The organism is Pseudomonas sp. Xaverov 259, from assembly GCF_019352915.1.
Taxonomy (GTDB): Bacteria; Pseudomonadota; Gammaproteobacteria; order Pseudomonadales; family Pseudomonadaceae; genus Aquipseudomonas.
In genome coordinates this window covers 46,977-103,164 of the sequence record NZ_JAAAFV010000033.1, presented here as the reverse complement: position 1 = coordinate 103,164, position 56,188 = coordinate 46,977, and the positions used below count along the sequence as shown (strand labels likewise).

Here is a 56,188-nt window from a genome sequence, read left to right as displayed (position 1 = left end):
GCGAGTTGGAAACCTCAAGCCTGATCGCCCGGCCCATGCAGGCCTACACCCTGACGCTGTGTGCGTCACCGGCCTACCTGGCGCGACGTGGCATCCCGCAGACGCCCGACGACTTGCGCCAGCACGACTGCCTGGCGTTTGCCTACCCGGCGAACGATAACTGGCGCGACACCAGCAAACTGTGGCGCATGACCGGCGATGAAGGCGAAGTGGAGGTTCCGGTGGCCGGCCTCTTGACCATCAATAGCTCCCAAGGCTTGCGCCAGGCGGCTATAAACGGCATGGGCATCATCATGCTGGCCGATGCCTTGGTGCAACCGGACCTGGAGAGCGGCAAGCTGGTGGCGTTGCTGACCACCTATCAACTGCCCAGCCGCCCCATGCACCTGCTCTACCGACAGGACCGCTATCGCCTGCCCAAGCTGCGCGCCTTCGTGGACTTCGCGATGGAAAAGTGGGCGCGCTAAAAGCTCACGCCCAACTCGCGCAAACCTGCCGCCGTGCGCTCGGCCGACTCGTGATGAATGCCCTGCCAACCGAGGGCTTTAGCGGCCTCGACATTGCCGGCAACGTCGTCGATAAATACCACTTCACTGGCCTGGATATCCGGCAGGTGGGCGCGCACTTGGGCCAGGCTGGCGTGATAAATCGCGGGGTCAGGCTTGATCAACTTCACCTCGCCGGACACGACGATATCGCGCAAGTGCTGCAGGAACGGATAGTTGGCCCGTGCGTAAGGGAAGGTTTCCGCCGACCAGTTGGTGAGGCCGAACAGCGGCATATCGGCCTTATGCAGTGCCTCGAGAATCGCCACGCCTTCGGGCAACGCGCAGCGCAGCATTTCGTGCCAGCGGTCGTAATACGCTTGTATCAAGGGTTCGTGTTGCGGGTGTTGTTCGATAAGGTGGCGGGTGCCTTCGGCCAGGCTGCGGCCGGCGTCCTGCTCGGTGTTCCAGGCTTGGGTGCAGATGGTGTCGAGAAAGTCTTGCCGCTCGGCGTCGTCGGCAATCAGCTTGCGGTAAAGGTGATGCGGGTTCCAATCGAAGAGGACACCGCCAAAATCAAAAACTACTGCACGAATCGTCATCAGATCCTCCGTTAGCGTGGCTTGATAGCGCAGGGAGTCTGGCAGATTGTGAGGCAGGGTGGGAGCGCGAGGGTATGTAGGAGGGTTCTGAATTAACCAAGGCAAATGTGGGAGCCAGCTCCCACATAAGCCTGGCTCCCACATTTTTTTAGACCGTGTTTAGGCTTGGATCAGGCCCTTGATCTTCACAGTCGGGTTCACATCCGCTTCATAGTCCACGCCGTCGATTTCAAAGCCGAACAAGCGCAGGAATTCCGCCTTGTAGCCGGCGAAATCGCTGATCTCGTTGACGTTGTCGTCGGTCACCTGGTTCCACAGTGCAGCCACGGCGTCCTGAACCTTCGGTTCCAGCTCAGCCAGGTCGGCGCGCAGGCGGCCGTCGGCGTCCAGCTTCGGCTCGCTGCCGTACAGGCTGTCTTTGAACAGGCCGTAAACCTGCTCGATGCAACCTTCGTGGGTGCCCTGCTCTTTCATCACTTTAAACAGCAGCGACAGGTACAGCGGCATGATCGGGATGGCCGAGCTTGCCTGGGTAACCACGGCCTTAAGCACCGACACACGAGCGTCGCCCTTCAGCGCAGCGAGGTTGTCGCGCAGGGTCAGGACTTTTTTGTCGAGGTCTTTCTTGGCTTCGCCGATGGAACCGTTCCAGTAGATGTCCTGGGTCAGCTTCTCGCCGAGGTAGGTGAACGCGGTGGTCTTGGCGCCTTCGGCCAACACATCGGCGTCACGCAAGGCGTCGATCCACAGCTGCCAGTCTTCGCCGCCCATGACTTTCACGGTGCCGTCGATTTCTTCCTGGGTTGCAGGCTCAAGGGTGGTGTCGACCACCACGCCTTTGTCGGTGTTGATACCGCGCAGGGTCACGGCCTTGCCGATCGGCTTGAGGGTGGAGGTGTGCACCACGCCTTGCGGGTCGGTACGGCGTGGGGCGGCCAGGCTGTAAACCACCAGGTCGATCTTGCCCAGGTCTTTCTTGATGGTTTCGATGGTCAGGCGCTTGATCTCGTCAGAGAACGCGTCGCCGTTGATGCTCTTGGCGTACAGGCCTTTTTCCACGGCAAACTTCTCGAACGCCGCGCTGTTGTACCAGCCGGCGGAGCTCAGCTTGCCTTCTTCGCCTTCTTTCTCAAAAAACACGCCCAGGGTGTCGGCGCCGCAGCCAAACGCAGCACTGATGCGCGCGGCCAGGCCATAACCGGTGGAAGCGCCGAGGACCAGCACCTTCTTTGGGCCGCCTTCGATGGCGCCATGCTGGGTTACGTAGTTGATCTGCTCTTTGACGTTCGCTTCACAGCCAACAGGGTGAGCGGTCACACAGATAAAGCCACGAACCCGCGGTTTGATGATCATAAAATTTCTGCCTCTTCCAAGGGGTCGACGGCCAGTGGTGGCCATTCAACTTCAATCGTACCGGTCTATGACGCGCGAAAAACCGAAGCGTCACGATAGACGTAAATCTTCTGTTTACAAAATCCAATCGGCAAAACCGTGGGCGCACCGCACCGCCTGGTTAAAAACTGTGTCCGGCTTTCACAAATTCGCAATATTTAAAACGCCCGGCACCTTGATAACCCACTATCATGGCGGGATTGTTTCGCTTTGTTTCAGGTCCGGAGCCTCGCTTCATGAGTAAAAGTGCTGTGCAAAAAAAATTGGTCTCAGTCGCCTGGGTGCTCGGCGTACTGCTGTTCATCTATTGCTTCCCCCGTACCAGCCTGGTGTTTCTGCTGCTGGTGCTGTTCTGCGGCATCTATGACTTCCTGCGCAACGGCCTGTACGACCGCGACACCATCAAGAAATACTTTGTCGGCAACGGCCGCAACACCTGGATATTGGCGCCGTTCAATACCCTGTTCGACCTGTTGAGCCTGCGCAACCGCCACGTCTACACCATGCGCGACCTGCCGCCGGCCTGGCGCGAAGACCTGCAACAGGTCATCGACGACGCCATGGCCAACAAGGACGAAATCATCAGCTACCTGGACGAGCGCATGGCCGAGAAAAAGCGCGGCATGCTGTTCTTCCAATGGTACGGCCGCCCGATCGAAACCACCCTGGACATCCCGCAACTGCGCAAAAAACTGCCGTTTGTGAAGACCATCGGCGTGTCGGTGTTCAACGAAAACCGCTCCACGTCCTTCCACTTCGGCCCGCTGCGCATGATGTTCCGCGTGCTCTACAACATGGCGCCGGCGCCGCATCACGAGGGTGTTTACATCCAGGTGGGCAAGCACAAGCACTACTGGCACGATGACCCGCTGTTCATCTTCGATGACACGCTGATGCATGCCTCTTTCAACAAAAACGACGCAAAGCGTTACTGCCTGTTCATTGACATCGTGCGGCCGACCTTGCTGCCCTCGGTGCTGAATGCCGTGATTTCGGGTTTTGCCGGGTTGGTGTTTACCCTGCGTCGGGTTTTCTACAAAAACTGGAAGCTGATTCAGTAAGTTCTGCGGCATGATGGTGTTGACGGTGTTTGCGCCCTGCCCTTGCGGCGGCCAAACTAACCGTCCAGTGCGACCGAGTTCGGCGCTCACCATTCTCCAGCCATCGCCGCCCCTGGCGGCTGCGATGGCTGTGCTTTCAAGGAATCAGAATGCCCCAACGTCAAGTCATCAATGCCTCCGTCAGCCCCAAGGGCAGCCTCGAAACCCTGTCCCAACGTGAAGTCCAGCAACTGAGTGAAGCCGGTTCCGGCAGCATCTACACGTTGTTCCGCCAGTGCGCCCTGGCCATCCTCAACACCGGCGCGCATATCGACAACGCCAAGACCATCCTCGACGCCTATAAAGACTTTGAAGTGCGTATCCACCAGCAAGACCGTGGCGTGCGCCTGGAACTGTTGAATGCGCCAGCCGATGCCTTCGTCGACGGCGAAATGATCGCCAGCACCCGCGAAATGCTCTTCAGCGCCCTGCGCGATATCGTCTACACCGAGAACGAGCTGGACAGCCAGCGCATCGACCTGAGCAACTCCCAGGGCATCACCGACTACGTGTTCCACCTGCTGCGCAACGCCCGTACCTTGCGCCCGGGTGTCGAGCCGAAAATCGTGGTGTGCTGGGGCGGGCACTCGATCAATACCGAAGAATACAAATACACCAAGAAGGTCGGCCACGAACTGGGCCTGCGCAGCCTCGACGTGTGCACCGGCTGCGGCCCCGGCGTGATGAAAGGGCCGATGAAAGGCGCGACCATTTCCCACGCCAAGCAACGCATTATCAACGGCCGTTACCTGGGCCTGACCGAACCCGGCATCATCGCCGCCGAAGCGCCAAACCCCATCGTTAACGAGCTGGTGATTCTGCCGGACATCGAAAAACGCCTGGAAGCCTTTGTGCGCGTTGGCCATGGCATCATCATTTTCCCGGGCGGCGCCGGCACGGCCGAAGAATTCCTGTACCTGCTGGGCATCCTGATGCATCCGGACAACCGCGATGTACCGTTCCCGGTCATCCTCACCGGGCCGAAACAAGCCGCGCCGTACCTGCAACAGCTGCACGCGTTTGTGGGCGCCACCCTTGGCGAAGCGGCGCAGGCGCACTACCAGATCATCATCGACGACCCGGCCGAAGTGGCGCGCCAGATGACCGCCGGGCTCAAGGCCGTGAAGCAGTTCCGTCGTGAGCGCAATGACGCGTTCCACTTCAACTGGCTGCTGAAGATTGACGAAGGCTTCCAGCGCCCGTTCGACCCCACCCACGAAAACATGGCCAGCCTGCAACTGAGCCACGCGCTGCCGTCCCATGAACTGGCAGCCAACCTGCGCCGTGCGTTCTCGGGGATTGTGGCCGGTAACGTCAAGGACAAGGGCATCCGCCTGATCGAGCAGCACGGCCCGTATGAGATTCACGGTGACCCGGCGATCATGAAGCCCCTGGACGAGCTGTTGCAGGCGTTTGTCGCCCAGCACCGCATGAAGTTGCCGGGCGGCGCAGCCTATGTGCCGTGCTATCGCGTGGTGCAGTAACTAGCGCTGCACCGCCACACATTTGATTTCCACCAATAGGCCGGGGTGTGCCAGTTCGGACACCCCGATTGTGGTCCAGGCGCAATGCCCGCGTGGGAACAGGCGGTTTTTCACCTCACGGAAAACCGCCATGTGCTGGCTCATATTTACGTGGTAGGTGGTCATGTCCACCACGTCGTCGAAGCTGCAACCGCCCTCCTCCAATACGTCCCTGAGGTTTTCCCAGGCCGCGATGAATTGCGCCTCGGGGTCTTCGATCACGGCCAATTGCGGCGTGCGGCCGACCTGGCCTGCGCAGTAAAGAGTGTTGCCAACTTTTACCGCAGGCACGTAGCCGGCGCGCTCGACAATGGGTTGCATGGCGGCAGGAATGATGAGGTGGCGGTCGGTCATAGCTTGTATCTCTTTGGGGCAGAGGCGCGCGTGTGAACGCGCAGAGTTCGAGCTAGGGTTTTACCTGTTCCCACTCACTCACACCAGCCGAGCAACCTATGGACCAACGGATCTTGTCCTTCATCAATCCTTACCTTAACGTAAGGAATATCACGATGGAGATTTTCACTATGGCCACCGCCACACTTACCTCGAAAGGGCAAATTACTATCCCCGTGCAAGTGCGCACCGCGCTTGGCCTGGAAACAGGCGACCGGGTTGAATTTGTCGAAACGGAAGACGGCAAGTTTTCCATCATCGCCGCGAGCAAAACCGTGCAGGACCTCAAGGGGCTGATCCGCAAGCCCGCACAGGCCGTGTCGATCGAAGACATGAACCGCGCCATCGCCGCGCAAGGAGCAAACGCCGGATGATCGGGCTCGATACCAATGTGCTGGTGCGCTATGTCACCCAGGATGACCCGGTGCAATCGCCCAAGGCCTCGGCGTTGATCGAGTCGCTCACCAGCGTGTCGCCGGGCTTTGTCAGCCTGGTGTCGGTGGTGGAATTGGTCTGGGTGCTGCAAAGCTGCTATCAATCGGCCAAAAGCGACGTGGTGACCGTGCTGGAAACGCTGCTGCGTACCCGTGAACTGACCGTCGAGCACGCCGAGATCATCTGGCAGGCGCTGCGACGATTCACCGCCGGCAAAGCCGATTTCGCCGACTACCTGATCGAACGCTGCGCCCATGCAGCCGGCTGTGAATACACCGCTACCTTTGACTTCAACGCGGCCAAGGCCACGGGGATGAAACGCCTGGCCTGAGCCGCAGCGTTGCGACGAATGCCGGGCTTTGGTAAAAAAACACCACTGCCCTTGATCAAGAGAACTCCCCACGTGCGCACGTTGCTGCTTGTTGCCATGGCCATGGCGCCCACCCTCGCCCTGGCCGATACCATCACCTGGCCTGACCTGCCGACAACCTGCTTCGTCAGCGGCCGCTCCGCGACCAGCGTGGATATCGACAGCGGCTGCGCGGCATTTACGCTGAATGTACAAGGCAAGCCGGCGGGCTCACCGATCAAGGTGGATGTGCCGCAGTACGCCCTGCATGTGGATGAAGCCACCGGCAAAGAGACACCGGTGATCATCATCCAGGCCGAAGAACAAGGCGAGACCCAGATAGTCGGCTATCAGGAACTGGGCAGCGACCAACTCGGTGCCGCGCTGCTGCGTGAGTTACGCTTGCTCGGGACTAAAAAACCTATATGAGATGAGCCACTCGCTCCTCGCAATATGAGGCCAATGAAGATCATGTATCCCAAAAAAGCGGTGACTGAACAGATCAAGGACTTGCACGAACGCCAGATATCCAACGTTGGTTTTTTCTGGTACCGCGATGCGCAACAATATGCACATTTTCTGTCAATCTACGAAGATCGCGACACAATGCACGATACATACGCGCTTTGGCATAAACAGGCATTGAGAGCGGTCAAGCAGTATGAGCGACGGGGCTTCATCACTCATAGGGTCTACTCCACACCTGAAGAGCTGATGGCGTGGTGCCAGGCAAACGGCCTACCGCTGAACGGGAAAAGCCGAAGTTCGTTTGCCAATGAAAAACTTACGGCTGCCGCCAAACGCCCTAACGGCCTCAAGAACGCCATCGGCCGTGCGCTACGTGATTGATCTGCAATACTCGTGAAGCATGTTCAATCAACGCACCCAACCACCGCCCTGCCAGTGGTAACCGTCATTACGCTGCACCCAGTGCGGGTGTACATAACGGTAGCCTTCGCGTACCTGCTCCCAATGGCCGTGCACCGCTACATAGCGCCCACCTTCCCAACGCCAGTAACCGCGCGACCACACATAGCCATAGCGTGCCGGCGGCTCGACTTCGATCACTTGCACCGGCGGCGGCTGCGGCGCCACCACCTCGACATACTCACGTTGCACCGGCCCGCGCTCATGCACCACGCGCTCTTGTACACACCCGGACGCCGCGACGACAAACGCCGCCAATGCCGCATAACGTAGCAACATACAAAACCCCTCGGGCGTTAACGCCCAACACCTGCACCGGTAAAAAATGCCCCCTTGTTTTAGCCGCGCTCCTGCTTAGGCCTGGGTCTTTGTAACAGGTGGTGTCTGTCAGCTTGCTGAACCCGCAGGCCTCACGAGGCACACGCGACGGCCGGTCGTATCAGGCGCACCGAAGAACATGGGTTGCGCCCGTTCGCACTCATCCAGCACATGCTATTGCACACAACTCAGACGCAGCGACAACTGCCGCCACCAATGCTGCATAACGTAGCCACATACAAAACCCTCGGGCCCCGACGCCCAACGCCTGCACAAGTCAAAAATGCCTCTTGTTTGAGCCGCGCTCCTGCTTAGGCTTGGGTTCTTTTTTAGCAGCTGATATCTGTCGGGTTGCTGAACCTACCGGCCTCATGAAGCACACGCGACGGCCGGTCGTTTCAAGCGCACCAATAGCAACCCAGCAACCACCACAGCCATGCCGGCGTAGGTCGACCCGGCGATCACATCGCCAAACATCAGCGCCGCCCACACCAAAGTCACTGGCGGCTCCAGATAGACCAGCGCCGCAACATGGGTCGCCGTCATGACCCGCAACAACATCCACAAGCTCAAGTAGGCGACGAATGTGGAGAACAGCGTCAGCCAGACAATTGAGATCAACACGTCAGGGTCATGGGGAATACTCAGCGTGTCGGTATAGAGCACCGCAGCGGTAAAGCCGACCAGGGTCAGCAGCGATTGGATAAACAACGGCAACACCAAGCCTGCGCCCTGGCGTTGTACGGTGCGGCGCTCATACAAGGTCGCCAGCGTCAGCCCCAACGCCGAGGCCAGTGGCAACAGGTACATGACCAGGCCGACGCTTTGACCACCACTGCCGTATTGCCCGGCAATCACGATCGACACCCCGGCAAAGCTGATCATCAGCCCGACCCACTGCCAGCCGCCGCTGCGCTCCACCACGCTGCCGGTCGACAGTGCCGCCGTCATCAACGGCTGCAGCGCTGCGATGATGGCAGCAATGCCGGGCGGCAAGCCGTTTTGGATCGCCACATAAAGGCAACTCAGGTACAGGAACTGCGACAGAAAGCCGATCACAGCGTAATGGCGGATCTGAGCCCATGAAACCGTCAGCAACCTCACGTTCAAAAACAACCCCAGGCACACCGAGACCAACAGGAAGCGCCAGAACAGCAGGTTGAACGCCCCGCCGCCTTGAGTACCTAACTTGGCGCCGATATAGCCGGAGCTCCACGAGAGCACAAACGCCGCCTGCAACAGCAGCCGCTTTAAGTTTGATCGCGTCATGAAGCCTCCCGTCAGTGCACGTTGACTGAAAGGCTAAGGGCCGCGCATGCTTCTGTATATTTGAATTAACTGCATTACTAATCCGCAATAGTGGAATCATGGCCAAACAACTGAACATCGACCTGCTGCGCACCTTCCACGCGGTGGCCCGCTTTCGACGCTTCAATGAGGCGTCCGAGCATGTGCACCGCAGCGCGTCGACCGTGACCACACAGATTCAAAAGCTCGAAGACCAAATCGGCCAGCGCCTGTTCACCCGCAGCAACCAAGGCGTCGAGCTGACCCTGTACGGCAAGAGGCTCCTGGGAGAAACCACTGAGTTTCTCAAAAGCCACGACCGCCTGCTGATCGCGCTGATGCCGCAACGCATGCAGGGCAAGATCCGCCTGGGCATTCCCGACACCTACGCACCGGCGTTTATGCAGGAGTTCCTGCCCCGCTTGATCGCTGACAACCCGCTGCTGGAGCTCGAAGTCGAAGCGCGCACCAGCGGCGAACTGCTGACTATGTTTATGGCCGACCAGCTCGACCTGGCCATCACCGTCAGTGCACAACCGCTGGCCCAGGGCGAACGCCTGGGGCCGGTGCAACCGCTGTGGGTGGCGGCCGAGGGCTTCAGTTGCCCGCCGAATGCAGCGCTGCCGATCACCGTGCCGGTGGCCGGCTGCCCGTACCGTGCGGCGGCGTTGCAGGCGCTGAAGGATCACGGGATTTACCACCGGGTATTGTTGCAGAGCCCCAACTCCACGGCGGTCGAGGCTTGTATTCGCAGCGGCGTAGCGGTGGGGTTGATCGAGAAAAGCCGCATGGGCAGCGGGCTGACGCAAAAGATTGCAGGGTTCGAGTTACCCCCACTGCCGGTGCATCATCTGTACCTGCTGTGCGACAGCAGCAATGCACTGGCCCTGCATCTGTATGCGCAGGTTAAACAGGGCTTCCACATTTGAGCCCTCACGTTTAGCCGAAGCGCGCCAGCACCGCTTCGATAAACCGCCGCAACTTGGCGGTGCGCTGTCGGTTGGCGGTGTAGACCAAGTGCATGGGGCGGCTGGGCGCCTCAAATGCCGGCAGTACCCGCACCAACTCGCCCCGGGCCAAGGCCGGGCGCAGGAAGTCTTCGGCGCCCAGCACGATGCCGAAGCCATCCAGTGCCGCCGACATCAACGCCCTGCTTTCGTTGATCTGAAGACGGCTGGCGACCTGCACCGTGTAGGGCGTCGCGCCTTGGTGGAAGACCCACTCCCGGTCCGCCGGGCGTGACCAAAAGGCGTAGCCCAGGCACTCATGGTGCGCAAGGTCCGCCGGGCACTGTGGCGTCCCCCGCGCCGCCAGGTAAGCAGGCGCTGCGCACACCACCAGGCGATAAGGCGCCAGCGGCCGCGCCGTCAAACCGGTGGTGGCCAGGGGGCCGATGCGGAACGCCGCCTCATAGCCCTCCTCCACCAGGTCGACGAAACGGTCCGTGAGGTGCAGGTCAATTTCCACGTCCGGGTTTTCACGCAAAAACGCAGTAATCAGCGGCATCAGGCTGTAGGAACCGAAGGTGACCGGGGCGGTGACTCTCAGCTTGCCGCGCGGCGTGTCATTCATGATCTGGGCGAGCGAATCAGCAGCCTCAGCCTCCGTCAGGATATGTTTGCAGCGTTCGTAGTATGCGTGCCCCAACTCCGTCAGGCTTTGCCGGCGCGTGGTGCGGTTGAGCAAGCGGGCGCCCAGGTGTTGCTCCAGCGCGGTGACATGCTTGGCCACCATTTGCGGCGACAGGTTCATGCGCTCGGCGGCGCGGGCATAGGAGCCCAACTCGGCGGCCGTGACAAACGCACTCATGCTGGTTAGACGGTCCACGATTGACTACTCCCAGTAACTACACTGAATCCAAACCACCCATTTATCACCCAATGGTTGCCAATCATCATAGTCACTTCCCCACTTCGCAGGAGCAAGACCATGAAGATCGGCGTGATTGGAGCAGGTTTCATCGGGCGTGCCGTGGCCCAACTGGCCCTGGCCACCGGGCACGCGGTGATGCTGAGCAACTCCCGTGGCCCGCAGACCATGAGCAGCGTGCGCAGCGGCATCCCCGGCGTGCAAGTGGGCAGCGCGCAGGAAGCCGCGCAGTTTGGCGACGTGGTGCTGGTGGCGATCCCGCTTGAACACTACCGCAGCGTGCCCGAGCAGTGGCTGGCAGGCAAAACGCTGCTGGACGCCAACAATTACTACCCTGACCGCGATGGGCATATCCCGGTGCTGGACCGTTTTGAAACCACCACCAGCCGCCTGTTGGCCGAGCATTTTGCCGACTCACAGGTCGTCAAAGTGTTTAATGCGATCTTTGACTCAGACATCAACCGCGATGCACGCCCCCACGGCGCACCTGACCGTCGCGCCTTGCCGGTGGCCGCCGATGATGCGACGGCAAAAGCGCACGTGATCGCGCTGCTCGACGAACTGGGTTTCGACGCCGTGGACGCGGGTACGCTGGATGACAGCTGGCGCTTTGAGCGGGCCAAGCCTGCGTACTGCGTGCCGCTGGATAAAGCCGGTTTAAAGGCCGCATTGGCCGCCGCCGAGCGCACGGTGGAGCTGCCGCCTGCCGAACGCTCCCGCACCTGAACACCGCCCACAAAAAAGCCCGCTGACCGTTACCGGTTCAGCGGGCTTTTTAACATCAGGCCTGGCTTACAGCGCCAGGTCAGACGCCGGCTTGCTCGGCTCAGCCGCAGGCTTGGCAGCCTCGGTGGCCTGGGTTGCCTTTGGTGCGCTCAACTGCGGGATCGCAGGCGGAGGCGTCAGTTGCAGGATACCGGCGGTGTAGGCCCATTCCTTGGCAACCGCTTCCGGGCTGTCGTTCAGCTTGGTGCCGTAGCTCGGTACGATCTGGTGCAGTTTGGCTTGCCACTCAGGCGTCGCCACCTTGTCCTTGAACACTTTTTGCAGCACGGTCAGCATGATCGGAGCCGCGGTGGACGCGCCTGGCGATGCGCCCAATAGGCCTGCGATGGTGTTGTCGGCGGAGCTGACCACTTCGGTGCCGAGTTTCAGGACGCCGCCCTGTTCTTCGTCACGCTTGATGATCTGCACGCGCTGGCCGGCTTGCCACAGGCGCCAGTCGGACTGCTTGGCGTTCGGGAAGTACTCTTGCAGCGCCTTGAAGCGGTCGTCATCGGACAGCATCAGTTGGCCGGCAAGGTACTCAACCAGTGGGTATTCACGAATACCGACTTTGGTCATAGGCCAGATGTTGTGGGTGGTGGTGCTGGTCAGCAGGTCCAGGTACGAGCCTTCTTTGAGGAACTTGGTCGAGAAGGTTGCGAATGGGCCAAACAGAATCACACGCTTGCCATCCAGCACACGGGTGTCCAGGTGCGGAACCGACATCGGTGGCGCGCCAACCGAAGCCTTACCGTAGGCCTTGGCCATGTGCTGCTCGGCGATGGCCGGGTTATCGGTCACCAGGAACGAACCGCCAACCGGGAAGCCTGCGTATTCCTTGGCTTCAGGAATGCCCGACTTTTGCAGCAGATGCAGTGCACCGCCGCCCGCGCCGATGAACACGAACTTGGCGTCGGTTTCGGTCTTGGTGCCGTCTTTCAGGTTTTTGTAGCTCACACGCCACGAACCGTCGGCGTTTTTGGTGATGTCTTGCACTTCGCTCGACAGTTTCAGGTCAAACTTCGGCGTGGTTTGCAGGTGCGCGACGAACTGGCGGGTGATCTCGCCGAAGTTCACGTCGGTGCCGATCGGAGTCCAGGTGGCGGCGATCTTCTGCTTCGGATCACGGCCTTCCATCATCAGCGGAACCCATTTGGCGATCTGCGCCGGGTCTTCGGAGTACTGCATGCCGGCGAACAGCGGGCTGGCTTGCAGGGCTTCGTAGCGCTTTTTCAGGAACTTGATGTTGTCATCGCCCCACACGAAGCTCATGTGCGGAGTGGAGTTGATGAACGAACGCGGGTTCTTCAGCACGCCCTGCTGCACCTGCCAGGACCAGAACTGACGGGAAATCTGGAACGCTTCGTTGATCTCGACCGCTTTCGGGATCTCAACGGTGCCGTCCTTGTTTTCCGGGGTGTAGTTCAGCTCGGCCAGGGCAGAGTGACCGGTACCGGCGTTGTTCCAGCCGTTGGAGCTTTCTTCGGCCACGCCATCAAGGCGCTCGACCATCTCCATCGACCAGTCCGGCTGCAGCTCGTTGAGCCAAACACCCAGGGTCGCACTCATGATGCCGCCGCCGATCAGCAGCACATCGACTTTCTTTGCCTCTTCCGCCTGAACGGACGTGATCCCCATCGACAAAGCCAGCCCCAGCAGGGCAGTGTTTACTTTCTTAAACATCAGTAGCACCTATGATAAAACGCCATCCGCCCTACCGCCCCTGACTCTGCAGGCCGTAGGGTGGGCACACAAGGCCGACGTAGCGACCTCACTGTTTTTGTCCCTTCTGCGCTGACTTTTTATCATTATTGGCTTCAGCTACCTGGGCGACAGCCAACCGCCGGGACGTATACGGGTGTACGCACCGGGGAAAGACTAGACCAAGACGGCGCGCAGAATATCACGCTAAACAGCGTTTATGCGCCGTTTGGCCAATTGACAGCTCTAAATCGCGGCTTTTAACGCGCACGTGTCAAGCATCGCAGCCGCGACCTGGGGTCACAGGGCGTTTAATCAGACTGAACGCTCGCGCAAAACGCTGTTCTAGACACCTTCGTGGCGGCTTGCGTAGCATCGGCCACTGACCTTCGTGCACTTCTTTCCTACAGAGTTACCCATGACTATCCAGCAAACACCCGGGCACGTACTGCCCGCGCGCAGCGCCGCCAAAATGGAAGCGGCCATGGCCGTGGGCGCCTTCGCGATCGGCACCGGCGAATTCGCCATCATGGGCCTGATGCCCGACATCGCCCAGAACCTGGGCTTAAGCGAACCCCAAGTCGGCCACGCCATCAGCGCCTACGCCCTGGGCGTGATGGTCGGCGCGCCACTGCTGGCCATCCTCGGCGCCAAGCTGCTGCGCAAACACATGCTCTTACTACTGATGGGCCTCTACGCCCTGGGCAACCTCGCCACCGCCTTCACCCCGACCTTCGGCTCGCTGGTGGCCTTCCGCTTCATCAGCGGCCTGCCCCACGGCGCCTACTTCGGCATCGCCGCCGTCGTCGCCTCCAGCATGGTGCCCAACGACAAACGCGCCGGCGCCGTGGCCCGCGTGATGATGGGCCTCACCTTGGCCATGCTGCTCGGCAACCCCATCGCCACCTTCCTGGGCCAACACTTGGGCTGGCGCTCGGCGTTCGCGCTGGTCAGCGCCATCGCCCTGTGCACCATCGCCCTGGTCTGGCAATTCGTCCCCGACCGCCACGACGAACCGCGCAGCGACCCGCGCAAAGAACTGCGCGCCTTCACCAAACCCCAAGTGTGGATGGCCCTGTCGATCGGCGCGATTGGCTTTGCCGGCATGTTCTGCGTGTTCAGCTACCTCGCCCCGACCATGCTCGAAGTGACCAAAGTGTCGCCCCAATGGATCCCCTTCGGCCTCGCCGCGTTTGGCGTCGGTGGCATCATCGGCAACATCGCCGGTGGCAAACTGTTCGACCGTATGCAATTTCGCGCCGTGGGCTGGATCATGGTGTGGTCGATGGCCGTACTGATCTTCTTCACCTTCGCCGCCAGCTCGCTGTGGAGCGTACTGCTGGGCATCGGCCTGGTCGGCACCATGATTGCCATGGCCGCCCCGCTGCAAATCCGCCTGATGGACATCGCCCACGAAGCCCCGAGCCTCGCGGCAGCCTCCAACCACGCAGCGTTCAACCTGGCAAACGCACTGGGCCCATGGTTAGGCGGAATGGCAATTACAGCGGGATATGGCTGGACCAGCACCGGCTACATCGGCGCCGCCACCGCGCTGGTCGGCCTGGGCATCTACCTCATCGCCCGCCGCATGAAAGGTGGCCACTGACACCACCTTTTTAAAGCCCACCCAAGATCCAATGTGGGAGCGGGCTTGCTCGCGAAAGCGGTGGGTCAGTCACCAAGTCAATGACTGCCCCACCACCCCATCAATCATCATGCAACAACCCCGACCCATACTCCCCATAACTACTCCCCAACCCACTCCCGCCAAAATTCATCTTGGCCGCCTTGCTCGGGCTATGGTCCCCAAACGCCTGGCATCCGCCAGTAAAACAAGGGTCCCCCCTCCCGCCCGACGACCCCGTCGAACAAGCGCCCAACAGCATCGTGCCAGCAATCAGCGCGACTTTAACCAGGTTCGAGATCATGTTTTCAGTTCCCTATGGGCTGGAGGCGCGGGGGTCCTCTCTTGAAGAGGATCGTAGACCTCAAAGGCCCTGGGGATTATGAAATTTTGCGCAGTGACAGCACGGGTTCAGGTTGCCGCCTTGGGGTAAGGCGGCGGGGTTGGGGGTCAGGCAGTGGCTGGGCTGGCGGCAGGCGCGACTTGCTCTTGGGCGCGGGCGACGAGTAAAGCGCTTAGGTCGATGAGTTGCTGGATGCCGAGGATGATGGCGCGGTGCGGGTCTTCGAGGTCGAAGGCCAGGGTGGCGGTTATTTGGTTGGCGGAATCCAGGTGCTCGGCGGCGTTGGCTAGGAGGGTTTCGGTGTCGATGTTGGGGCTGACTGAGAATAGGTTGCCGGGTGGGTGGTCGGCGGGGGCGGCGTTGTCGTCAGATGGCGGCAGGTAATGGTGAATAGCGCGCTGAGCCGCAGCGTGAAGCTTGGGATCAATCGGTTCAGCGTTTGAGGCTTGAGGCGGATTCGGTGTGACCTTGTGCATGGCGAAGCTCCTTAACTGTTCAGGAACTGCCAATCTCACTTCCACATGAGGGTGGCAGCCGTACGCAGGTGTGGAAGACCAGGGCTAAGGACCCGGCGCACCGAAGTGCCCCGCGCACAGCCGCCGAAACACATGATACAGACGTAAAAAAACGCCGGTAGGTGTTTGTGACGATTGCGTCTTAGCTTGGTACGGACTTCCACATCCGGCTGCTGGGATTCCAACGGTTTGGGGAGGTTAGCGATGGGTGGTCTGAGAGGCAAGCTGAGAAAAGTGTGGGAAATTTCCCCAATGAATTTCAGTCCGTTGCCGAGATCACTCTATGCTGTGTTAGTCGTCTCAATGATGGATTGGAACTACTAATCCTGCATCCCAGGCTTCCCCTGCGCAACAGAGCAGGCCTGAAAGCCGCGTACCACTTTTGTACCAACACTACTTCCACACATTGATGCCCTTCCCCACACGCCAGGCCGCAATCGGCCCAAAGCTGAGTTTCAAATTAGTGCCAGATCAGTGAATCCGGTCGCGATCTCATGGTCGTTTTCGTCCAAGGAAAACCAATAAACCACTATACTTAGCCGATTAAATCTCAATGCTCTGGAGCGTTCTGCTGACGCATACCAAGCAAGGCCGGGGAAGGACATAAAAAGGGCGCTTATGAGTGGAGTGAAATCCAAAGGAAAGAAGCCTGCCGTGGCATCGGAACAGGTTACCCATGAACGTCACGATTTTCTCCAGTCGACCGTGCGACGTTTGCGGGATTGTGCGGGAAATGTCTGTTCGTTCCCCGATTGCCATGTGCATACGCACGGTGCGGCGTTCACTGGTGATAAAGCTGTGGGAGTCGGGGTGGCATGCCATATCAGCGCGGCTGCGCCGGGTGGGCCCCGCTACGACTTCAAACAGTCCAAGAACGAGCGTCGTCACATAAACAATGGCATCTGGATGTGTCAGACGCATTCAAAGCTTGTCGACGCTGACGACTCGGCTTACAGCGTTGCAACTTTGCTCGAATGGAAGCAAAAGGCGGAGGCGCGATCCAATCGCCTTATTAACCAGAAGAGCTTCACTGAAGGTGAAGTCAAAGCTGCCGTTGAAGAGGGTACTGTTTCAGTTTTGCAGCGCTGGGTGAACAAGTCCAGCGATCCCTTCAATACCCCCTTAGCCGAAATTATGCAGGGATATGAGTCCGGACTGGAAGCGCTCGATCCGCGATTCAAGGTACAGGTCGACAAGGTCGGCGGTCACTTCAATCATATCATCAGCGCTGCACAGGATACGGTCAGCCTACAGCTCATCCTCCAGGGGCTAGATCAGCTGGAGGGCTACTGGGAAGCTGAAAAAGCATTGCTTGAAGAAGGGCGGGAGCTGCAGATCCCCGAAGCACATTTTAAGCTTGAAGGCTCCAAACTGTTCGATGCTATCCATCAGCGGGCTCATCGACCGGGCCCGGGCGTGCTTACAATGGGGGCGCCGAAGCGAGCGATGACCGCCAATCTTTACTTCCGGACCTCGGAAGGGCATGAGCGCGCAATTGATACCTTCACCTGCTACTACACCTCGGGTAGCGTGCGCACGGTTTTCAACGGGATGGCGTTGGGCGGCTTCTTTGCTATTAAAGCTTCATGCGCCCATGACGGGCGGGATACGAAGTTCGATCTTACCTTCAGCGCCGAGGCTTGGCTTGGCAAGGACATACTCGATCTGCCAGGTTTTGCCAGGCTATCGAAGGCTACACAAAACCATGGAAAGGGGCGTCTAGTTGTTGAAATTGAGGTCGGAAACAACGTCGCTTCCTTTGACACCAAATCCAGCCCGCTCAATGAGGAATATCATGCTCAGTTGCGTTGGTTGATCGAGTATCTGGATTATGCTCGCAAGGTGGCAGAGCAATGCAGTGATCAGGTCATCCTGAAGTCTATCGACTTTGACCGCGAGGTCTATACGGCTCTTCGAAAGTACGTAAAATTGCTCGCTGGGCCGGTGGTGACTACTCGGAAACCGGGTTGGTTGTGCGGCGGTTCGTTCACCTATTACGATGAGGGCGAGCTTCCAAGTTTCGTGTCGGCTGTCTACCCCCCTATAATCAAGCTTGCTCAGAAGGACACTATGACCTTTGAGTTGTTTGGACAGGCAATTACGCCTCCACGTGTCGAGACGATTTATACCGATGTAGAGTTCTCCTTATTCAGTGAACTAGATGCCCGCGAGAACCCCAAGATAAAGTTTTATACGACTGATAAATCAACCATTACGACACAACTACAGGCGAAGGATTCTTGGGTTGTTCACACAGACCTAAGTGTGCTTGGTGAACCGCTCCCACCTAGCAACTGAGTGGAGAGCAAACTGGTCTTCTGAAGCGATATTACAATATTGATCTTAGGATGAGCCTTCTAAACGCGGCCAGCTGTGAATAGTAGTTTGAATTGCACACATATCCGTAGAAATATCCGTACAGCCGCTCCTGGTCGATTTCTGCCAATCGCACGCAAAATTACCAGCTTTCTCGGTGAAGGATTGGAACTGCTAACCCTGTAGGCCGCGTATTCATTAGCCTACAGAACCGACCTAAAGCTGCGTAATACTTTTGTACCCGCGTTACTGCTACGCAGTGACGACACATCCTAAGCGATAGGCGGCAATCGACCACAAGCGGCCCGTCAAGCGAAGACTATCAGCGCAACGCTCCTTCTCCTTTGAAATGTTTCTCACCTACCAAAGTCTCGATGATGACCACGCCAAACGCGTACGCGCTTACTCCAAGCCCTGCGAAAACGTTGAGTATCCAATAACCAAAGATAGGTTGATAAAAAAGTGAAGCAACATAGAAACCAGCCGCCGGAGCTATAAAACAGAGCACCAACGAAGACCGTATTGAAAAAAAATAAGCCCCCCACAAATATGGCATTCTTGACTTAAGCCAGTTCTTTTTTCTCAAATCAGGATAATATCCTACCGGAAACACATTTATAACGTGAGGATGAACATTTAATATATTGTCATGGGTTTTAAAGGCCGTTATTTCTCTAAACCGGGTGTGGTATAGACTGCCAAGCCATAGAAGCATTATAGGAGCAAGCGCAATTTGTAAAGCTTGGATAAAATTAGCCATAGCAATCTGTATCTTGGTCCCCGCTAAACCGATCACGGCCACATCAGGAATTTCGATCCCATACATTTTAATAGGTTGCTTTCGAAGGTCACTAGCTAGTGACTGCATATCCTTAATCACCAATACGGGATCACGGTCATAGCTGTATTCAGTGATGTCTATTTTCCGCCAACAACCGGTTTCAGTACCGAATATCAACTTTTTAGCGACTGCCGTTTTATAATTTATTGAAAGTAACCCTCGAGATTTAATTCTTATCTGTTCAAGCCTTACTTCATTCCATTGCTCGGAGAGTTCTTTCAGATTTGCTTTAATAACATCAGCGCTGGAATCGAAGCAATTTGCAGCAACCCTATCCTCGTATGTATTATATCCAACCGTAGAAACGAACACCGCACAAGCAGCTAATGTTATTGGCGCCGCCCAAAAGAGAAGTCGCTCGTATCGAATACCTGGATTGCTCATATTACAGCCCGCTAATGTTCGGTAGGATAGGTTTTTGAATTAGCATGAAAACTCCTTTCTTAGATTAAATAAACTCCAGACTATCTGAGGCGCAGCCATTTGCAAAATCGTAATTGTCCAAGGATATCCTTTATCAGACTGATCGGTGATCGCTCGAAAATATTTTGAGCGGAGTCCACGTAAGCTTCAGTGGGGAATTCGGCAGTCACTACGTCCCGACCCAGCGTTGCATTCTAGACCATGTATTTATTTCCCCACAGAGCCGATATCAAAGCTGCGTACCACTTTTGCACCAACGCTGCTTCCAAGCAGTGACGCTGTACCATCACGACAGGCGACAATCGGCCAGAAGTGGCCAGTGATAGAAAATAAATCTGTCCCCTTTTCGCTCAATTTGACGTATGGGCCATGGTTCCTGGCTCTACTGCCCGCCGACATCAGATTGCATAAATGCATAACAGACATTGAATAGCATAGATTGGCGTACGCCTTGCCCCATGCAGGAGTCTGAGATTCAGCTCTCACAGCCGTCATTGATAGAAAAGGATCACTACCTAGGTTGAACTAAAAGTGATATTGTTTTGCCTTCAGTATATAGGACTGCATACATATGATGGAGCTCACTCTCGATACCGCAGTGAAAGTTGCGGCACCAATTTTGACGGCCGTATTTGGTCTAGTTGCAAAAATCTATTTAGACGCCAAACCGAAACTTGTATGTTATATGATCCATTCATTTGCAATCCCTATGCGCAATCAGAACCACCCTGACGCTCAACCTTTGACGATTAACACTCACACTATCGCAGTTCGCAACTCAGGAAAAAAATCCGCAACCAACGTACGGATTGGTCATCACTCCCTTCCAGACTTCCAAATTTACCCGCCACTAATTCATGAAGTAACCAGAAATGCGGATGGCACAGGCGAGATCTTGATTCCAACTCTGGTGCCTGGTGAGCAAATAAACATTGGCTATTTATACTTCCCACCTCAAATGTACCAAAACATAAACAGTTACTGCAAGTCCGATGAAGTATTGGCAAAATACTTAAATGTCGTCCCCATGGTTCCCTTAGGAAAAGTTCAACTATACATACTGTGGTCACTAGTTTTTATTGGCGCATCCAGCTTTGTTTATTGGTTACTCACCATTTTTTTGATGTGGGCAAATACTTCTGGCTGACAAGCCCCCTTCAAAACTAAATTTAAATTGCTCAGAGAATGATAGTACTACAATCACTTATAGTGACAACCTAAAACAGCAAAAAACCCCACTCTAACAACTTAAATAAATAAAAATCAAGTAAAAAGCAGCGTACTCGGACAACAGCATTAGCACTAAGAGGAGTAATCCCGTGGCAGCATCAAATTTGGAAAGACTTGAAAAAATTCTCGAAGGTCTAGGTCCTGGAATGGAATCCATACCCATATCAGTTAGGGAGCTTATAAGTTGGTTCGGAGCGGAACGTAGAGGCTATATGGTAGCCTACAAAATTCGCAAGGCATTAGAATCTCTAGGTGTAACTACAAAACCTGACTTCGACAGCGTCCCGCTTGACGCAAAGATCAAACTTTACGCTCCAACCAAAGAAGAAATAAATCAGCCCGACACTCACGAAAACATTGAAGTAACCTTGGATGAGGAACGTACAACACTGAACGTAGACGAATGCGAACCTTCACAAAATGAACTCATATCTGGGGCCGTATCAGAACCAGCATTTAGAGTAAGTCGGTTTGAAGCCGCAAACGTGAACCTCATAACAGTAAAGCCAGACAGCAGCCTAATTGAGGCTATCACTTTAATGCTGCGACATGATTACTCACAACTCCCTGTAATGACTAACGAACGAGACGTGAAGGGTGTTATTAGCTGGGAAAGCATCACCCCAAAATTGGCCCTAGCAAATTCTCAATCCAAATTTGTTCGAGACTATATGAAGCCGCACAGAGAGATAAACTCTGCGGACTCCATATTCTCAGCACTTCCCAGAATAGTGGAATACTCGTATGTCCTGGTTCGCGCTCCTGACCAGCGCATAAGTGGAATAATCACTACTACTGACCTTAGCGCTCAATTCAAACAACTTTCTGAGCCGTTCCTTCTACTTTCGGAAATTGAAAACCACATAAGAAAGCTAATAGATGGTAAATTCACGAAAGAAGAACTAACAAGAATTGTAAACCCATCAAATAGTGATCGCACCATAGACTCAGTTGCAGACCTAACTTTCGGTGAATACATTAGACTATTTGAAGATCCTAACTTGTGGCTAAAAACCGAGCTCAGAGTTGACAGAAAAACCTTTACCAGAGAACTCGACAAAGTTCGCATCATTAGAAATGAGGTGATGCACTTCGACCCCGATGGAATTTCAGAGGATGACCACGAACTTCTACACCACTTTGTCCGATTTATTCACACAATACAAAGCTTGACCATTAACCCTGTAAAATCATAATAATAAATAAAGGTTCACACCACAACACCTCATTATGCAAATACAAGCAGCGATAATGCACATTTCGGAAACACCAATCAGGGTAACGCTGTCCCGCTAGTTGAATTTTACTTCCCAAAGCTGATTGAGCCTTGTTGTATAGCTTTGGCTGATCATCCCTCACAGCGTACAACATTCGGAATCAAGCGGGACACTGGCCGAACGCAGCGTTCCCCTCCCCAACCTTCATTAATCTGGTCTAACACACCCATCACCCGAGTTGCTTCAGCTGTCTGTGATATTGCGAAGAGATCATCGGTATACTTCCCCGACTGGCACAAATTCATCAACATCACCTCAGCCTTGCTGTGGCCGCTTTTGCACAGACGCTTGCAAACTGGCTCATTGTTCAGCAGCGCTACTACCACGTGACCATGGGCCGGTTCAATGGCGCGATCCACCACCGCGAAGTCACCATAAAGATATCGGGGTCAAAAGATATCGGGGTCAGACCACGACATCCCGGCAGCGAGGTGGAACAAATCACTTCCGGATACACACAGCGACGACCTGCTGATTCAAGCCAGCGCTCCACGGTGTAAGATGCCCACAACCATCCACCATCGAGGCAGCCATGACTGGAATCTCCCTAAACCTCCCGGAAGACCTGTCCAACTCTCTCGCCGACCTGGCCAAAACCAACGGCCAGACTGCGACCTATCTGGCAATGGACGTCCTCCGCGACTACATCGAGCACGAAAAAACGCTGACCGCTCAGATCGAGCTGGCAGTAAAAGAAGCCGATCAAGGCAAATTCGCCACCGATGACCAAGTGGCAGCGATGCGCGCCAGGCGCTGGAGCCGGAATGCGGGTTGAGTGGCTTGAAAAAGCACTCAAAAATCTGGAAGACGAAGCAAACTATATCGCTCTCGAAAATCCAAAGGCGGCTGACGACTTCTCCGATGCCATCTTCGCCAGCGTTGACAAGCTAGCTCAGTTTCCTCGATGGGCCGTGAAGGTCGGGTTAAACACACCCGAGAATGGGCGGTACCCAACTGGTCCTACCTGATCCCGTATCGAGTACGCGGAGATCGCCTACAAATCCTCGGCGTATTCCACACACGGCAACGTCCGCGTTCGAAGTGGTGATGGCCGCAAAACAAGCGCCTCCCACACCCAAGCCCCATCCCTGATAAACTGCGCCCCATTCACCCCGCTGACTCAGATCCCCCAATGCCCCTGCAATCCGCCCCACTCTCCCGCCGCTTCTCCGTCGCCCCAATGATGGATTGGACGTAGAGCTTCTCCAACCCCTGTTTTGTATGGCCTAGAAGCTCTTACGCATGGTTCATGTAGCAATTTCTAAGCGATCATCTCTCTACCGCCTTGCTGTTGAAACGCTCGGAATCACGGTTGCTTCAGATAAGATGGGCAATATAAATATAATGACGGGCAGTTGATCGGCACATAGCACACCCTGGAATTTTTCGGGCCGCCACGAACCTGCCCACTATCAACTGTGATGGAGAACAGGCTGAATTTTCAGCGATGCTCCCTAATACTACCGTACGCAAAAACGCATCCTCTTTCATCAACGATGGGCGACCTCATCACCTCGCGAGTTTTTCTCTTTCCTTCAGACCATTTGTGATGACATTCTGCCTGTACCGGAAAACCACTCGAAGGACAGAGAATGCTATTCAGTCACATGACCGCAGTCGAAGAAAGGATCCTAGCCAGCTCCAAAATAAGTGCTAATAGTGGTCATAGTTTGCACAAAGGCACCCCACGCGAGGCTTTTATTAAAGAATTTCTTGAAGCCCATCTTCCCTCAACAGTCGCAATCGGAACCGGGGAAATCATTGACTCTTCCTCCACCCCAAATGGATCTAGAAACCAATTTGATATAGTCATTTATCGGAAAAGCTTCCCTAAGTTAGATCTCGGCGGAGGAATCAGTGCATTCCTTGTTGAATCCGTTATAGCTACGATAGAAGTAAAATCCACACTTGATGAGCAAGGGCTTGAGCAAGCGATAAAAGCAGCACGCAACGCAAAAAAACTACAACCTCATGTATTTAAATTTATCCAGATAGGTTACGAACTTCCCGCAATAGTAAATTTTGTCGTTGCATATGCTGGACCAGCAAGAATCGAAACCGCATACAATTGGATAAACAACATACATGAGTCACTAAAGATAACCTCTCCGCAAGTTAACTTCCCAGAACGCTATGACACTCCCTCTCCGTCTATTGACGGAGTATTTATCCTTAAAAAAGGTTTTTTACACTTCGACAACATACCCGACTCAATGACTCCTTCAGACCTCAGGGCCTCCAACCCGTATTCAAACTGGGTATTAGCTGAGTCAGAGAGCGGCACCCTCCTATATTTATTTTTCCTATTAAGCAACCTATGTATACATAGTGCTAGCTTCGCAATAAATGCAGAGAAATACCTATCAAAAATCCCTCAAAATGGATTCAAACTATTGCGCTAATGCAGAAATTATAAACTCTCCACCATTTGGAAATAATTGTATTTAAACGGAGCAATCGATGAAGACCACAAAGCATTTTGACTATATTACTAATCGAATCACCGCAGCCAAACGCAACGCAGATAGCTTAGCATCAGGTATAGGACACCATGGTATAGCGGGAGAAATACGTGAGATAGCGGTCAAAGAATGTATTGAGCCGTTCTTAACACAAAGCTATCAATGTGGAACCGGAAAAGTTATTGACTCCTTCCAAAAACTTTCCGACCAACTTGACTTGATAGTTTATCATAAAAAAGTTGCACCTCCGATACTGGTTGGCAGAGACCTTGGACTGTACCCTATCGAATGCGTACGATATGTCTTGGAAATAAAAACAACCCTTAACGCCAACGAGATAAGAGATAGCAACAAAAAATTCAGATCCATCTCAATGCTTACATCTTTCCCAAAGCAAGAAGAGAATGGCTCAATAACAAGCGGCCCTCGTCCGACCACGGTTCTTTTAGCTTTCAATTCAGATATAGCCGGCTCCGAAATCGAACGCTATCAAAAACACACAGTTGATGATTATCCTCCATGCACTGTGCTTTGTGTACTTGGAAAGGGATATTGGTTCTTTCATGGCCCATCTAAGAGTTGGTGTGGACTCGAAACGACTCGCGGGTACCCGCCTTTTTTCGAATTCAGCATGTTCATAACGGGCTTAATGAATACCTTATCTTCAGAAGAAACTTCGATTAGGCCATTCAGCCCAGGAGTATACATAAATATCGATGACATCTTACTCCAACCACTATCTAGCCCGTTTGAAAGCACTGATACTGTAGAAGATAACTGTACAGATACTAAAGATTAATCCCCCACAGCGTACATCACTAACTGCATTGTCCCACCCAAAGCTGATCAAGTTTGGTTGTATAACTCTGACTCATCATCTTTCGACGCATCTCCCAGTCAGGATCCACAGGCACGCTGGCCGAGCACACCGTACCCCTGCCCCATCGTCCATTGATCTTGTCCAGCACCTTCATCACCCACGAAAAAGGGGACAGATTTATTTAAAACTGGGTCTCGTGTCAGACGATCAATACCCGGCCTCTCAAACCCATTCCTGATAAACTGCTCACCCTTCGCATTCTCCATCCCAGATCCCAATGCCTTCAGTCATAGCTCCACCGCAACCTTTCTCCCGCCGCTTCTCCGTCGCCCCCATGATGGATTGGACCGACCGCCACTGCCGCTACTTCCTGCGCCTGCTCTCCAAGCACGCCCTGCTCTACACCGAGATGGTGACCACTGGCGCGATCCTGCACGGCGACCACGAGCGCTTCCTGCGCCATAACGAAGCCGAGCACCCACTCGCTTTGCAACTGGGCGGCAGTGTCCCCGCCGACCTCGCCGCCTGCGCACGCATGGCTGAAGCTGCCGGTTACGATGAGGTGAACTTGAACGTCGGCTGCCCGAGTGATCGGGTGCAGAACAATATGATCGGCGCGATCTTGATGGCGCACCCGGCGCTGGTGGCGGAGTGTGTGAAGGCGATGCGGGATGCGGTGTCGATTCCGGTGACGGTGAAGCATCGTATCGGGATCAATGGGCGGGACAGTTATGCCGAGTTGTGTGATTTCGTTGGCACGGTGAGGGATGCGGGGTGTACGAGTTTTACCGTGCATGCGCGGATTGCGATTCTGGAGGGGTTGTCGCCGAAGGAGAATCGGGATATTCCGCCGTTGCGGTATGACGTGGCGGCGCAGTTGAAGCAGGATTTCCCGGAGTTGGAGATTGTGTTGAATGGCGGGATCAAGACGCTGGAGCAGTGCCAGGCGCATTTGCAGGTGTTTGATGGGGTGATGTTGGGGCGGGAGGCTTATCACAATCCGTATGTGTTGGCGCAGGTGGATCAGCAGTTGTTTGGCAGTGCGGCGCCGGTGGTGAGTCGGGCGCAGGTGTTGGCGCAGTTGCGGCCGTATATTGCGGAGCATTTGGCCAGTGGTGGGGCGATGCATCACATTACTCGGCATGTGTTGGGGTTGGGGACTGGGTTTCCGGGGGCTCGGAAGTTCAGGCAGTTGTTGTCGGTGGATATTCATAAGGCGAGTGATCCGTTGGCGTTGTTGGATCAGGCTGGGGAGTTGTTGGAGGGGCGGTGAGGGGTTGGGTGTCAGGGAGTTGGTTGGTGGCTGGGCTGTTGTGGCGAGCCTGCTCGCCACAGGAAGCCAGCTTTCACACGGGAGCTGCGGTGGCTCGGGGAACTTGGGTTGAACCTGTCGGGGGTTTTGGTCTCCTAGTTAGCAGTATGGCCGGTGATTCAAACGGCTGTTTTCAGGTTGTTGCCCGCGCAAACGACCGAATGTATTTGCGCCCTTGAGCGCTTGTCGGCGCTCGGGTAATGTCATCAGACCCACAGGACAGAGCACGCCCATGACTTCCAAGCTGGAACAACTCAAGCAATTCACCACTGTCGTAGCCGATACCGGCGATTTTTCTACCCTCGCCAAGCTCAAGCCACAAGACGCCACTACCAACCCTTCCCTGCTGCTCAAGGCGGCGTCGATTCCAGGCTATGCCAATCTGCTGGATGAGGCTGTGAAGGACTGCAACGGTGACGTGGGCCTGGCCAGTGACCGTTTTGCGGTGGCGGTGGGTCAGGAGATTCTCAAAGTCGTGCCGGGGCGTATTTCCACTGAGGTGGATGCGCGTTTGTCGTTCGATGAGGCCGCGATTCTCAAGCGTGCGCACCGTCTGATCGATCTGTACGACAAAGCCGGCGTAGGCCGTGACCGCGTGCTGATCAAGATCGCCTCCACTTGGGAAGGCATCCGCGCAGCGGAGAAGCTGGAAAAAGAAGGCATTCAGACCAACCTGACGCTGCTGTTCTCGTTCGCCCAGGCCGTGGCCTGCGCCGAAGCCGGTGTGTTCCTGATTTCACCATTCGTGGGCCGTATCTACGACTGGTACAAGAAGGCCAACGGCAACGACTACACGGGCGCTGAAGACCCAGGCGTTGTGTCGGTAACGCGCATCTACAACTACTACAAGGCCAATGGCTACAAAACCGTAGTGATGGGTGCGAGCTTCCGTAACCTCAGCCAGATTGAAGAGCTGGCCGGCTGTGACCGCCTGACCATCAGCCCGGACCTGCTGGAGAAGCTGGCCGCCGATGAAGGCAAGCTGGAGCGCAAGCTGTCGCCAGGCCATGCCGGTGAAGCACGGGTGCATTTGACTGAAGCGCAGTTCCGTTGGGAGTCCAACGAGGATGCGATGGCGACTGAGAAGCTGGCGGAAGGCATTCGTCAGTTTGCTCGCGACCAGGAGAAGCTGGAGGCGTTGTTGACTGCCAAGCTGTAAGGCAGGCGGCGACAAAAAGGGCGGCACCTGTGAGGGTGCCGCCCTTTTTTATGGTCGCTGATCTCAAGCCGAACTCAGTGCAAACTGTGGGAGCGGGTTTGCTCGCGAATGCGGTGGGTCAGTTATGAATTTTCTGACTGACACACCGCATTCGCGAGCAAGCCCGCTCCCACATTGGATTGGGTTTCAACTGAAGGTCAGTGGCGTTCCAGCGCGTTGACCAGGTCGTGGAAGGCTTCGCGGTTGGACTCGTTCAAGCCCATCAGGATCTTGTGCGCTTCCAGCACTTTGACCCGCACGATTTCTTCGGACTGGTCTTGCGAAGGCAGGTCGGTCAGGCATTCCGGGCACGGTATCGGGCGGTCAACGATGTTGAACACTTGATCAAAGCCCATGGATTGCAACAGCCGGGTGATGTCTTCGTGGGTGGTAACCACAGTCGGCAACAGGCCGACCTTCTGCCGAGACAGAATGGACAACTTGGCCAGCAGGCCAAGGGTGGTGCTATCGATGCTGCGGGTTTCGGTCAGATCGATCACGATCGCTGAGAAGTTCAGCGCGGTGAAGATCCGCTCAATCGTCGCATCCAGCGCCGAACACAAGGTCAGGCGCACTTCACCGACAAACTTCAGGACGAAGGTCCCGTCTTGCTCGGCGAATTGGATTCTTCCGGTACTCATCAAAGATTCCTGCTCAACACCAATAGGGCGATATCATCCGGCATCTCCCCTAGCGTGGCCAATCCAAAAACCTGCCGCAGGCCATCCAGGCTGCCGCCCGCCGACTTGACCTTTTGGGGCAAGGCGGCTTCTTTCTCTTTGAGTGTAGGCTCTGGAAGAAGGTCCAGTATGCCGTCGGACATCAGCGTAAGGCTGAACGTCGGAGGCAGTTCCAGAATGTGGTCTTCGTAGGTGGCTTCGTTAAACAAGCCCACCGGCAGACCACGGCCTTCCAGATAACGCACACTGTCGGGAGTGTATAAAACCGGCATCGGCAGGTGACCGCCGATGCTGTAGGTCAAAAGACCGGTTTCTTCATCAATCACGCCGCCGACCATCGTCACGTGCTTGCCCAGCTTACAGCTGATCAGGCCTCGGTTGATGTGGCCCAGCACCTCGGAGGGGGTGAACTCCGGCAAGGTGCCATTGCGCTTGGATTCGAACAACAGCCGTGTGGTCATGAATTTCAACAACACGGTCACAAAAGCAGAAGAAGCGCCGTGGCCGGACACGTCGGCCAGGTAGAACGCCACACGTCGCTCATCGACGCGGAAGTAGTCGACGAAATCACCCGACAGGTACAGCGACGGGATGATCTGGTGCGCAAACTTGAATTCGTCGATGGTCCACGGGCTCACCGGCAGCATGTTCATCTGCACCTGGCGACCGGCGTTCTGGTCTTCCTGGAGCAAATTAAGGCTGGCTTCGAGTTCGCGGTTGGCGGTTTCGAGCTTTTCTCGGTAGCGCTGGTTTTCCAGCAGCAGGCGGGCACGGTCGAGCGCGCGGCGCACCGAGTGCTCCAGCACCGCCAGGTCTTCCAGGGGTTTGATCAGGTAGTCGGCGGCGCCCAGGCGCAGGGCCTCGACAGCATCGTTCATCACGCCGGCACCGGACACAACAATCACTGGCGTCTGCGGCGCACGCTCGGTTACCTGGCGAATCAGCTCCAGGCCGCCCATTTGGGGCATGCGCAGGTCGCAGATCACGAGGTCGGGCTTGTCGCGCTCGAACACCTGGAGACCCTGTTGGCCATTACTGGCCTGCAGGACGCTGAAGCCACTGTCTTCCAAATAGGCCGCGAGGCTCGCGCGCACTACTTCGTCGTCATCGATTATCAGCAGCGTGGCACTGGTTTTTTGCATGTGGGCAAACGGCGCCAGAATTAGGTTGGCGTAGGCGGCTCGGCAATGGCCGGGCTCACGTACTGGATTCGCTTTCTAGCCTCTCTGTCCTACAAAGTACCGGGATTTCTCCCATGCACAACGGTAAAGCAGAGGTGCCCTTCTAAGGCGCAGACGGTACTCCCATCCGTCAGGGGTTTCAAGCTCATGCCGATGGTCGCCGGGCGTCTTTACACCGCAAATCACCGGGAGTTATAAGAACAGTCACCACCACAACACAAAGTAAGGATGGAACCCGTGAGCGAACATGAGCGCGGCTACGACGAAAAACGCGATTTCATCCGCATGCGCGTGGATGCCGATGTGGCGCTGATCCACGCAGGGCAAGAGATTGCCGGGGTTTGCGTGGACCTTTCCAGCTCCGGCATGCAGGTTGAAGCACCGCGACAGTTTCAGGTGGGGGACCAACTGACCGTGCGCATCGATTCGGAGCATGCCGCCCTCGCCGGCCTGGAAGCAGACACCGAGGTGGTGTGGGCTAAAAGCGACGGCGAGCGCCAGCACCTGGGCCTCAAGATCTTGAAAATGCACTGAAAACCGCGCACAAAAAAGGCGACCTATAAAGGTCGCCTTTTTTCATTTCAAAACGTCACGGCTTAAAAGTCGTCGACAACCTTGCCGTCTTTTACCTTGAACTCACGGTTCTGCAGGTAAGCGTTACGGATAAAGGTGTACTTGTCGCCAGTGATCAGCTTCTCGCTGTCGAGCAGGCTGGCACGGGTATCAACGATGTTCAGGCCGAAGGTGCTGTTACGCCAGCCGATATCGTTCATGTAGCGGTACGGTTGGGTGTAGCTGTCGACGTATTTGGACGGCGCATCACGCAGGGTGCTTGGGCCCAGCAGCGGCAGCATCACGTAAGGGCCGCTGCCTACGCCCCAGTAGCCGAGGGTCTGGCCGAAGTCTTCATCGCTGCGTTGCAGCCCCATTTTGGTGCCGACATCAACAAAGCCGAGCACGCCGAAGGTGGTGTTCATCAACAGGCGGGCGGTGTCTACACCGGCGGCGTGCGGCTTGAGCTGCAGCACGTTGTTGGCCAGGTTGCCGACATCGCCGATGTTGCGGAAGAAGTTGTGGATGCCGTCTTGCACGAATTGCGGGGTTACAAATTGATAACCCTGGGCAATCGGCTTGAGCGCGTAGGTATCAACGGTGTCGTTGAAGGTGAAGATCGGACGGTTGACGCTTTCCCATGGATCGTCTTCCGACGCAGCCTGGGCCGCGAACGGGGCGAGCAGGATAGTTGCACACACAGATAGCTGAGCGAAGTACTGGCTCCAGCGCATAGCTTTGGCTCCTTGAATGGTCTGTCATGGGCGCTATGCCCTGAATAAGACCGTCAGTATATGACGGATGGGTGGATTTAGGCAGTAACGAGGAATCGACATACGCAAAATGCACAAAATTCCTACAAACAAGTTGAGTGTCATCCGCTTGTCATGCAGCCCGGATAGCGTTGTATTATTTCAGGGAAGTAGAAATGCCTCACGCCGAAATTGCCGTCGCCAGCGCCTCCACCTTGACTGCCGTGCTGTTTGGCCTGAGTGGCTGCCTGGTGGATTTCGGTTCCCAGGCCCGCACCGACTCGCCCTGCCCCGACTCCCAGGCCACGCCCGGCGCGCTGAAGATTCTGCGCAGCCTCAAGGACCAAGGCGTGCCCTGCGCCTGGCTGGATGAACTGCCCGCTTCTGTCACCACACCGCTGGCGGCGGCCCTGCCCGCCTGGCTCAAAGCCACGCCACCCTCCGCGATTCGCTGGCCCGCGCCGCATGCTTGCTGGCAAGCCTTGATGGAGCTGAATATCCAACGCCTCGAAGGCTGTGTGCTGGTCAGCGGTGAACCGCGTTTGCTGCAGTCGGGCCTGAATGCCGGGTTATGGACCATCGGCCTGGCGTCCTGCGGCTCGCTGTGCGGCCTGTCGCCGGGACAATGGCAGGCGCTGACCGAGCAGCAACGCGAGCACAAGCGTGGCAAAGCCACGGTGGCGCTGTATGGGCTGGGCGTGCACTCGGTGATTGATCACCTCGGCGAGCTGGGCACGTGCCTGGCGGATATCAGCCTGCGCCAGCTTAAAGGCGAGAAGCCCTGATAGAGATCATGCACTCAAGGCGCCGGTGGATTAATCTACAGGTCAGCCCGTAGACCTTTCACGGCGTGCCGCGGTCTATGCCAGTGCCTATCGATAAAAGGAAGAACGTCATGCCTGACCGCATAAAGCTTGAAGAACAGGTCAACATCCTGCGCGGGCAGTTGGAACAGCAACCGCCGCTGTCTGAAGAAAAACGTGAAGCGCTGGAAGCTTTGATTGCCAAATTCGAATTACAACTCGAACTTGAACCTGCCACCCAAACACCCAGTATTTCCGACGATGTCAATCAAGCGGCGATAGAGTTCGATGCTGAACACCCGGTCATTTCCGGGACATTGCGCAATATTATGATCACCTTGGGCAACATCGGGATCTAATACGATCTCACGCCCAGCACACAACCAACTGTGGGAGCTGGCTTGCCTGCGATGACGATGTATCAGTCACCCGATGTATGACTGATAGACCGCTATCGCAGGCAAGCCAGCTCCCACATTTAGTTTTGGGTGATGCTTACTGACGCGCCAGGCGCACGTTTTGGAACTGCACATCTTCCGTGCTGCGATACGGGTTGATATCCAACCCACCGCGTCGCACATAGCGCGCATACACCGTCAACTTCTCGGGCTTGAGCAACCGCTGCAAGTCCAAAAAGATCCGCTCCACGCACTGCTCATGAAAGTCCGAGTGCTGGCGGAAGCTCACGATATATTCCAGCAAACTGGCGTGATCCAGCGCGTGGCCACGGTACTCCACCACCACGCTGCCCCAATCCGGCTGGCTGGTGACCGGGCAGTTGGATTTGAGCAGGTGGCTGTGCACGCTTTCCTCGACGATGCGCGAGTCGTCGCAACGCAGCAGTTCCGGGCGCGGGTGCTCGTAGTTGCTGACGCTGATGTCCAGCTCGTCGATGCACGCGCCCGGCAACGCCATCACGCCTTCGGCCTCAATCTCGGCCAAGCTGCGGATGCGCACGCTCACAGGCAGGCCGGCGGCGGCGCTGAGGTCGGTACGCAAGGTGGCTTCCAGGCTTTGCGTATCGGCAAACGCGGTCTGGTTCAGCGAGTTCAGGTACAACTTGAAAGACTTGGACTCGATGATGTTCGGCGACTCGGCCGGGATGCTGAATTCACCGATGGCCACCACCGGCTTGCCCGATGGCAGCAACCACGACAGTTCAAAGCAGTTCCAGAAGTCCACGCCCTTATAAGGCAGGGTTTCGGCAGTCAGGCCCAACTCGGCCCATTTGGCGGCGCGAGGGATCGGGAACAGCAACGACGGCGTGTAGGTAGAGATGTATTCACTGGACTTGCCCAGCGGCGAATGTTCGGCTGCGGGATGCATGGCGGAAACCTGGCTAAATAAACCGCGCCAGTCTACCAGCCTTTGCTCCCGCCCTTAAGAATCGCCTCACTCAACGGTCAGCTTGCCGACCATGCCCGCCTGATAGTGCCCCGGAATGTTGCAGGCAAACTCCAGGCCGGTGGCCTTGGTAAAGGTCCAGGTCAGTTCGGCGGTCTTGCCCGGCTCCACCAGCACGCTGTTGGGATCGTCATGCTTCATGCCGCCCATATCGCCATGCCCCATGGCGGCGTGGTCCATCTTGCCCATGCCGGTGGCGGTGAGCATGCCGCTGGCCTGCATCTTGAGCATTTCTTTCTGGTGTTCGGCGTGCATCGCCGCATCACCCAGGTTGAATTCGTGCAGTAACTGGCCTTTATTGACCAGCACAAAGCGCACGGTCTCACCGGCTTTTACATCCAGAGCCTTGGGCGAAAAGGCAATATCCTGCAGGGTGACTTCCACGGTGCGCGTGGCTTTATCGGCCGGTGCCGGGTGACCAAACGCGTAGGTGTGGGCCTCATCAGCCAGCACATTGAAATTCAACGCAAACAAACAGCCCGCCAATAACAGTGGTGTACGCAACGCCATAACGCTTCTCCAAAAAAGTGTGTCCAGCTTGCTCAGCACTTTAAGATGGCCCCGCTGCCAGCCAGCTGACTGCTAGATTACAACTTTGTCAGGTTACGCCCTTACGCTGACCCCCACGGTATAAAGCCCATCGTCACCTGTTGCCACGAGTTGCCCATGAAACTGCTGATCGTTGAAGACCAACCGAAAACCGGCCACTACCTGCGCCAAGGCTTGGCCGAGGCAGGTTTTACCACTGAATTGGTGGCCGACGGCACCACTGGCCAGCACCTGGCGCTGACTGGCGACTACGACCTGTTGATCCTCGATGTAATGCTGCCCGGCCGCGACGGCTGGCAAATTCTGCAAGCGGTGCGCAGTGCTGGCCTGGAAATCCCGGTGTTGTTCCTCACCGCGCGCGATGCGGTGGAAGACCGCGTGCATGGCCTGGAACTGGGCGCCGACGATTACCTGGTCAAGCCTTTCGCCTTTTCCGAACTGCTGGCGCGGGTGCGCAGCCTGTTGCGCCGTGGCAGCAGCACACCGCAGGAAACCGCGCTGCAACTGGCCGACCTGCGCCTGGACCTGATCCGCCGACGTGTCGAGCGCGACGGCCAGCGCATCGACCTCACCGCCAAGGAGTTCGCCCTGCTCGAACTGCTGCTGCGCCGCCAGGGCGAAGTGCTGCCCAAGAGCCTGATTGCCTCCCAGGTGTGGGACATGAATTTCGACAGCGACACCAATATCATCGAAGTGGCGATCCGCCGCCTGCGCCTTAAAGTCGATGACACCTTCCCCACCAAGCTGATCCACACCGTGCGCGGCATGGGTTATGTGCTGGAGGAGCGGTGCAATTGATCCCGCGCCTGTCCCTAGCCAGCCGTCTGGCCCTGTTATTTGCTGGCTGTACGGCGGTGGTCTCGCTCATCGCCGGGGTAGTGTTCAACCACGCCAGCGAAGCGCACTTTATCGAACTGGACCAGCAGCAACTCGACGGCAAACTGATTGCACTGCGCAGCACCTTGCAGGGTGTCGACTCACTGGCGTCCTTCACCCAACGAGAAGCGCAACTGCGTGCCGAACTCAGCCGCCAGCCGGACCTGGCCCTGCGCATCAGCGCCGCCGGCCAACGCTGGTTTGATGGCGCGCCGAGCGTCACGCTGCCCGCAGCGCCCGGCTTGCACAGCCTGCAGAACGCGGGCACCGACTACCGTGTGTACAACGCACCGTTGCTGGCGGGCCAACCCGGCTCGCCGCAACTGTCGCTGGTTCTCGACATCACGCACCACCAGCACTTTCTGCAACGCATGCAGCGGTTGATCTGGCTCACGGTCGGCTTGTCCGCCCTGGCCACCGCGCTGCTGGGTGCATGGGCTGCGCGCAGCGGGCTGCGGCCGTTGCGGCGCATGAGCGAAGTGGCGGCAGGCGTGTCGGCGCATTCCCTGACCCAGCGCTTGCCCCAGGCGCAAATGCCGCTGGAGCTGGCCGAGCTCGCCCAGGCGTTTAACGCGATGCTGGGGCGGCTCGACGACTCGTTCCAGCGTTTGTCGGCCTTCTCTGCCGACATTGCCCATGAACTGCGCACGCCACTGTCGAACCTGCTGACCCAAACCCAGGTGATCCTCACCCAGCCACGCCCGCTGGAGGACTACCGCGAGACGCTGCACAGCAACCTGGAGGAGTTGCAGTGGATGGCGCAGTTGGTGAATGACATGCTGTACCTGGCCAAAGCCGACCATGGCCTGCTGATGCCCAAGCGTGAAGCGCTGGCGCTGCAGGATGAAGTGGAGGCGTTGCTGGAGTTTTTTGCGCTGTTGGCCGAAGACGCGCAGGTCAAGCTGGTGTGCGAGGGCACGGCTCGAACGGCGGGCGATCGCGGCATGTTGCGCCGGGCCTTGTCGAACTTGCTGGATAACGCGCTGCGGTTTACCCCAGTGGGTGGCGAGGTGCGGGTGCGGATAATGGAAAGCGCACAGGCTGTGACGCTGACTGTCGCCAATACCGGGGAAGGTATCCCTGCGGCTTTGTTACCTAAATTGTTTGATCGGTTCTATCGCGCAGACCCGGCGCGCCGTGAAGGCAGCAGCGAGCATGCGGGGCTGGGGTTGGCGATTACCCAGTCGATTGTGCGGGCGCATGGCGGGAGGATTTATTGTGAGTCTGAAGCCGGGTGGACCAGGTTTGTGATTGAGTTACCCAAGGGGCACAGATGATCGTTCCCACGCTCCGCGTGGGAATGCCTCGCTGGACGCTCTGCGTCCGCTCTTAGTGACGCGGAGCGTCACGGGCTGCATTCCCACGCGGAGCGTGGGAACGATCGGTATTACGAATATCTCAACGCATGCGCCGGCTCAATCTTCGCCGCCCGATACGCCGGGTAGATCGTCGCCAAAAAGCTCAATACAAACCCGGCTGTGCAAATCAGCAGCACATCACCGCCTTGCAGCTCGGAAGGCAAGTTGCTGACGAAGTACACGTCCGAACTGAAGATATGCTGCCCGGTCACGCGCTCCAGCCAGCCCACCAGTTCACTCACGTTCAGCGCAGCAATCACACCCAGCACGCCGCCGATCAGGGTGCCGACAATACCAATCACCGTGCCCTGCACCATGAAGATCGCCATGATCTGCCGTGGCGTGGCGCCGATGGTGCGCAAAATCGCGATGTCCGCGCCTTTGTCGTTCACCACCATAATCAGCGTGGCGATGATGTTGAACGCAGCGACGGCGACGATCATCAGCAACAGCAGGCCGATCATGGTCTTTTCCATCTTCATTGCGCTGAACAGGCTGCCCTGGGTATGGGTCCAGTCATCCGGCTTGTAGTCGGCGCCCAGGCTCGCGGCAATGTCCGCCGAAACCTTGGGTGCTGCGTACAGATCCTTCACTGCCAGGCGCACACTTTGCACCTGGTTTGGCTGCCAATGCTGGATCTCGGCGGCGTCGGCCATGTTGATCAAGGCCATGGAGCCATCCAGCTCGGCACCGACCTTGAAGATACCGACCACGTTCAGACGCTGCATGCGCGGGGTGATGCCACCCGGTGCGGCCGTGCTGATTTCCGGCACGATCAGGGTCAGCTTGTCGCCGACGTTCAGGCGAAAACGCCGTGCGGTGATGTCGCCGATTACTACGCCGAACTCGCCGGCCTTCAGGTCTTCGAGTTTGCCGCGCACGATATGCTGGGCCACGATCGACACCTTGCCTTCCTGGGCCGGGTCAACGCCGCTGATCTCGATCGGCTGCATCGCGCCCTTGTAGGAGAACATGCCGTCCATCTGTGTGAACGGCACCGCAGCCGTGACCTCGGGGTTCTTCAGCGCGGCGGCGGCCACGGGCTGCCAGTTATCAATCGGCTTCACACCGACGATGGTGGCGTGGGGCACCATGCCGAGAATGCGCGTGCTCATTTCACGCTGGAAGCCGTTCATTACCGACAGCACCACGATCATCGCCAGCACGCCCAAGGCGAGGCCGATCATCGAGGTCATCGAGATAAACGAGACAAAACGGTTGCGGCGCTTGGCGCGGGTATAGCGCGTGCCGATAAAAATCGATAACGGTCTGAACATTCGCGGGCACCGTTTAAAAAAATGAAAAAGCCTGGCTTAAAAAGCCAGGCTTGAAACGGGTCAGATAGCGACCAGATGACCTTCCTGCAGGTGCAACACGCGGTCCATCTGGCGGGCCATGCTCATGTCATGGGTGACCACCAGGAACGCGGTGCGCATCTGGGTGCTCAGTTCCAGCATCAAGTCCTTGATGCCTTGCGCCGTGTGGGAGTCGAGGTTTCCGGTCGGCTCATCGAGCATCACCAAGCCTGGGTTGTTCACCAGGGCACGGGCAATGGCCACACGCTGGCGCTCGCCGCCGGACAGTTCCGCCGGTTTGTGCTCCAAGCGATGGCCGAGGCCGACGCGCTCCAGCAGTGCCTTGGCGCGCTGGCGCGCTTCGGGGATCGCGGTCTTGCCGATCAGCAGCGGCATGCACACGTTTTCCAGCGCGGTGAATTCCGGTAGCAGGTGGTGGAACTGGTACACAAAACCGAGCGAACGGTTGCGCAGTTGGCCACGGGCTTTTTCACCGAGTGCCGACAGCTCTTCACCGGCCAGCCACACGCTACCCTCGGAAGGCGTATCCAGACCGCCCAACAGGTTGAGCAAGGTACTTTTGCCGGAACCGGAACTGCCGACGATCGCCACGCGCTCGCCCGGGTGCAGCTCAAGTTGCAGGTTGGACAACACCACCACCGATTCCGGGCCTTCCTCGTAGGATTTGCCCAGGTTGCGGCAGCTCAAGATTGCTTTTTCACTCATGCCCGATTCACTCATAACGTAAGGCCTGTGCTGGCTGGGTGCGTGCCGCGCGCCAGGCTGGGTACAGGGTGGCAAGGAAACTCAATAGCAACGCGGCGCCGCCCACCATCAACACGTCCTGGGCCTGAACCTGGGACGGCAAGTAGTCGATGAAGTAGACGTCGGCGTTGAGAAACTTGTGACCGATGACTTTTTCCAGCGCGGCAATGGCGGCGCTGACGTTCAGCGCAGCCAGAATGCCGACGGCGGTGCCGATCAAGGTGCCGACCACGCCAATCACGGTGCCTTGCACCATAAAGATCGCCATGATCTGCCCTGGCGTGGCGCCAAGGGTGCGCAGGATGGCGATATCGCCCTTCTTGTCGTTCACCACCATCACCAGGGTGGAGATGATGTTGAACGCGGCCACGGCGACGATCAGCAGCAACAGCAGGCCGATCATGGCTTTTTCCATGCGGATGGCCTGGTAGAGGTTGCCGTGGGTGCGGGTCCAGTCGCGGGCGTAATACTGCGAGTCGCCCAGGTGCTGGGCGATTTCCCAGGCGCCGCGCGGTGCATCAAACAGGTCGTTGAACTTGAGGCGCAGGCCCTGCACCTGATCCGGCTGCCAGCGATGCAGGCGCGCCAGGTCGGTGAGGTTGGTAAGGCCCAGGTAGCCGTCGATTTCGCCGGCGCCGACGTGGAAGGTGCCGACCACGGTAAAGCGCTTCATGCGCGGGAACATGCCGGCCGGGGTGACGGTGACTTCCGGCGCAACGAAGGTCAGCTTGTCGCCGATGCCCACGCCGAGCTTGGCCGCAGCCTTGTCACCGATCACGATGCCGAAACTGCCGGGCGCCAGGTCGTCGAGTTTGCCCTGCAACATGAACTTGTCGATGATCGACACGTTACGTTCCTGGGCCGGGTCGACGCCATTGAGCAGGATCTTCTGCACCTTGCCGTCGTTGGTCAGCAGCCCCTGCATCTGGGTAAACGGCGCAACCGCCACCACCTTGGGGTTCTGCTTGACCTTGGCGGCCAGGCTTTGCCAGTCGTTGATGGGTTCATCGGACTCGATGGTCGCGTGGGGCACCATGCCCAGCACGCGGGTGCGCATCTCATGATCGAAGCCGTTCATCACCGACAGCACCACGATCATCACGACCACGCCCAAGGCGAGCCCGATCATCGAGGTCAAGGAAATGAACGACACAAAATGATTGCGGCGCTTTGCACGGGTATAACGCGTGCCGATAAATACGAAGAGAGGTCTGAACATGTCGGGGCTTGTTCGGAGGAAAAGAAGACGTCCCGGTGGCGGGGTCAGGTAAGCAGCTTTACACTCAGACCATTACCGCTACCTTGGGTTCGCCATGTCGACATTAGATGAAGAAGAACGCCGCGAATACTACCGTATCGACGACATGATCGCACTTCAAATCAGCACACTGTCTGCCCCGGAAGCGGCGAGCAAGGAAGTGTTGCTGGATGATTCCCCGCTGTTCAATCTGCTCAGCGAACTGCACCTCAGCGAATTCGAAGCCCAGCACCTGCTGCGCCAGATCAGCGAGAAAGATCGCAGCCTGGCGGCCTTTCTCAAAGTCCAGAACAAACGCCTGGACCTGCTCAGCCAGATCATGGCCCGTGGCCTGCTGGACGAGGTCGGTGCGCCTCAGCCGGTGATCATCTCCGAAGGCGGCATCGACTTCCAACACCCCACGCCGCTGGCGCCTGGCGCACACCTGGCGGTCAAGCTGGTGCTGATGCCCCAGGCGCTCGGCCTGTTGCTGCGCGCACGCGTCACCCATTGCGACCCCAAGGGCGATGGTTTTGACGTGGGCACGGAGTTCGAATCCATGACCGACGCCCAGCGCCAGTTGCTGGCGCGCTATATCCTGCAGAAACAGGCCCAGGAACGCCGTCTGGCGCGGGAACAAAGCGACGACCTCTGAATACGTATTGACTACGCCAGGCTATCTGGCGCAAAGGAGCAACTGTGACCCTGATTTACGGCCACCGCGGTGCCAAAGGCGAAGCACCGGAAAACACCCTGACCAGCTTTCAGGAGTGCCTCAAGCACGGTGTACGCCGTTGCGAACTGGACCTGCACCTGTCCATGGACGGCGAGTTGATGGTGATCCACGACCCGACCCTCAAGCGCACCGCCGACCGGCGCGGCAAGGTCGTCGAGTATTCAGCAGCCGACCTGGTGAAGATGGACGCGCGCAAAGGTGGCCCAGGCTGGGTCAAGCCGTGCCCGATTCCGCGCCTGGAAGAACTGTTCGAACAGTGCGACTTCGATCACTGGCAGCTGGAAGTCAAAAGCGCCTCGCGCACCCGCGCCGCGACCACCGTGTTGGCGATCCGCGAGATGGCCGTGCGCCATGGCCTGATGGACAAGGTCACCGTGACCTCAAGTTCGCGGGAAGTATTGAAAGCTGCAGTGGAACTCACCCCGGACCTGTCACGCGGCCTGGTGGCCGAATACGCCTGGCTCGACCCGTTGAAGGTCGCGCAGAACTACGGCTGTGAGTACTTGGCATTGAACTGGACGCTGTGCACCCCCGAGCGTCTGGAAAAAGCCCAGCGCCAGGGTTTGCACGTGTCCGTGTGGACGGTCAACGAACCTGCGCTGATGCGCAGGCTCGCCGACTTCGGCGTAGATAGCCTGATTACAGACTTTCCCGGTTTGGCCACTGCCACCCTCGAGAATTACTGAAATCGGTCTCCCCGGCCGGCTCAGGCCACCGGCCGGAGCCGCTCAAAAAAGCCGGTTGAGGCCGTCGTAGGCCGCTACCCGATAGGCTTCGGCCATGGTCGGGTAGTTGAATGTGGTGTTCACAAAATACTTGAGGGTATTTTGCTCACCCGGCTGGTTCATGATCGCCTGGCCGATGTGCACAATCTCCGAGGCCTGGTAGCCGAAGCAATGCACACCGAGCACCTCAAGGGTTTCACGGTGGAACAGAATCTTCAGCATGCCTTGCGGCTCACCGGCGATCTGCGCACGCGCCATGCTCTTGAAGAACGCCTTGCCGACTTCGTAAGGCACCTTGGCCTTGGTCAGTTCGTGCTCGTTCTTGCCAATCGAGCTGATCTCGGGAATCGTGTAGATCCCGGTCGGCACGTCGTTCACGTAGCGCCAGCTGCCATTGTCGACGATGCTGCCGGCGGCCGAACGGCCTTGGTCATGGGCAGCACTGGCCAGGCTCGGCCAGCCGATCACGTCACCGGCACCGTAGATGTTCGGTACGCAGGTGCGGTAGTTCTCGTCCACTTCGATCTGGCCACGGCTGTTGACCTTGACCCCGATGTTTTCCATGCCCAGCTTGTCGGTGTTGCCGGTACGGCCGTTGCACCACAGTAAGGCGTCAGCCTTGATCTTCTTGCCGGACTTGAGGTGCAGAATCACGCCGTTATCCAGGCCTTCGACCCGCTCGTACTCTTCGTTGTGGCGCACAGTGATGTTGTTGTTGCTGAAGTGGTAGCTCAACGCCTGGGAGATTTCCGAGTCGAGGAAGCTCAGCAACTGGTCGCGGTTGTCGACCAGCTCCACCAACACACCCAGGCCGCTGAAGATCGAGGCGTATTCACAGCCGATCACGCCGGCGCCATAGATGATCAGTTTGCGCGGGGTGTGGCCCAGGCTCAGGATGGTGTCGCTATCGTAGATACGCGGGTGGTGGAAATCGATATCCGCCGGGCGATACGGGCGCGAACCGGTGGCGATGATGATGTGTTTGGCCACCAGTTTTTCGACCACGCCGTTGGCGCAGACCACTTCGACAGTTTGCTCGTCGGCGAAACTGCCGGTGCCGAAGAACAGGTCGACGCGGTTACGCGCGTAGTAGCCGGTACGCGACGCGACTTGCTTGGAGATGACTTTCTCGGCGCTTTTAAGCACGTCCGGGAACGAGAACCAGCGCGGCTCACCAATGGCCCGGAACATCGGGTTGGTGTTGAACTGCATGATCTGGCGCACCGAGTGACGCAAGGCTTTGGACGGGATGGTACCCAGGTGGGTGCAGTTACCGCCGACCTGGCGACGGCTATCGACCATCGCCACCTTGCGCCCCGCTTTGGCGGCGTTCATTGCCGCACCTTCTCCAGCCGGGCCGGAACCCAGTACCACTACGTCGTAGTTGTAGACAGCCATGCGTACTCCTCAGAACAGGCCAGGCGTACGGTTGGACGCCTGGCTAAATCATGCCGCGGCCAGCGGGCATGAAGGAAATTTTTGGCTCAAGTGTGTGAGCCGGGGCACAGTCTATATAAGCCTCAACGCCGCGCACATTAACCCTTGGTCGCGTCGTAGGCCAGTCTTGCCTTTACTACAGGAACTGCAAACTGGCATTACACTGCTGACACGCACCTTCGCAGGCGGGGCCATTATGCGGCATGTGCTTTTCTGTTTAATGATGATTTTTTCGCTTGCGGTGCACGCCAGTGAGGCGGATCGGCTCAAACAGGCTGGCTTCCCGGCGCAGTCTCATGAACTGGCGCTGAAAAACCAGGCGGTGCTGGTGTATCTCTGGGCGGATGTGTACGCAGCCGCGCTGTACGCTCCAGCTGATATAAGCGCCAAACAGGCCTGGGACCAGCAAAAGGCTGTGCGCCTGGCGCTGTATTACTTTCGCGACATCGACCGCAATGATGTGATCAGGGCCGCTACGACCACCCTCGATCGCCAGCAAAGCGCTGCAACCCTCGCCCGCCTGAAGCCCGAGCTGGACCAACTGCACGCCAGTTTCCGCAACATTCGTAGCGGCGATCGTTATGCCCTGGATTTTCGCCCTGGGCGTGGGTTGAACCTGAAGATCAATGAGAAGGTGGTGTTCAGCAGCCGTGATGATGAATTGGCAAAGGCCTACCTCGGTATCTGGCTGGCGCCAAAAGGCCTGTCGGACAGCCTGCGCAACGCCCTCCTGAATTAACCCCCGCCTCCAAAAACACCCAATAACCCCTGTGGGAGCTGGCTTGCCTGCGATAGCGGTGTATCAGCCAGCAAATAAATGGCTGACCCACCGCTATCGCAGGCAAGCCCGCTCCCACATTTGATTTTCGTTGCCCTCGACAACTGCGCATTTAGTCAGCTTGCTATCAATTTTTATTGCCCGTACTGGCCAATACACATATGGTTACAAAACTGCAGCAAGGACGAGTGATGACCAGGGATCACTAATAAGACAGCCAAGATGAGTGCATGACATGTCCACCACAACGGGCAAAGGCAAGGCGATTTTTCGCGTTGTCAGCGGCAACTTCCTCGAAATGTTCGACTTCATGGTCTACGGCTTCTACGCCACAGCCATTGCCAAAACCTTCTTCCCCAGCGACAGCGCCTTCGCCTCGCTGATGCTATCGCTGGCGACCTTCGGCGCCGGTTTCCTGATGCGGCCACTGGGCGCAATCTTCCTGGGTGCCTACATCGACCGCCACGGCCGTAAAAAAGGCCTGGTCATTACCTTGGCCATGATGGCTGCAGGCACCATCCTCATCGCCTGTGTGCCCGGCTACGCCACCCTGGGCGTCGCGGCGCCGTTGCTGGTGCTGTTTGGCCGGTTGCTGCAAGGCTTCTCTGCCGGCGTCGAGCTGGGCGGTGTGTCGGTGTACCTGGCGGAAATCGCCACGCCGGGCCGCAAGGGCTTTTTTGTCAGCTGGCAGTCCGCCAGCCAGCAGGCTGCGGTGGTGTTCGCCGGTTTGCTCGGCGTGGGCCTCAACCACTGGCTCAGCCCGGAAGACATGGGCGACTGGGGCTGGCGCGTGCCGTTCCTGATCGGCTGCCTGATCGTGCCGGTGATCTTCGTGATTCGCCGTTCGCTGGAAGAAACCCCTGAGTTCCAGGCACGTAAACACCGCCCTACCCTGCAGGAAATCGTGCGTTCGATCGGTCAGAACTTCGGCATCGTCATCGCCGGCATGGCGCTTGTGGTGATGACCACCGTGTCGTTCTACCTGATCACCGCCTACACGCCGACCTTCGGCAAGGCCGAACTGCACTTGTCTGACTTCGATGCATTGCTGGTGACGGTGTGCGTGGGCATTTCCAACTTCATCTGGCTGCCGGTGATGGGCGCTGTGTCCGACAAGATCGGGCGCAAACCCTTATTGCTGGCGGCGACGATTCTGGCGATTCTCACGGCGTACCCGGCGCTGTCGTGGCTGGTGGCGAATCCGAGTTTCAGCCATTTGCTGATTGTGCTGCTGTGGCTGTCGTTCCTGTATGGCTCGTACAACGGGGCGATGGTGGTGGCGCTTACCGAGATCATGCCGATTGAAGTGCGCACCACCGGGTTTTCGCTGGCTTATAGCCTGGCGACCGCGACCTTTGGTGGGTTTACGCCGGCGGCCTGTACTTATTTGATCCATGTGCTGGATAACAAGGCGGCGCCGGGGATTTGGCTGAGTGGTGCGGCGGTGTTGGGGCTGATTGCGACGTTGGTGCTGTTTAAAGGCAATCGGCATGAACTGCGGACGGCGCAGGCTTCGGTGGTTGGCGGAGCTTGATAGACCGCTATCGCAGGCAAGCCAGCTCCCACATTTGACGGTGTTCACAATTCAAATGTGGGAGCTGGCTTGCCTGCGATGAGGCCCTGACATTCAATACAAAACCAACAGACACAAAAAAGCCCCGAACCAGTCGGGGCTTTTTCATTTAGCGCAAAGGTTTAGCGCGGGAATGCAGGCGGGTTAACCCCGGCCATGTCTTCCATCACACGAACCACTTGGCAGCTGTAACCGAACTCGTTGTCGTACCACACGTACAGCACAACGCGGTTGTCCTGGGTAATGGTCGCTTCAGCGTCGACCACGCCGGCGTGGCGCGAGCCTACGAAGTCGGTGGACACCACTTCCTGCGAGTTAACGAAGTCGATCTGCTTATGCAGGTCGGAGTGCAGCGCCATGTAGCGCAGGTACTCGTTCATCTCTTCGCGGGTGGCGGCTTTCTCAAGGTTGAGGTTGAGAATGGCCATCGACACGTTCGGCGTCGGTACGCGGATAGCGTTACCGGTCAGCTTGCCGGCCAGCTCAGGCAGGGCCTTGGCAGCAGCGGTGGCGGCACCGGTCTCGGTGATCACCATGTTCAGCGCGGCGCTACGGCCACGGCGATCGCCCTTGTGGAAGTTGTCGATCAGGTTCTGGTCGTTGGTGTACGAGTGAACTGTTTCAACGTGGCCGTTAACGATGCCGAACTTGTCATTCACAGCTTTCAGCACCGGCACGATGGCGTTGGTGGTGCAGGAAGCAGCGGACACGATCTTGTCGTCAGCGGTGATTTCGCCGTGGTTGATACCGTGCACGATGTTCTTGAGCTTGCCCTTGCCAGGCGCAGTCAGCACAACGCGGTCGATACCTGGGCAGGCCAGGTGTTGGCCCAGGCCTTCGGCATCACGCCATACGCCGGTGTTGTCCACCAGCAGCGCGTCTTTGATGCCGTACTGGGTGTAATCCACCTCGGCCGGGTTCTTCGCGTAGATCACCTGGATCAGGTTACCGTTGGCGGTGATGGTGTTGTTTTCTTCGTCGATGACGATGGTGCCGTTGAACGGGCCGTGCACCGAGTCGCGACGCAGCAGGCTGGCGCGCTTGGTCAGGTCGTTCTCGGCGCCTTTGCGCACCACGATGGCACGCAAGCGCAGGCCGTCGCCGCCACCGGTTTTTTCGATCAGGATGCGCGCCAGCAGGCGGCCGATACGACCGAAGCCGTACAACACCACGTCGGTGCCTTTGCGGGCAGCGGCGTTTTGCTGGCCAACCACTTCGGCCATTTCTTCACGCACGAACTGCTCGGCGCTGCGGCCCGCACCTTCTTTGCGGAACTTGTAAGCCAACTTGCCCAGGTCTACCGAAGCCGCGCCGAGCTTGAGCTCGCTCATGGCTTTAAGCAGTGGGAATGTTTCGTGGACGGAGAGTTCGCTGTCGTCGGCGGAACGGTGACGCGCAAAGCGGTGCGCTTTGAGAATCGCGATGACAGACTGGTTGATCAGGCTGCGGCCATAGATCGAGCTCACCACATTGTTATTGCGGTACAGCTGACCGATAAGCGGAATCATCGCTTCAGCGAGTGCTTCACGGTCGATCCATTCACCAAGACACTGGTCGGGCTTCTGAGTCACGGGAACCTTCCACATGTAGGGGCAGAAAAAAGGGGCTACATTATGTCGTCCGACTGCCCGTTGAGCAATGCGCCGACCGCAACAAAAAGCCCTTGCAAAAAAATACCACCCGGCTACAGGCCAGTAAATACGCGGGTTCCAGAAGGCCACCCATGCCGCGATAGTGCCAACTTGTCCGTAACCCTCCGAAACATCCGCGCGAAATGGCACTACATATTGAGTCAAAACCCTCGATTGTTTGTCTTAGCCACTACATTTCCTGCAAACCGTAATAGGCTCAGTCAGCAACTGACAGGCGGCACCTTGGGCCGCTACAATTACCGACTTTGTCGCAACGCTTGGAGCTCAACCTTCCGTGCCCGTTCTGCGTCTACCGCTTCTCCCTGCTGCGGCAGGTAAACAGCACTGGGGCAACCTGCCCGGTGCCGCCCTGAGCCTGGCCATTGCCGAGGCTGCCAGCGCAGCCAAGCGCTTTACCCTGCTGCTCACCGCCGACAGCCAAAGCGCCGAGCGGCTGGAGCAGGAGCTGAGCTTCTTCGCCCCCGATTTGCCGGTGCTGCATTTCCCCGACTGGGAAACCCTGCCCTACGACCTGTTCTCGCCGCACCAGGACATCATTTCCCAGCGCATCGCCAGCCTCTACCGCCTGCCGGAACTGGCCCACGGTGTGCTGGTGGTGCCTATCACCACCGCCCTGCACCGCCTGGCGCCGACCAAGTTCCTGCTCGGCAGCAGCCTGGTGCTGGATGTCGGCCAGAAGCTCGACGTGGAGCAGATGCGCACGCGCCTGGAAGCCAGCGGCTACCGTTGCGTCGAAACCGTGTACGAACACGGCGAGTTCGCGGTGCGCGGTGCGTTGATCGACTTGTTCCCGATGGGCAGCAAACTGCCGTACCGCATCGACCTGTTCGATGACGAAATCGAGACGCTGCGCACCTTCGACCCGGACAACCAGCGCTCCATCGACAAAGTAGAGTCGATCAAGCTGCTGCCGGCGCGCGAGTTCCCGCTGCAAAAAGACGCGGTCACGCGCTTTAAGGCGCGCTTTCGCGAACGCTTCGACGTCGACTTCCGCCGCTGCCCGATCTTTCAGGATTTAAGCAGCGGAATTACTCCGGCCGGTATCGAGTACTACCTGCCGCTGTTCTTCGACGAAACGTCCACGCTGTTCGATTACCTGCCCGCAGACACCCAAGTGTTCTCGCTGCCCGGCATCGAACAGGCCGCAGAAAACTTCTGGAACGATGTGCGCAACCGCTACGAAGAGCGCCGCGTCGATCCGTCACGGCCTTTATTGCCGCCCGCCGAATTGTTCCTGCCGGTGGAAGACTGCTTCGCCCGCCTGAAAAACTGGCCACGCGTGGTCGCCAGCCAACAGGACGTGGACGCAGGCGGTGGCCGCGAACGTTTCCCGGCGAGCACGTTGCCGGACTTGGCGATCCAGGCCAAAGCCACCCAGCCACTGGAAGCACTGTCGAATTTCCTCGGCGATTTCCCTGGCCGTGTGCTGTTTACCGCCGAATCCGCCGGCCGTCGCGAAGTGCTGCTGGAGTTGCTGGAACGCCTGAAGCTGCGCCCGAAAACCGTCGACAGCTGGCCGGACTTTGTGAAAAGCAAAGAGCGCCTGGCAATCACCATTGCGCCGCTGGACGAAGGCTTGTTACTGGACGACCCGGCGCTGGCACTCATCGCCGAGAGCCCGCTGTTCGGCCAGCGCGTGATGCAGCGCCGTCGCCGTGAAAAACGCGCCGATGCCAACAATGACGCGGTGATCAAGAACCTTACCGAACTGCGCGAAGGCGCGCCGGTGGTGCATATCGACCACGGCGTGGGCCGCTACCTGGGCCTGCAGACCCTGGAGATCGACAACCAGGCCGCCGAATTCCTCACCATGGAATACGCCGAAGGCGCCAAGCTCTACGTGCCGGTAGCCAGCCTGCACCTGATTGCGCGCTACACTGGCAGCGATGACGCGCTGGCGCCGTTGCACCGCCTGGGCTCCGAGACCTGGCAGAAAGCCAAACGCAAGGCCGCCGAACAGGTGCGCGACGTGGCGGCCGAGTTGCTCGACATCTATGCCCGCCGCGCCGCACGCGAAGGCTATGCGTTCGCCGACCCGAAAGCCGACTACGCCACGTTCAGCGCCGGCTTCGCCTTCGAAGAAACCCCCGACCAGCAAACCACCATCGAAGCGGTGCGCGCCGACATGCTCGCGCCCAAGCCGATGGACCGCCTGGTCTGCGGCGACGTGGGCTTCGGCAAAACCGAAGTGGCCATGCGCGCAGCCTTTATTGCGGTGCACGGTGGCAAGCAAGTGGCGATTCTGGTGCCGACCACCCTGCTCGCCCAGCAACACTACAACAGCTTCCGCGACCGTTTTGCCGACTGGCCGGTGAGCGTGGAAGTGATGAGCCGCTTCAAGTCCGCCAAGGAAGTGAACGCCGCCGTCGCCGACTTGGCCGAGGGCAAGATTGATATCGTGATCGGCACGCACAAGCTGCTGTCGGATGACGTGAAGATCAAGAACCTGGGCCTGGTGATCATCGACGAAGAACACCGCTTCGGTGTGCGTCAAAAAGAGCAACTGAAAAACCTGCGCAGTGAAGTCGACATTCTTACGCTCACCGCGACGCCGATCCCACGCACGCTGAACATGGCGGTATCGGGCATGCGCGACCTGTCGATCATTGCCACGCCGCCGGCGCGGCGTTTGTCGGTGCGCACCTTTGTGATGGAGCAGAACAAAAGCACGGTCAAGGAAGCCTTGTTGCGTGAACTGCTGCGCGGCGGGCAGGTTTACTACCTGCACAACGACGTGAAGACCATCGAGAAATGCGCCGCCGACCTCGCCGAACTGGTGCCGGAAGCGCGCATCGCCATCGGCCACGGGCAGATGCGCGAGCGCGAACTCGAACAAGTCATGAGCGACTTCTACCACAAGCGCTTCAACGTGCTGATCGCCTCGACCATCATCGAGACCGGCATTGACGTGCCGAGCGCCAACACCATCATCATCGAGCGCGCCGACAAGTTCGGCCTGGCACAATTGCACCAACTGCGTGGCCGTGTGGGCCGTAGTCACCACCAAGCCTATGCCTACCTGCTGACACCGCCGCGCCAACAGATCACCTCCGATGCCGAAAAGCGCCTGGAAGCGATCGCCAACACCCAGGACCTCGGTGCCGGTTTTGTGCTGGCCACCAACGACCTGGAAATCCGTGGCGCCGGCGAACTGCTCGGCGACGGCCAGAGCGGGCAGATCCAGGCGGTGGGTTTCACCCTGTATATGGAGATGCTCGAGCGCGCGGTAAAAGCCATCCGCAAGGGCGAACAACCGAACCTCGACCAACCCTTGGGCGGCGGCCCGGAAATCAACCTGCGCTTGCCGGCGTTGATTCCCGAGGACTACCTGCCGGACGTGCATGCGCGGCTGATTCTGTACAAGCGCATCGCCTCGGCCACCGACGAAGAAGGCCTCAAGGACCTGCAGGTGGAGATGATCGACCGTTTCGGCCTGCTGCCCGAACCGACCAAGAACCTGGTGCGCCTGACGCTGCTGAAATTGCAGGCCGAACAGCTGGGTATCAAGAAGGTCGACGCCGGGCCACAAGGTGGGCGCATCGAGTTCGAGGCGCAAACGCCGGTGGACCCATTGGTGCTGATCAAGCTGATTCAGGGCCAACCCAACCGCTACAAGTTCGAAGGGGCTACGCTGTTCAAATTCATGGTGCCGATGGAGCGTGCCGAAGAACGCTTTAATACCCTGGAGGCGCTGTTTGAGCGCCTCATCCCGAAATCTGCTTGAAGGACGCCCCCATGCGCCTGTTCCGCATTCTGAGCTTAGTGTTGGTGGTGGTCGCACCTTCGGCGTTTGCCGACAGCCCGTACCTGGTGGAAATGATCCTGGTGCGCCAGAACGCCGAGCCGGTGATCAATAGCCGCGCTGCGCCGGAAAACTGGGATGCCGGCGCGGCGCGGCTGCCGACCGACAAGCTCAGCCCACCGCGGCTGGGCAACATCATCGACAAGCTGAGTGCGGACAACAGTTACACCGTATTGCTGCACCGCGCCTGGGATCAAAACCTCGGTGAACAACCAGTGAAGCTGGCCATTACCGACGGCCAGGAGCAGTTCGGCCAGTTCCCCATCGAGGGCACGCTGAACCTGCAGCTTGGGCGCTTTACCGATATCGACGCGGACTTCTGGATCAACCAGTTCGACGCCAACGGCAGCGTGATTGCCAGCGAACACTTGAGCCAGCAGGACGTGCGCACCAAGAACAACCAACTCAATTACCTGGATGGCGGCCACTTGGCGCTGCTGATCAAGATCACGTCGCTGACCGCCAAACCACCCAGTGCGCCACCGCCCGACATTCAGGACTGATCCAGCGCCATGCCCCTGACGTCGTCATTGACCAAACCCCTGGCCCCTTCGTGGGCCAATCGCTTTAAAGAGCAAAGCCTTGAGCGCGGGCGGCGCTACGCCCTGGAAAACCGCGTGCGCATCGTCGAGTCCGGCGACAGCACCATCATCGCCAGCTGCGAAGGCTCGGGCGGCAATGTTTACCGACAAACCATCTCGCTGCGCGAATCGGCCAAGGGCACGCTGATCCTGGTGGACAGCCGCTGCACGTGCCCGGTACACACCAACTGCAAACACATCGCGGCAGTGCTGCTCAAGGTCCAGGAAACCCTGGCCTACCCGGCCGCTGCGCAAGATGCCGAGCTGCTGGAAAAACTCCAGGCCGTGCTGGATAACCGCGTGGTGCTGCCACAAGTGGTGATGGAAGAGGTGCGGCCGGTGCCGCGCCTGTGGCTGGCCAGCGTGGAGTTCAGTGCGTTTGAACCGCGTAATGGCAAGATGCAGCGCTATATCCAGCACCGTGCGGCGCTGTCGTTCAATTACCTGGGCAACTATGTCAGCGGCCAGAAAAACGCCGACATCGTCGTGCGCCAGGAAACCCAGAGCCTGCGAATCAAGCGCCATCCGGAGCTGGAGCAACCCTATCGCGAACAACTGCGCCTGCTGGGCTTCAAGATCGCCACGCGCCAGAGCAAGGCGCTGCCGGAGAGTGCCGGCGAGCTGTTCGAGATGGTCAATGACAGCGCCTGGTTGAACTTCACCCTCAACGCCTCGCCCACCTTGCGCGCCGAGGGCTGGGAGTTGCAGGTCGATGAAGATTTCGGCTTCGACTTGAGTACCGTCGATGACTGGTACGCCACCGTCGACGAAGGCCCGGAACGCGACTGGTTCGACCTGGAGCTGGGGATTATCGTCAATGGCGAGCGCCTGAGCCTGTTGCCGATTTTGCTCAACCTGATGCGCTCCCACACCGAAATCCTCAACCCGGAAAAACTCGCCCGACGCCGTGACGACGAGCTGATCCTGGTGAATATTCCCGGCCTGCCCAACGGCCACGGCCCGTTGCAAGTGGCGTTGCCCTACGGTCGACTCAAGCCGGTGCTGGCCACCCTTGGCGAGTTTTACCTACAGGAAACCGGCACCACCAGCTTGCGCCTGGCCAAAGCCGACGCCATTCGCCTGAACCCGCTGGAAGACCTGCCGCTGCAATGGGAAGGCGGCGAGAAGATCCGCAACTTCGCCCAGCGCCTGCGCGACATCAAGGACTTCACCTGCGTGGCACCCGAGGGTTTGAACGCGACCTTGCGCCCGTATCAACTGGAAGGCTTGAGCTGGATGCAGTCGCTGCGCCAGCTTGATGTGGGCGGGATTCTTGCCGATGACATGGGCCTGGGCAAAACCCTGCAGACCCTGGCGCATATCCTCAGCGAAAAAGCCGCCGGGCGCCTCGACCGGCCGTGCATGGTGGTGATGCCCACCAGCCTGATTCCCAACTGGCTCGACGAAGCCGCGCACTTCACACCGCAACTACGGGTGCAGGCCCTATACGGCGCTGGCCGTAAGAAACATTTCGCCAACCTGCAGGACTATGACCTGCTGCTGACCACCTACGCGCTGCTGCCAAAAGACATCGACATACTCGCCGCCCAGCCCTTGCATGTGCTGATCCTCGATGAGGCCCAGTACATCAAGAACCCCAACAGCAAGGCTGCCCAGGCCGCGCGCGAGCTCAATGCGCGCCAGCGCCTGTGCCTGAGCGGCACACCGCTGGAAAACCACCTGGGCGAGCTGTGGTCGCTGTTCCACTTCCTGCTGCCGGGCTGGCTGGGTGACGTCAAAAGCTTCAACCGTGATTACCGCGTGCCCATCGAAAAGCGCGCCAGTGAGGTGCGACTGCAGCACCTCAACGGTCGGATAAAACCCTTCCTGCTGCGCCGCACCAAAGAGCAGGTAGCCACCGAGCTGCCGCCCAAGACCGAGATCATCCACTGGGTCGACCTCAACGAGGCCCAGCGCGACGTGTACGAAACCATGCGCCTGGCCATGGACAAGAAGGTGCGCGACGAAATCACCCGCAAGGGCGTGGCGCGCAGCCAGATCATCATTCTTGAAGCGCTGCTCAAGTTGCGCCAGGTGTGCTGCGACCTGCGCCTGGTCAACGACGCCACCCTGCCCGCCCGTGGCAGCAGCTCGGGCAAACTCGACAGCCTGCTGGAGATGCTCGAAGAGCTGTTTGCCGAAGGGCGCCGGATATTGTTGTTCTCGCAGTTCACCTCGATGCTGAGCCTGATCGAAGCCGAACTTCAAAAGCGCGGTGTGGCTTACGCACTGCTCACCGGCCAGACCCGCGACCGGCGCACGCCAGTGAAGGATTTCCAGAGCGGTAAGCTGCAGATTTTTCTGATCAGCCTGAAGGCGGGTGGCGTCGGTTTGAACCTGACCGAGGCCGACACCGTGATCCACTATGATCCGTGGTGGAACCCGGCGACGGAAAACCAGGCGACCGACCGTGCGTATCGCATCGGGCAAGAGAAGCCGGTGTTCGTCTACAAAATGATCGCGCGAGGCACGGTGGAGGAGAAAATCCAACACCTGCAGAAGGAAAAGTCTGACTTGGCGGCAGGCGTGCTGGATGGACGCACGACCGGGGATTGGCAGTTGGGTAATGAGGATATTGAGGCGTTGTTTGCACCGTTGCCCAATAAGCAAGAGAAGCGCTGACGGTTAGATCGCTATCGCAGGCAAGCCAGCTCCCACCTTTGATTTGTGAATACATTCAAGGGTGGGAGCTGGCTTGCCTGCGATGGCAGCAACGCGGTTGTCAGTCGATCAACTGAGCATCCCGCAACGCGGTAAGCGCCAACAACCAACGCGGGTCCTGCTTATAGTCCGTAGAGGCAATCGCCTGCCCACGCATCCGCGCAATCCGCGCCGATGGCGTCACCTTCATGCGCTGCGCCGCAGTCAGTGCCAGCTCCGCAGCGGCGCGGTCATTGCACACCAAGCCCATATCACACCCAGCCGTCAGCGCCGCTTCGATACGGCTGGCCGCATCACCGACCACATGCGCACCGGCCATGGACAGGTCATCACTGAAAATCACCCCGTCAAATTGCAGCTCGCCACGCAAAATGTCCTGCAACCAGCGACGCGAGAAACCGGCGGGCTGGGCGTCCACTTGCGGATAAATCACGTGAGCCGGCATCACCGCCGCCAATTGCTTGCTCAGGCGTGCGAAAGGCACCAGGTCATTTGCGCGAATCTGCTCCAGGCTGCGTTCATCATTGGGAATCGCGACGTGGGAGTCCGCCTCGGCCCAGCCGTGGCCCGGGAAGTGTTTGCCAGTGGCAGCCATGCCGGCACTGTTCATGCCGCGAATGAACGCGCCCGCGAGCACGGCAGCGCGCTCCGGGTCGCCCTCGAAGGAACGGGTGCCGACCACGGCGCTGCGCTGATAGTCGAGGTCCAGCACCGGGGCGAAGCTCAGGTCGAGCCCGACCGCCAGCACTTCAGTGGCCATGATCCAGCCGCACTGCTCGGCCAGGTATTCGGCATTCGGCTTGTCCGCCAGCAGACGCATGGCCGGCAGGCGTACAAAACCCTGGCGCAAGCGCTGCACACGACCGCCTTCCTGATCGACCGCCAGCAGCAGGTCGGGGCGCACCGCGCGAATCGCCGCGCTCAATTCGCGCACTTGCCGTGGGTGCTCGATATTGCGCGCAAAAATGATCAACCCGCCCACCTCAGGCTGGCGCAACAACTGGCGATCCTCGGCCGTCAGCCAAGTACCGGCCACATCGACCATTAACGAACCTTGCAGGGCAGCAGTCATAAACCTTCCTTAAATAACGCACACAACCCGTTGCCCTCACTTGGCGCAATAAGCGCAGCGAGCACAACGGGTTGCGAGTAAATAGCTGAAATCGGCATGGCGGCTAGCTTAGCCGCCGCGCACACCTGGGGCAATCACGCCTTGGCGACGGCCGGTGTGGACTTGCTGCGCGGGCGCAGTTGCGCGGCGGCCATGGCCGGGTCGGTCACGCCGGTTTCGGCACGCATGCCGGCGGCAAGGAACGGCACCATCAGGCGCATCACTTGTTCGATGGACGTGTTGACACCGAAATCGGTCTCGGCAATCGCGCGCAAGGCTTTGATGCCGGACATGCTGAACGCGGCGGCGCCAAGCATGAAGTGCACACGCCAGAACAATTCGATCGGCGGAATACGCGGGGCGGCTTCGTTGACCAGCAACATATAGCGGCGGAACACCTTGCCGTACATATCTTCCAGGTAACGGCGCAAGTGGCCCTGGCTCTGACTGAAGGCCAGCCCTAAAAGACGCATGAAGATCGACAGGTCATTGCCGCTGCGCGGTTGAACCACCAGCGCTTGCTCAACCAGGATTTCCAGCAGGTCTTCCAGGCTTGGCTTGTTTTCGGGCTTGGTCTGGCGACGCTCCAGCTCACGGTCGAGGCTGGCGCAGAACGGCCCCAGGAAGCGTGAGAACACCGCCTGGATCAGGGCTTTTTTCGAGCCGAAATGATAGTTCACGGCGGCGAGGTTAACCCCAGCCTTGCTGGTGATCAGCCGCAATGAAGTTTCAGCAAATCCTTTTTCCGCGAACAATTGCTCGGCAGCATCGAGAATGCGTTCAACGGTTTCCGACTGGGCCATGGCTACTCCGCCTGACAAACACTTGTTTGAAACATACGTTTCAGGGTGTGTCTTGTCAAGCCTGGAAGGCCGCTTTCCGGCCGGGCAGTCATCTATTTCATGCCTATTTAATCACATCCCTGCCGCTCTGTAGGCAGCGCCGTCTATGCCTTGTAGGAAGGATGACAGATGACCGTCCAGCGGAGTGCCAAAAAAGGATGATTGCCAAGCGCAGTTCACTGTATATAATCCCAGTCACTGTATAAAAAGACAGAGCGATCAACATGCTAAAACTGACGCCACGCCAAGCTGAGATTCTGGCTTTTATCAAGCGCTGCCTCGACGACAACGGCTACCCGCCGACGCGAGCGGAAATTGCGCTGGAACTGGGGTTCAAGTCCCCCAACGCCGCCGAAGAACACCTCAAGGCCCTCGCCCGCAAAGGCGCGATCGAGATGACCCCGGGTGCTTCACGCGGTATCCGTATCCCTGGTTTTGAAGCCAAGGCCGACGAATCGACCCTGCCGATCATCGGCCGCGTCGCCGCCGGTGCGCCGATCCTGGCGCAGCAGCACGTCGAAGAGTCCTGCAACATCAACCCGACCTTCTTCCATCCACGTGCCGACTACCTGTTGCGCGTACACGGCATGAGCATGAAGGACGTGGGCATTTTCGACGGTGATCTGCTGGCCGTCCACACCACTCGCGAAGCCCGTAATGGCCAGATCGTCGTCGCCCGTATCGGCGATGAAGTCACCGTCAAACGCTTCAAGCGCGAAGGCAGCAAGGTCTGGCTCCTGGCCGAGAACCCTGAGTTCGCCCCGATTGAAGTGAACCTGAAAGATCAGGACCTGGTGATCGAAGGCTTGAGCGTCGGCGTCATTCGCCGCTAAAGGAGGCACCATGCAGCTCGTGCACACCCCGCAACATACACAACTGTCGCTGTTCGAGGCCTTTATGGCCCAACCCCTTGCGCCCATCCTCAAGGAAACGGTCGAGGCCCCTTGGGGCTGCGAACCTGAGGCGTTCAGTGAGCTGTCGTTGCGCGGTGCTGCCGGGAGCTGCCTGAGCCTGCTGGCGCCGATCCTTCGCGAATTGAGCGAAGAGCAGGACGCGCGCTGGCTGACGCTGATCGCCCCGCCCGCCAGCCTGACCCAGGCCTGGCTGCGGGACGCAGGCCTCAACCGTGAGCGCATCCTGCTGCTGCAACCACGCGGCGCGCAAAGCGCTCAGCAACTGACGTGCGAAGCCTTGCGCCTGGGGCGTAGCCATACGGTAGTGAGCTGGTTGAACCCGCTGAATGCGGCCGCCAAGCAGCAACTGATCAGCGCCGCGCGCACGGGCGATGCGCAGAGTTTGAATATTCGATTGGGGTAATGGGGTCTGATGCA

General features: G+C 58.1%; 54 protein-coding genes and 3 pseudogenes (1 of these 57 running past the window's edge). 33 read left to right on the top strand and 24 right to left on the bottom strand.

Annotated elements, in window-relative coordinates; genetic code table 11:
- Positions 1 to 467, top strand: partial view of a LysR family transcriptional regulator gene (locus K0H48_RS14615; protein WP_138816164.1) — the 3' portion only. It extends 439 nt beyond the left edge of the window; the window shows 467 of its 906 coding nt (coding positions 440-906); its start codon lies beyond the left edge, outside the window; its stop codon occupies positions 465 to 467.
- Here the strand turns inward: K0H48_RS14615 and K0H48_RS14610 are convergent.
- Both K0H48_RS14610 and fabV read right to left on the bottom strand, forming a co-directional pair.
- Entirely contained in the window at positions 464 to 1,087 is a 624-nt protein-coding gene (locus tag K0H48_RS14610) for an HAD family phosphatase (protein WP_219268027.1), read from the bottom strand. The two genes, K0H48_RS14615 and K0H48_RS14610, sit on opposite strands and share 4 nt — an antisense overlap.
- A gap of 159 nt (positions 1,088 to 1,246) precedes the next feature.
- On the bottom strand, positions 1,247 to 2,440 hold the full coding sequence (gene fabV / locus K0H48_RS14605) for an enoyl-ACP reductase FabV (protein WP_056857249.1): 1,194 nt from the start codon (positions 2,438 to 2,440) through the stop codon (positions 1,247 to 1,249).
- 275 nt (positions 2,441 to 2,715) lie between these two features.
- Between fabV and K0H48_RS14600 the strand changes: the two genes are divergently transcribed.
- On the top strand, positions 2,716 to 3,540 hold the full coding sequence (locus tag K0H48_RS14600) for an aspartyl/asparaginyl beta-hydroxylase domain-containing protein (RefSeq protein ID WP_053255076.1): 825 nt from the start codon (positions 2,716 to 2,718) through the stop codon (positions 3,538 to 3,540).
- 149 nt (positions 3,541 to 3,689) lie between these two features.
- Entirely contained in the window at positions 3,690 to 5,063 is a 1,374-nt protein-coding gene (gene ppnN / locus K0H48_RS14595) for a nucleotide 5'-monophosphate nucleosidase PpnN (protein ID WP_219268026.1), read from the top strand.
- Here the strand turns inward: ppnN and K0H48_RS14590 are convergent, their stop codons facing one another.
- Positions 5,064 to 5,456, bottom strand: coding sequence for a RidA family protein (locus K0H48_RS14590; RefSeq protein WP_219268025.1), 393 nt, complete (start codon positions 5,454 to 5,456; stop codon positions 5,064 to 5,066). It lies immediately after the preceding gene.
- Positions 5,457 to 5,611: 155 nt separating this feature from the next.
- Here K0H48_RS14590 and K0H48_RS14585 point away from each other — a divergent pair, with 155 nt between their 5' ends.
- From K0H48_RS14585 to K0H48_RS14570, 4 genes are all read left to right on the top strand, one after another.
- Complete coding sequence (locus K0H48_RS14585) at positions 5,612 to 5,869, top strand: AbrB/MazE/SpoVT family DNA-binding domain-containing protein (RefSeq protein WP_017137462.1); 258 nt, start codon at positions 5,612 to 5,614, stop codon at positions 5,867 to 5,869.
- Complete coding sequence (locus tag K0H48_RS14580; RefSeq protein WP_219268024.1) at positions 5,866 to 6,261, top strand: PIN domain-containing protein; 396 nt, start codon at positions 5,866 to 5,868, stop codon at positions 6,259 to 6,261. The genes K0H48_RS14585 and K0H48_RS14580 overlap by 4 nt, the downstream gene beginning before the upstream one ends.
- A gap of 72 nt (positions 6,262 to 6,333) precedes the next feature.
- Positions 6,334 to 6,708 (top strand): hypothetical protein, encoded by a 375-nt coding sequence (locus K0H48_RS14575; RefSeq protein WP_368862143.1) that lies wholly within the window; start codon positions 6,334 to 6,336, stop codon positions 6,706 to 6,708.
- 33 nt (positions 6,709 to 6,741) lie between these two features.
- Positions 6,742 to 7,128 carry a hypothetical protein gene (locus K0H48_RS14570; RefSeq protein WP_219268023.1) on the top strand — a complete coding sequence of 129 codons (387 nt, stop codon included), beginning with the start codon at positions 6,742 to 6,744 and terminating at the stop codon, positions 7,126 to 7,128.
- A 27-nt stretch (positions 7,129 to 7,155) separates the two neighbouring features.
- Here the strand turns inward: K0H48_RS14570 and K0H48_RS14565 are convergent, their stop codons facing one another.
- Positions 7,156 to 7,485, bottom strand: a complete 330-nt coding sequence (locus K0H48_RS14565) for a YXWGXW repeat-containing protein (protein ID WP_219268022.1) — start codon at positions 7,483 to 7,485, stop codon at positions 7,156 to 7,158.
- Between the two features lie 408 nt (positions 7,486 to 7,893).
- Positions 7,894 to 8,793, bottom strand: a complete 900-nt coding sequence (locus K0H48_RS14560) for a DMT family transporter (protein ID WP_219268021.1) — start codon at positions 8,791 to 8,793, stop codon at positions 7,894 to 7,896.
- 98 nt (positions 8,794 to 8,891) lie between these two features.
- On the opposite strand from K0H48_RS14560, the gene K0H48_RS14555 reads away from it, so the two are divergent.
- Positions 8,892 to 9,740, top strand: a complete 849-nt coding sequence (locus K0H48_RS14555) for a LysR substrate-binding domain-containing protein (protein ID WP_219268020.1) — start codon at positions 8,892 to 8,894, stop codon at positions 9,738 to 9,740.
- Between the two features lie 10 nt (positions 9,741 to 9,750).
- Here the strand turns inward: K0H48_RS14555 and K0H48_RS14550 are convergent, their stop codons facing one another.
- Positions 9,751 to 10,620, bottom strand: coding sequence for a LysR family transcriptional regulator (locus K0H48_RS14550; protein ID WP_219268201.1), 870 nt, complete (start codon positions 10,618 to 10,620; stop codon positions 9,751 to 9,753).
- A gap of 120 nt (positions 10,621 to 10,740) precedes the next feature.
- Between K0H48_RS14550 and K0H48_RS14545 the strand changes: the two genes are divergently transcribed.
- Entirely contained in the window at positions 10,741 to 11,406 is a 666-nt protein-coding gene (locus K0H48_RS14545; RefSeq protein ID WP_219268019.1) for an NADPH-dependent F420 reductase, read from the top strand.
- 66 nt (positions 11,407 to 11,472) lie between these two features.
- Here K0H48_RS14545 and mqo read toward each other — a convergent pair whose 3' ends face one another.
- Positions 11,473 to 13,128 carry a malate dehydrogenase (quinone) gene (mqo, locus tag K0H48_RS14540; RefSeq protein ID WP_219268018.1) on the bottom strand — a complete coding sequence of 552 codons (1,656 nt, stop codon included), beginning with the start codon at positions 13,126 to 13,128 and terminating at the stop codon, positions 11,473 to 11,475.
- A gap of 436 nt (positions 13,129 to 13,564) precedes the next feature.
- On the opposite strand from mqo, the gene K0H48_RS14535 reads away from it, so the two are divergent.
- Positions 13,565 to 14,752 (top strand): MFS transporter, encoded by a 1,188-nt coding sequence (locus tag K0H48_RS14535; RefSeq protein ID WP_219268017.1) that lies wholly within the window; start codon positions 13,565 to 13,567, stop codon positions 14,750 to 14,752.
- A gap of 100 nt (positions 14,753 to 14,852) precedes the next feature.
- Here K0H48_RS14535 and K0H48_RS30795 read toward each other — a convergent pair whose 3' ends face one another.
- Together K0H48_RS30795 and K0H48_RS14530 are read right to left on the bottom strand one after the other, a co-directional pair.
- Complete coding sequence (locus K0H48_RS30795; protein WP_257626973.1) at positions 14,853 to 15,074, bottom strand: hypothetical protein; 222 nt, start codon at positions 15,072 to 15,074, stop codon at positions 14,853 to 14,855.
- A gap of 146 nt (positions 15,075 to 15,220) precedes the next feature.
- The gene (locus tag K0H48_RS14530; protein WP_219268016.1) at positions 15,221 to 15,589 is read right to left on the bottom strand and encodes a DUF6124 family protein; all 369 of its coding nucleotides are present in this window, start codon (positions 15,587 to 15,589) and stop codon (positions 15,221 to 15,223) included.
- A gap of 657 nt (positions 15,590 to 16,246) precedes the next feature.
- Here K0H48_RS14530 and K0H48_RS14525 point away from each other — a divergent pair.
- Positions 16,247 to 17,926, top strand: coding sequence for a hypothetical protein (locus K0H48_RS14525; protein ID WP_219268015.1), 1,680 nt, complete (start codon positions 16,247 to 16,249; stop codon positions 17,924 to 17,926).
- A 340-nt stretch (positions 17,927 to 18,266) separates the two neighbouring features.
- On the opposite strand, the gene K0H48_RS14520 is transcribed toward K0H48_RS14525, so the two are convergent.
- Positions 18,267 to 19,169 (bottom strand): hypothetical protein, encoded by a 903-nt coding sequence (locus K0H48_RS14520; protein WP_219268014.1) that lies wholly within the window; start codon positions 19,167 to 19,169, stop codon positions 18,267 to 18,269.
- A gap of 610 nt (positions 19,170 to 19,779) precedes the next feature.
- On the opposite strand from K0H48_RS14520, the gene K0H48_RS14515 reads away from it, so the two are divergent.
- Both K0H48_RS14515 and K0H48_RS14510 read left to right on the top strand, forming a co-directional pair.
- Positions 19,780 to 20,355 (top strand): hypothetical protein, encoded by a 576-nt coding sequence (locus K0H48_RS14515; RefSeq protein WP_219268013.1) that lies wholly within the window; start codon positions 19,780 to 19,782, stop codon positions 20,353 to 20,355.
- A gap of 172 nt (positions 20,356 to 20,527) precedes the next feature.
- Positions 20,528 to 21,634 (top strand): CBS domain-containing protein, encoded by a 1,107-nt coding sequence (locus K0H48_RS14510; RefSeq protein WP_368862142.1) that lies wholly within the window; start codon positions 20,528 to 20,530, stop codon positions 21,632 to 21,634.
- A 299-nt stretch (positions 21,635 to 21,933) separates the two neighbouring features.
- On the opposite strand, the pseudogene K0H48_RS30960 reads toward K0H48_RS14510, so the two are convergent.
- Positions 21,934 to 22,089, bottom strand: a pseudogene (locus K0H48_RS30960) (LexA family protein); the annotation flags it as partial.
- 158 nt (positions 22,090 to 22,247) lie between these two features.
- Between K0H48_RS30960 and K0H48_RS14505 the strand changes: the two are divergent.
- From K0H48_RS14505 to K0H48_RS14490, 4 genes and pseudogenes are all read left to right on the top strand, one after another.
- Entirely contained in the window at positions 22,248 to 22,490 is a 243-nt protein-coding gene (locus tag K0H48_RS14505) for a CopG family ribbon-helix-helix protein (RefSeq protein ID WP_017848887.1), read from the top strand.
- Positions 22,480 to 22,763 (top strand): annotated as a pseudogene (locus K0H48_RS14500) (type II toxin-antitoxin system RelE/ParE family toxin). Before K0H48_RS14505 ends, K0H48_RS14500 begins: the two are co-directional and overlap by 11 nt.
- Before the next feature lie 559 nt (positions 22,764 to 23,322).
- Positions 23,323 to 24,117, top strand: coding sequence for a DUF6602 domain-containing protein (locus K0H48_RS14495; RefSeq protein WP_219268012.1), 795 nt, complete (start codon positions 23,323 to 23,325; stop codon positions 24,115 to 24,117).
- 58 nt (positions 24,118 to 24,175) lie between these two features.
- A complete protein-coding gene (locus tag K0H48_RS14490) occupies positions 24,176 to 24,976 on the top strand; it encodes a DUF6602 domain-containing protein (protein WP_219268011.1) in 801 nt (266 codons plus the stop codon).
- 19 nt (positions 24,977 to 24,995) lie between these two features.
- On the opposite strand, the pseudogene K0H48_RS14485 reads toward K0H48_RS14490, so the two are convergent.
- Positions 24,996 to 25,154 (bottom strand): annotated as a pseudogene (locus tag K0H48_RS14485) (DUF4113 domain-containing protein); the annotation flags it as partial.
- Positions 25,155 to 25,274: 120 nt separating this feature from the next.
- On the opposite strand from K0H48_RS14485, the gene dusA reads away from it, so the two are divergent.
- Positions 25,275 to 26,270 carry a tRNA dihydrouridine(20/20a) synthase DusA gene (gene dusA / locus K0H48_RS14480; protein ID WP_219268009.1) on the top strand — a complete coding sequence of 332 codons (996 nt, stop codon included), beginning with the start codon at positions 25,275 to 25,277 and terminating at the stop codon, positions 26,268 to 26,270.
- A 271-nt stretch (positions 26,271 to 26,541) separates the two neighbouring features.
- Positions 26,542 to 27,468, top strand: a complete 927-nt coding sequence (tal, locus tag K0H48_RS14475; protein WP_219268008.1) for a transaldolase — start codon at positions 26,542 to 26,544, stop codon at positions 27,466 to 27,468.
- Positions 27,469 to 27,665: 197 nt separating this feature from the next.
- On the opposite strand, the gene rssC is transcribed toward tal, so the two are convergent.
- Complete coding sequence (rssC, locus tag K0H48_RS14470; protein ID WP_010212025.1) at positions 27,666 to 28,148, bottom strand: anti-sigma factor antagonist RssC; 483 nt, start codon at positions 28,146 to 28,148, stop codon at positions 27,666 to 27,668.
- Positions 28,148 to 29,329 carry a two-component system response regulator RssB gene (rssB, locus tag K0H48_RS14465; RefSeq protein WP_110624244.1) on the bottom strand — a complete coding sequence of 394 codons (1,182 nt, stop codon included), beginning with the start codon at positions 29,327 to 29,329 and terminating at the stop codon, positions 28,148 to 28,150. The genes rssC and rssB overlap by 1 nt, the downstream gene beginning before the upstream one ends.
- Before the next feature lie 276 nt (positions 29,330 to 29,605).
- Between rssB and K0H48_RS14460 the strand changes: the two genes are divergently transcribed.
- Positions 29,606 to 29,902 (top strand): PilZ domain-containing protein, encoded by a 297-nt coding sequence (locus tag K0H48_RS14460; protein WP_219268007.1) that lies wholly within the window; start codon positions 29,606 to 29,608, stop codon positions 29,900 to 29,902.
- Positions 29,903 to 29,964: 62 nt separating this feature from the next.
- Here K0H48_RS14460 and K0H48_RS14455 read toward each other — a convergent pair whose 3' ends face one another.
- Positions 29,965 to 30,654 carry a VacJ family lipoprotein gene (locus K0H48_RS14455; RefSeq protein WP_065929195.1) on the bottom strand — a complete coding sequence of 230 codons (690 nt, stop codon included), beginning with the start codon at positions 30,652 to 30,654 and terminating at the stop codon, positions 29,965 to 29,967.
- A 194-nt stretch (positions 30,655 to 30,848) separates the two neighbouring features.
- Here K0H48_RS14455 and K0H48_RS14450 point away from each other — a divergent pair, with 194 nt between their 5' ends.
- Complete coding sequence (locus K0H48_RS14450; protein ID WP_219268006.1) at positions 30,849 to 31,457, top strand: HAD family phosphatase; 609 nt, start codon at positions 30,849 to 30,851, stop codon at positions 31,455 to 31,457.
- A 110-nt stretch (positions 31,458 to 31,567) separates the two neighbouring features.
- Entirely contained in the window at positions 31,568 to 31,834 is a 267-nt protein-coding gene (locus tag K0H48_RS14445; protein WP_053255059.1) for a DUF4404 family protein, read from the top strand.
- 136 nt (positions 31,835 to 31,970) lie between these two features.
- Here K0H48_RS14445 and queF read toward each other — a convergent pair whose 3' ends face one another.
- Together queF and K0H48_RS14435 are read right to left on the bottom strand one after the other, a co-directional pair.
- Positions 31,971 to 32,801: an NADPH-dependent 7-cyano-7-deazaguanine reductase QueF gene (gene queF, locus K0H48_RS14440; RefSeq protein WP_219268005.1), complete on the bottom strand. Its 831-nt coding sequence runs from the start codon at positions 32,799 to 32,801 to the stop codon at positions 31,971 to 31,973.
- Between the two features lie 66 nt (positions 32,802 to 32,867).
- Entirely contained in the window at positions 32,868 to 33,389 is a 522-nt protein-coding gene (locus tag K0H48_RS14435) for a plastocyanin/azurin family copper-binding protein (protein WP_219268004.1), read from the bottom strand.
- Between the two features lie 156 nt (positions 33,390 to 33,545).
- Here K0H48_RS14435 and K0H48_RS14430 point away from each other — a divergent pair, with 156 nt between their 5' ends.
- The gene (locus K0H48_RS14430) at positions 33,546 to 34,226 is read left to right on the top strand and encodes a heavy metal response regulator transcription factor (protein ID WP_219268003.1); all 681 of its coding nucleotides are present in this window, start codon (positions 33,546 to 33,548) and stop codon (positions 34,224 to 34,226) included.
- Complete coding sequence (locus K0H48_RS14425; protein WP_219268199.1) at positions 34,223 to 35,581, top strand: heavy metal sensor histidine kinase; 1,359 nt, start codon at positions 34,223 to 34,225, stop codon at positions 35,579 to 35,581. Before K0H48_RS14430 ends, K0H48_RS14425 begins: the two co-directional genes overlap by 4 nt.
- Before the next feature lie 110 nt (positions 35,582 to 35,691).
- Here K0H48_RS14425 and K0H48_RS14420 read toward each other — a convergent pair whose 3' ends face one another.
- Genes K0H48_RS14420 through K0H48_RS14410 form a run of 3 tightly spaced genes read right to left on the bottom strand, consistent with a single transcriptional unit; the run spans position 35,692 to position 38,941 of the window.
- On the bottom strand, positions 35,692 to 36,939 hold the full coding sequence (locus tag K0H48_RS14420) for a lipoprotein-releasing ABC transporter permease subunit (protein ID WP_219268002.1): 1,248 nt from the start codon (positions 36,937 to 36,939) through the stop codon (positions 35,692 to 35,694).
- A 60-nt stretch (positions 36,940 to 36,999) separates the two neighbouring features.
- Positions 37,000 to 37,683, bottom strand: coding sequence for a lipoprotein-releasing ABC transporter ATP-binding protein LolD (lolD, locus tag K0H48_RS14415; protein ID WP_020372695.1), 684 nt, complete (start codon positions 37,681 to 37,683; stop codon positions 37,000 to 37,002).
- 7 nt (positions 37,684 to 37,690) lie between these two features.
- A complete protein-coding gene (locus K0H48_RS14410) occupies positions 37,691 to 38,941 on the bottom strand; it encodes a lipoprotein-releasing ABC transporter permease subunit (protein WP_017137435.1) in 1,251 nt (416 codons plus the stop codon).
- A gap of 94 nt (positions 38,942 to 39,035) precedes the next feature.
- Here K0H48_RS14410 and K0H48_RS14405 point away from each other — a divergent pair, with 94 nt between their 5' ends.
- Positions 39,036 to 39,614: a PilZ domain-containing protein gene (locus tag K0H48_RS14405; RefSeq protein ID WP_138816222.1), complete on the top strand. Its 579-nt coding sequence runs from the start codon at positions 39,036 to 39,038 to the stop codon at positions 39,612 to 39,614.
- A 44-nt stretch (positions 39,615 to 39,658) separates the two neighbouring features.
- Positions 39,659 to 40,381 (top strand): glycerophosphodiester phosphodiesterase, encoded by a 723-nt coding sequence (locus K0H48_RS14400; protein ID WP_017137433.1) that lies wholly within the window; start codon positions 39,659 to 39,661, stop codon positions 40,379 to 40,381.
- 42 nt (positions 40,382 to 40,423) lie between these two features.
- Here K0H48_RS14400 and sthA read toward each other — a convergent pair whose 3' ends face one another.
- Positions 40,424 to 41,818, bottom strand: coding sequence for a Si-specific NAD(P)(+) transhydrogenase (gene sthA, locus K0H48_RS14395; protein ID WP_003189670.1), 1,395 nt, complete (start codon positions 41,816 to 41,818; stop codon positions 40,424 to 40,426).
- A 235-nt stretch (positions 41,819 to 42,053) separates the two neighbouring features.
- Here sthA and K0H48_RS14390 point away from each other — a divergent pair, with 235 nt between their 5' ends.
- Together K0H48_RS14390 and K0H48_RS14385 are read left to right on the top strand one after the other, a co-directional pair.
- On the top strand, positions 42,054 to 42,596 hold the full coding sequence (locus K0H48_RS14390; protein ID WP_219268001.1) for a chalcone isomerase family protein: 543 nt from the start codon (positions 42,054 to 42,056) through the stop codon (positions 42,594 to 42,596).
- Positions 42,597 to 42,870: 274 nt separating this feature from the next.
- The gene (locus K0H48_RS14385; RefSeq protein WP_219268000.1) at positions 42,871 to 44,169 is read left to right on the top strand and encodes an MFS transporter; all 1,299 of its coding nucleotides are present in this window, start codon (positions 42,871 to 42,873) and stop codon (positions 44,167 to 44,169) included.
- Between the two features lie 161 nt (positions 44,170 to 44,330).
- Here the strand turns inward: K0H48_RS14385 and K0H48_RS14380 are convergent, their stop codons facing one another.
- Positions 44,331 to 45,794: a glyceraldehyde-3-phosphate dehydrogenase gene (locus K0H48_RS14380; protein WP_138816225.1), complete on the bottom strand. Its 1,464-nt coding sequence runs from the start codon at positions 45,792 to 45,794 to the stop codon at positions 44,331 to 44,333.
- 340 nt (positions 45,795 to 46,134) lie between these two features.
- Between K0H48_RS14380 and mfd the strand changes: the two genes are divergently transcribed.
- From mfd to K0H48_RS14365, 3 genes are read left to right on the top strand one after another with little or no spacing between them, the layout of a single operon-like run.
- Positions 46,135 to 49,584, top strand: coding sequence for a transcription-repair coupling factor (gene mfd / locus K0H48_RS14375; RefSeq protein WP_219267999.1), 3,450 nt, complete (start codon positions 46,135 to 46,137; stop codon positions 49,582 to 49,584).
- 11 nt (positions 49,585 to 49,595) lie between these two features.
- Entirely contained in the window at positions 49,596 to 50,165 is a 570-nt protein-coding gene (locus K0H48_RS14370; RefSeq protein WP_219267998.1) for a CsiV family protein, read from the top strand.
- A gap of 9 nt (positions 50,166 to 50,174) precedes the next feature.
- Entirely contained in the window at positions 50,175 to 52,865 is a 2,691-nt protein-coding gene (locus K0H48_RS14365; protein WP_219267997.1) for a DEAD/DEAH box helicase, read from the top strand.
- A gap of 100 nt (positions 52,866 to 52,965) precedes the next feature.
- Here K0H48_RS14365 and nagZ read toward each other — a convergent pair whose 3' ends face one another.
- On the bottom strand, positions 52,966 to 53,976 hold the full coding sequence (gene nagZ / locus K0H48_RS14360) for a beta-N-acetylhexosaminidase (protein WP_219267996.1): 1,011 nt from the start codon (positions 53,974 to 53,976) through the stop codon (positions 52,966 to 52,968).
- 134 nt (positions 53,977 to 54,110) lie between these two features.
- Entirely contained in the window at positions 54,111 to 54,818 is a 708-nt protein-coding gene (gene psrA, locus K0H48_RS14355) for a transcriptional regulator PsrA (protein WP_058419618.1), read from the bottom strand.
- Positions 54,819 to 55,081: 263 nt separating this feature from the next.
- On the opposite strand from psrA, the gene lexA reads away from it, so the two are divergent.
- Together lexA and sulA are read left to right on the top strand one after the other, a co-directional pair.
- Complete coding sequence (gene lexA / locus K0H48_RS14350; protein ID WP_003172575.1) at positions 55,082 to 55,690, top strand: transcriptional repressor LexA; 609 nt, start codon at positions 55,082 to 55,084, stop codon at positions 55,688 to 55,690.
- Between the two features lie 10 nt (positions 55,691 to 55,700).
- Entirely contained in the window at positions 55,701 to 56,174 is a 474-nt protein-coding gene (gene sulA, locus K0H48_RS14345) for an SOS-induced cell division inhibitor SulA (protein ID WP_219267995.1), read from the top strand.
- Positions 56,175 to 56,188: the final 14 nt, after the last annotated feature.

Coding starts and splice junctions, on each gene's coding strand:
- lexA (WP_003172575.1), top strand. CDS start 55,082: ATGCTAAAACTGACGCCACGCCAAGCTGAGATTCTGGCTTTTATCAAG.
- K0H48_RS14570 (WP_219268023.1), top strand. CDS start 6,742: ATGAAGATCATGTATCCCAAAAAAGCGGTGACTGAACAGATCAAGGAC.
- K0H48_RS14380 (WP_138816225.1), bottom strand. CDS start 45,794: ATGTGGAAGGTTCCCGTGACTCAGAAGCCCGACCAGTGTCTTGGTGAA.
- rssC (WP_010212025.1), bottom strand. CDS start 28,148: ATGAGTACCGGAAGAATCCAATTCGCCGAGCAAGACGGGACCTTCGTC.
- K0H48_RS14390 (WP_219268001.1), top strand. CDS start 42,054: ATGCGGCATGTGCTTTTCTGTTTAATGATGATTTTTTCGCTTGCGGTG.
- dusA (WP_219268009.1), top strand. CDS start 25,275: ATGCCTTCAGTCATAGCTCCACCGCAACCTTTCTCCCGCCGCTTCTCC.
- K0H48_RS14535 (WP_219268017.1), top strand. CDS start 13,565: ATGACTATCCAGCAAACACCCGGGCACGTACTGCCCGCGCGCAGCGCC.
- K0H48_RS14365 (WP_219267997.1), top strand. CDS start 50,175: ATGCCCCTGACGTCGTCATTGACCAAACCCCTGGCCCCTTCGTGGGCC.
- K0H48_RS14525 (WP_219268015.1), top strand. CDS start 16,247: ATGAGTGGAGTGAAATCCAAAGGAAAGAAGCCTGCCGTGGCATCGGAA.
- K0H48_RS14520 (WP_219268014.1), bottom strand. CDS start 19,169: ATGAGCAATCCAGGTATTCGATACGAGCGACTTCTCTTTTGGGCGGCG.
- K0H48_RS14560 (WP_219268021.1), bottom strand. CDS start 8,793: ATGACGCGATCAAACTTAAAGCGGCTGCTGTTGCAGGCGGCGTTTGTG.
- K0H48_RS14490 (WP_219268011.1), top strand. CDS start 24,176: ATGAAGACCACAAAGCATTTTGACTATATTACTAATCGAATCACCGCA.
- mqo (WP_219268018.1), bottom strand. CDS start 13,128: ATGTTTAAGAAAGTAAACACTGCCCTGCTGGGGCTGGCTTTGTCGATG.
- K0H48_RS14455 (WP_065929195.1), bottom strand. CDS start 30,654: ATGCGCTGGAGCCAGTACTTCGCTCAGCTATCTGTGTGTGCAACTATC.
- fabV (WP_056857249.1), bottom strand. CDS start 2,440: ATGATCATCAAACCGCGGGTTCGTGGCTTTATCTGTGTGACCGCTCAC.
- sulA (WP_219267995.1), top strand. CDS start 55,701: ATGCAGCTCGTGCACACCCCGCAACATACACAACTGTCGCTGTTCGAG.
- K0H48_RS14600 (WP_053255076.1), top strand. CDS start 2,716: ATGAGTAAAAGTGCTGTGCAAAAAAAATTGGTCTCAGTCGCCTGGGTG.
- K0H48_RS14370 (WP_219267998.1), top strand. CDS start 49,596: ATGCGCCTGTTCCGCATTCTGAGCTTAGTGTTGGTGGTGGTCGCACCT.
- K0H48_RS14435 (WP_219268004.1), bottom strand. CDS start 33,389: ATGGCGTTGCGTACACCACTGTTATTGGCGGGCTGTTTGTTTGCGTTG.
- rssB (WP_110624244.1), bottom strand. CDS start 29,329: ATGCAAAAAACCAGTGCCACGCTGCTGATAATCGATGACGACGAAGTA.
- queF (WP_219268005.1), bottom strand. CDS start 32,801: ATGCATCCCGCAGCCGAACATTCGCCGCTGGGCAAGTCCAGTGAATAC.
- sthA (WP_003189670.1), bottom strand. CDS start 41,818: ATGGCTGTCTACAACTACGACGTAGTGGTACTGGGTTCCGGCCCGGCT.
- K0H48_RS30795 (WP_257626973.1), bottom strand. CDS start 15,074: ATGATCTCGAACCTGGTTAAAGTCGCGCTGATTGCTGGCACGATGCTG.
- nagZ (WP_219267996.1), bottom strand. CDS start 53,976: ATGACTGCTGCCCTGCAAGGTTCGTTAATGGTCGATGTGGCCGGTACT.
- K0H48_RS14565 (WP_219268022.1), bottom strand. CDS start 7,485: ATGTTGCTACGTTATGCGGCATTGGCGGCGTTTGTCGTCGCGGCGTCC.
- K0H48_RS14445 (WP_053255059.1), top strand. CDS start 31,568: ATGCCTGACCGCATAAAGCTTGAAGAACAGGTCAACATCCTGCGCGGG.
- K0H48_RS14385 (WP_219268000.1), top strand. CDS start 42,871: ATGTCCACCACAACGGGCAAAGGCAAGGCGATTTTTCGCGTTGTCAGC.
- K0H48_RS14410 (WP_017137435.1), bottom strand. CDS start 38,941: ATGTTCAGACCTCTCTTCGTATTTATCGGCACGCGTTATACCCGTGCA.
- K0H48_RS14505 (WP_017848887.1), top strand. CDS start 22,248: ATGACTGGAATCTCCCTAAACCTCCCGGAAGACCTGTCCAACTCTCTC.
- K0H48_RS14590 (WP_219268025.1), bottom strand. CDS start 5,456: ATGACCGACCGCCACCTCATCATTCCTGCCGCCATGCAACCCATTGTC.
- K0H48_RS14420 (WP_219268002.1), bottom strand. CDS start 36,939: ATGTTCAGACCGTTATCGATTTTTATCGGCACGCGCTATACCCGCGCC.
- K0H48_RS14405 (WP_138816222.1), top strand. CDS start 39,036: ATGTCGACATTAGATGAAGAAGAACGCCGCGAATACTACCGTATCGAC.
- lolD (WP_020372695.1), bottom strand. CDS start 37,683: ATGAGTGAAAAAGCAATCTTGAGCTGCCGCAACCTGGGCAAATCCTAC.
- tal (WP_219268008.1), top strand. CDS start 26,542: ATGACTTCCAAGCTGGAACAACTCAAGCAATTCACCACTGTCGTAGCC.
- K0H48_RS14545 (WP_219268019.1), top strand. CDS start 10,741: ATGAAGATCGGCGTGATTGGAGCAGGTTTCATCGGGCGTGCCGTGGCC.
- K0H48_RS14585 (WP_017137462.1), top strand. CDS start 5,612: ATGGAGATTTTCACTATGGCCACCGCCACACTTACCTCGAAAGGGCAA.
- K0H48_RS14515 (WP_219268013.1), top strand. CDS start 19,780: ATGATGGAGCTCACTCTCGATACCGCAGTGAAAGTTGCGGCACCAATT.
- K0H48_RS14495 (WP_219268012.1), top strand. CDS start 23,323: ATGACCGCAGTCGAAGAAAGGATCCTAGCCAGCTCCAAAATAAGTGCT.
- K0H48_RS14530 (WP_219268016.1), bottom strand. CDS start 15,589: ATGCACAAGGTCACACCGAATCCGCCTCAAGCCTCAAACGCTGAACCG.
- K0H48_RS14550 (WP_219268201.1), bottom strand. CDS start 10,620: ATGAGTGCGTTTGTCACGGCCGCCGAGTTGGGCTCCTATGCCCGCGCC.
- K0H48_RS14610 (WP_219268027.1), bottom strand. CDS start 1,087: ATGACGATTCGTGCAGTAGTTTTTGATTTTGGCGGTGTCCTCTTCGAT.
- ppnN (WP_219268026.1), top strand. CDS start 3,690: ATGCCCCAACGTCAAGTCATCAATGCCTCCGTCAGCCCCAAGGGCAGC.
- K0H48_RS14450 (WP_219268006.1), top strand. CDS start 30,849: ATGCCTCACGCCGAAATTGCCGTCGCCAGCGCCTCCACCTTGACTGCC.
- K0H48_RS14580 (WP_219268024.1), top strand. CDS start 5,866: ATGATCGGGCTCGATACCAATGTGCTGGTGCGCTATGTCACCCAGGAT.
- psrA (WP_058419618.1), bottom strand. CDS start 54,818: ATGGCCCAGTCGGAAACCGTTGAACGCATTCTCGATGCTGCCGAGCAA.
- K0H48_RS14430 (WP_219268003.1), top strand. CDS start 33,546: ATGAAACTGCTGATCGTTGAAGACCAACCGAAAACCGGCCACTACCTG.
- K0H48_RS14555 (WP_219268020.1), top strand. CDS start 8,892: ATGGCCAAACAACTGAACATCGACCTGCTGCGCACCTTCCACGCGGTG.